Annotated in this window: 68 protein-coding genes and 1 pseudogene (1 of these 69 only partly in view); 8 read left to right on the top strand and 61 right to left on the bottom strand. The window is 55.2% G+C overall.

Annotated elements, in window-relative coordinates; all coding sequences use genetic code 11:
* From FX155_RS09235 to FX155_RS09165, 15 genes are all read right to left on the bottom strand, one after another.
* On the bottom strand, positions 1-2,326 hold the beginning of the coding sequence (locus FX155_RS09235) for an ESPR-type extended signal peptide-containing protein (RefSeq protein WP_195839645.1). The gene continues 3,989 nt to the left of window position 1, outside the view; the window shows 2,326 of its 6,315 coding nt (coding positions 1-2,326); its start codon is at positions 2,324-2,326; its stop codon lies off the left edge, out of view.
* 437 nt (positions 2,327-2,763) lie between these two features.
* Positions 2,764-3,285 carry a transcription repressor NadR gene (locus tag FX155_RS09230; protein ID WP_195839644.1) on the bottom strand — a complete coding sequence of 174 codons (522 nt, stop codon included), beginning with the start codon at positions 3,283-3,285 and terminating at the stop codon, positions 2,764-2,766.
* 369 nt (positions 3,286-3,654) lie between these two features.
* Entirely contained in the window at positions 3,655-4,587 is a 933-nt protein-coding gene (locus tag FX155_RS09225) for a LysR family transcriptional regulator (RefSeq protein WP_154488490.1), read from the bottom strand.
* Between the two features lie 396 nt (positions 4,588-4,983).
* Positions 4,984-5,955 (bottom strand): LysR family transcriptional regulator, encoded by a 972-nt coding sequence (locus tag FX155_RS09220; protein ID WP_154488489.1) that lies wholly within the window; start codon positions 5,953-5,955, stop codon positions 4,984-4,986.
* Positions 5,956-6,016: 61 nt separating this feature from the next.
* Positions 6,017-6,247 (bottom strand): hypothetical protein, encoded by a 231-nt coding sequence (locus FX155_RS09215; protein ID WP_154488488.1) that lies wholly within the window; start codon positions 6,245-6,247, stop codon positions 6,017-6,019.
* Positions 6,248-6,267: 20 nt separating this feature from the next.
* The gene (gene phoU, locus FX155_RS09210) at positions 6,268-6,936 is read right to left on the bottom strand and encodes a phosphate signaling complex protein PhoU (protein WP_154488487.1); all 669 of its coding nucleotides are present in this window, start codon (positions 6,934-6,936) and stop codon (positions 6,268-6,270) included.
* Positions 6,937-6,949: 13 nt separating this feature from the next.
* Positions 6,950-7,735, bottom strand: coding sequence for a phosphate ABC transporter ATP-binding protein PstB (gene pstB, locus FX155_RS09205; protein WP_154488486.1), 786 nt, complete (start codon positions 7,733-7,735; stop codon positions 6,950-6,952).
* Complete coding sequence (gene pstA, locus FX155_RS09200; RefSeq protein ID WP_154488485.1) at positions 7,728-8,600, bottom strand: phosphate ABC transporter permease PstA; 873 nt, start codon at positions 8,598-8,600, stop codon at positions 7,728-7,730. Before pstA ends, pstB begins: the two co-directional genes overlap by 8 nt.
* A gap of 2 nt (positions 8,601-8,602) precedes the next feature.
* Positions 8,603-9,478, bottom strand: coding sequence for a phosphate ABC transporter permease subunit PstC (gene pstC / locus FX155_RS09195; protein WP_229778509.1), 876 nt, complete (start codon positions 9,476-9,478; stop codon positions 8,603-8,605).
* Positions 9,479-9,524: 46 nt separating this feature from the next.
* Entirely contained in the window at positions 9,525-10,427 is a 903-nt protein-coding gene (locus FX155_RS09190) for a phosphate ABC transporter substrate-binding protein (RefSeq protein WP_154488483.1), read from the bottom strand.
* A gap of 174 nt (positions 10,428-10,601) precedes the next feature.
* Positions 10,602-11,816 carry a carboxynorspermidine decarboxylase gene (locus FX155_RS09185; RefSeq protein WP_154488482.1) on the bottom strand — a complete coding sequence of 405 codons (1,215 nt, stop codon included), beginning with the start codon at positions 11,814-11,816 and terminating at the stop codon, positions 10,602-10,604.
* Positions 11,816-13,075 (bottom strand): saccharopine dehydrogenase family protein, encoded by a 1,260-nt coding sequence (locus tag FX155_RS09180; RefSeq protein ID WP_154488481.1) that lies wholly within the window; start codon positions 13,073-13,075, stop codon positions 11,816-11,818. Before FX155_RS09180 ends, FX155_RS09185 begins: the two co-directional genes overlap by 1 nt.
* A gap of 262 nt (positions 13,076-13,337) precedes the next feature.
* Positions 13,338-14,192, bottom strand: a complete 855-nt coding sequence (gene speB / locus FX155_RS09175) for an agmatinase (protein ID WP_154488480.1) — start codon at positions 14,190-14,192, stop codon at positions 13,338-13,340.
* On the bottom strand, positions 14,179-15,060 hold the full coding sequence (speE, locus tag FX155_RS09170; RefSeq protein WP_022488190.1) for a polyamine aminopropyltransferase: 882 nt from the start codon (positions 15,058-15,060) through the stop codon (positions 14,179-14,181). Before speE ends, speB begins: the two co-directional genes overlap by 14 nt.
* Before the next feature lie 16 nt (positions 15,061-15,076).
* Positions 15,077-16,534, bottom strand: a complete 1,458-nt coding sequence (locus FX155_RS09165) for an aminotransferase class I/II-fold pyridoxal phosphate-dependent enzyme (RefSeq protein WP_022488189.1) — start codon at positions 16,532-16,534, stop codon at positions 15,077-15,079.
* 468 nt (positions 16,535-17,002) lie between these two features.
* Here FX155_RS09165 and FX155_RS09160 point away from each other — a divergent pair, with 468 nt between their 5' ends.
* Positions 17,003-17,980: a hypothetical protein gene (locus FX155_RS09160; protein ID WP_154488479.1), complete on the top strand. Its 978-nt coding sequence runs from the start codon at positions 17,003-17,005 to the stop codon at positions 17,978-17,980.
* 36 nt (positions 17,981-18,016) lie between these two features.
* Here FX155_RS09160 and FX155_RS09155 read toward each other — a convergent pair whose 3' ends face one another.
* Together FX155_RS09155 and FX155_RS09150 are read right to left on the bottom strand one after the other, a co-directional pair.
* Entirely contained in the window at positions 18,017-19,273 is a 1,257-nt protein-coding gene (locus tag FX155_RS09155) for a [Fe-Fe] hydrogenase large subunit C-terminal domain-containing protein (protein WP_154488478.1), read from the bottom strand.
* A gap of 102 nt (positions 19,274-19,375) precedes the next feature.
* Complete coding sequence (locus FX155_RS09150) at positions 19,376-20,932, bottom strand: ABC-F family ATP-binding cassette domain-containing protein (protein ID WP_154488477.1); 1,557 nt, start codon at positions 20,930-20,932, stop codon at positions 19,376-19,378.
* A gap of 270 nt (positions 20,933-21,202) precedes the next feature.
* Here FX155_RS09150 and asrA point away from each other — a divergent pair, with 270 nt between their 5' ends.
* The 6 genes and pseudogenes from asrA to FX155_RS09120 all read left to right on the top strand — a co-directional run.
* Complete coding sequence (gene asrA / locus FX155_RS09145) at positions 21,203-22,222, top strand: anaerobic sulfite reductase subunit AsrA (RefSeq protein WP_154488476.1); 1,020 nt, start codon at positions 21,203-21,205, stop codon at positions 22,220-22,222.
* Entirely contained in the window at positions 22,212-23,027 is an 816-nt protein-coding gene (gene asrB / locus FX155_RS09140) for an anaerobic sulfite reductase subunit AsrB (protein WP_022486679.1), read from the top strand. Before asrA ends, asrB begins: the two co-directional genes overlap by 11 nt.
* A gap of 10 nt (positions 23,028-23,037) precedes the next feature.
* On the top strand, positions 23,038-24,015 hold the full coding sequence (asrC, locus tag FX155_RS09135) for a sulfite reductase subunit C (RefSeq protein ID WP_022486680.1): 978 nt from the start codon (positions 23,038-23,040) through the stop codon (positions 24,013-24,015).
* 158 nt (positions 24,016-24,173) lie between these two features.
* On the top strand, positions 24,174-24,692 hold the full coding sequence (gene yfcE / locus FX155_RS09130) for a phosphodiesterase (RefSeq protein WP_022486681.1): 519 nt from the start codon (positions 24,174-24,176) through the stop codon (positions 24,690-24,692).
* A 13-nt stretch (positions 24,693-24,705) separates the two neighbouring features.
* Entirely contained in the window at positions 24,706-24,849 is a 144-nt protein-coding gene (locus tag FX155_RS09125) for a hypothetical protein (RefSeq protein WP_022486682.1), read from the top strand.
* Positions 24,801-25,967 (top strand): annotated as a pseudogene (locus FX155_RS09120) (TonB-dependent receptor plug domain-containing protein); the annotation flags it as partial. The gene FX155_RS09125 and the pseudogene FX155_RS09120, both read left to right, overlap by 49 nt.
* Before the next feature lie 32 nt (positions 25,968-25,999).
* On the opposite strand, the gene FX155_RS09115 reads toward FX155_RS09120, so the two are convergent.
* From FX155_RS09115 to FX155_RS08900, 44 genes are all read right to left on the bottom strand, one after another.
* The gene (locus FX155_RS09115; protein WP_154488474.1) at positions 26,000-26,770 is read right to left on the bottom strand and encodes a hypothetical protein; all 771 of its coding nucleotides are present in this window, start codon (positions 26,768-26,770) and stop codon (positions 26,000-26,002) included.
* 437 nt (positions 26,771-27,207) lie between these two features.
* Positions 27,208-27,546, bottom strand: a complete 339-nt coding sequence (gene rplQ / locus FX155_RS09110) for a 50S ribosomal protein L17 (RefSeq protein ID WP_012939236.1) — start codon at positions 27,544-27,546, stop codon at positions 27,208-27,210.
* Positions 27,547-27,560: 14 nt separating this feature from the next.
* Positions 27,561-28,532, bottom strand: coding sequence for a DNA-directed RNA polymerase subunit alpha (locus FX155_RS09105; RefSeq protein ID WP_022486685.1), 972 nt, complete (start codon positions 28,530-28,532; stop codon positions 27,561-27,563).
* A gap of 64 nt (positions 28,533-28,596) precedes the next feature.
* The gene (gene rpsD / locus FX155_RS09100) at positions 28,597-29,190 is read right to left on the bottom strand and encodes a 30S ribosomal protein S4 (protein ID WP_022486686.1); all 594 of its coding nucleotides are present in this window, start codon (positions 29,188-29,190) and stop codon (positions 28,597-28,599) included.
* A gap of 18 nt (positions 29,191-29,208) precedes the next feature.
* Complete coding sequence (gene rpsK / locus FX155_RS09095) at positions 29,209-29,601, bottom strand: 30S ribosomal protein S11 (RefSeq protein WP_022486687.1); 393 nt, start codon at positions 29,599-29,601, stop codon at positions 29,209-29,211.
* A gap of 25 nt (positions 29,602-29,626) precedes the next feature.
* Entirely contained in the window at positions 29,627-29,992 is a 366-nt protein-coding gene (gene rpsM / locus FX155_RS09090; protein WP_012939240.1) for a 30S ribosomal protein S13, read from the bottom strand.
* A gap of 16 nt (positions 29,993-30,008) precedes the next feature.
* Entirely contained in the window at positions 30,009-30,122 is a 114-nt protein-coding gene (rpmJ, locus tag FX155_RS09085; protein ID WP_009015366.1) for a 50S ribosomal protein L36, read from the bottom strand.
* 29 nt (positions 30,123-30,151) lie between these two features.
* Positions 30,152-30,370, bottom strand: coding sequence for a translation initiation factor IF-1 (gene infA / locus FX155_RS09080; protein ID WP_009015367.1), 219 nt, complete (start codon positions 30,368-30,370; stop codon positions 30,152-30,154).
* Positions 30,371-30,382: 12 nt separating this feature from the next.
* Positions 30,383-31,027: an adenylate kinase gene (locus tag FX155_RS09075; RefSeq protein ID WP_022486688.1), complete on the bottom strand. Its 645-nt coding sequence runs from the start codon at positions 31,025-31,027 to the stop codon at positions 30,383-30,385.
* 11 nt (positions 31,028-31,038) lie between these two features.
* A complete protein-coding gene (gene secY / locus FX155_RS09070) occupies positions 31,039-32,295 on the bottom strand; it encodes a preprotein translocase subunit SecY (RefSeq protein ID WP_154488473.1) in 1,257 nt (418 codons plus the stop codon).
* Positions 32,296-32,736, bottom strand: coding sequence for a 50S ribosomal protein L15 (gene rplO, locus FX155_RS09065; RefSeq protein ID WP_022486690.1), 441 nt, complete (start codon positions 32,734-32,736; stop codon positions 32,296-32,298).
* A gap of 15 nt (positions 32,737-32,751) precedes the next feature.
* A complete protein-coding gene (gene rpmD / locus FX155_RS09060; RefSeq protein WP_154488505.1) occupies positions 32,752-32,937 on the bottom strand; it encodes a 50S ribosomal protein L30 in 186 nt (61 codons plus the stop codon).
* 12 nt (positions 32,938-32,949) lie between these two features.
* Positions 32,950-33,450 (bottom strand): 30S ribosomal protein S5, encoded by a 501-nt coding sequence (rpsE, locus tag FX155_RS09055; protein ID WP_022486692.1) that lies wholly within the window; start codon positions 33,448-33,450, stop codon positions 32,950-32,952.
* Between the two features lie 18 nt (positions 33,451-33,468).
* The gene (gene rplR, locus FX155_RS09050) at positions 33,469-33,831 is read right to left on the bottom strand and encodes a 50S ribosomal protein L18 (protein ID WP_012939246.1); all 363 of its coding nucleotides are present in this window, start codon (positions 33,829-33,831) and stop codon (positions 33,469-33,471) included.
* A gap of 25 nt (positions 33,832-33,856) precedes the next feature.
* Positions 33,857-34,405, bottom strand: coding sequence for a 50S ribosomal protein L6 (gene rplF / locus FX155_RS09045; RefSeq protein ID WP_012939247.1), 549 nt, complete (start codon positions 34,403-34,405; stop codon positions 33,857-33,859).
* Positions 34,406-34,434: 29 nt separating this feature from the next.
* Positions 34,435-34,833, bottom strand: a complete 399-nt coding sequence (rpsH, locus tag FX155_RS09040; RefSeq protein ID WP_022486693.1) for a 30S ribosomal protein S8 — start codon at positions 34,831-34,833, stop codon at positions 34,435-34,437.
* A 30-nt stretch (positions 34,834-34,863) separates the two neighbouring features.
* Positions 34,864-35,049: a type Z 30S ribosomal protein S14 gene (locus FX155_RS09035; protein WP_012939249.1), complete on the bottom strand. Its 186-nt coding sequence runs from the start codon at positions 35,047-35,049 to the stop codon at positions 34,864-34,866.
* A 12-nt stretch (positions 35,050-35,061) separates the two neighbouring features.
* Positions 35,062-35,604: a 50S ribosomal protein L5 gene (rplE, locus tag FX155_RS09030; RefSeq protein WP_022486694.1), complete on the bottom strand. Its 543-nt coding sequence runs from the start codon at positions 35,602-35,604 to the stop codon at positions 35,062-35,064.
* A gap of 23 nt (positions 35,605-35,627) precedes the next feature.
* Positions 35,628-35,957, bottom strand: coding sequence for a 50S ribosomal protein L24 (rplX, locus tag FX155_RS09025; protein WP_012939251.1), 330 nt, complete (start codon positions 35,955-35,957; stop codon positions 35,628-35,630).
* Between the two features lie 21 nt (positions 35,958-35,978).
* Positions 35,979-36,347, bottom strand: a complete 369-nt coding sequence (gene rplN / locus FX155_RS09020; RefSeq protein WP_012939252.1) for a 50S ribosomal protein L14 — start codon at positions 36,345-36,347, stop codon at positions 35,979-35,981.
* 39 nt (positions 36,348-36,386) lie between these two features.
* Positions 36,387-36,647 (bottom strand): 30S ribosomal protein S17, encoded by a 261-nt coding sequence (gene rpsQ, locus FX155_RS09015; RefSeq protein WP_012939253.1) that lies wholly within the window; start codon positions 36,645-36,647, stop codon positions 36,387-36,389.
* A 36-nt stretch (positions 36,648-36,683) separates the two neighbouring features.
* Positions 36,684-36,878 carry a 50S ribosomal protein L29 gene (rpmC, locus tag FX155_RS09010; protein WP_022486695.1) on the bottom strand — a complete coding sequence of 65 codons (195 nt, stop codon included), beginning with the start codon at positions 36,876-36,878 and terminating at the stop codon, positions 36,684-36,686.
* Positions 36,878-37,336, bottom strand: a complete 459-nt coding sequence (gene rplP, locus FX155_RS09005; RefSeq protein WP_022486696.1) for a 50S ribosomal protein L16 — start codon at positions 37,334-37,336, stop codon at positions 36,878-36,880. The genes rpmC and rplP overlap by 1 nt, the downstream gene beginning before the upstream one ends.
* Positions 37,336-38,013 (bottom strand): 30S ribosomal protein S3, encoded by a 678-nt coding sequence (rpsC, locus tag FX155_RS09000; protein WP_022486697.1) that lies wholly within the window; start codon positions 38,011-38,013, stop codon positions 37,336-37,338. Before rpsC ends, rplP begins: the two co-directional genes overlap by 1 nt.
* A gap of 28 nt (positions 38,014-38,041) precedes the next feature.
* Positions 38,042-38,377 (bottom strand): 50S ribosomal protein L22, encoded by a 336-nt coding sequence (gene rplV, locus FX155_RS08995; protein WP_022486698.1) that lies wholly within the window; start codon positions 38,375-38,377, stop codon positions 38,042-38,044.
* 23 nt (positions 38,378-38,400) lie between these two features.
* Positions 38,401-38,679 carry a 30S ribosomal protein S19 gene (gene rpsS / locus FX155_RS08990; protein ID WP_022486699.1) on the bottom strand — a complete coding sequence of 93 codons (279 nt, stop codon included), beginning with the start codon at positions 38,677-38,679 and terminating at the stop codon, positions 38,401-38,403.
* Positions 38,680-38,707: 28 nt separating this feature from the next.
* Positions 38,708-39,538 (bottom strand): 50S ribosomal protein L2, encoded by an 831-nt coding sequence (gene rplB / locus FX155_RS08985; RefSeq protein WP_022486700.1) that lies wholly within the window; start codon positions 39,536-39,538, stop codon positions 38,708-38,710.
* A 21-nt stretch (positions 39,539-39,559) separates the two neighbouring features.
* On the bottom strand, positions 39,560-39,850 hold the full coding sequence (rplW, locus tag FX155_RS08980; RefSeq protein ID WP_012939260.1) for a 50S ribosomal protein L23: 291 nt from the start codon (positions 39,848-39,850) through the stop codon (positions 39,560-39,562).
* On the bottom strand, positions 39,850-40,479 hold the full coding sequence (rplD, locus tag FX155_RS08975) for a 50S ribosomal protein L4 (protein WP_022486701.1): 630 nt from the start codon (positions 40,477-40,479) through the stop codon (positions 39,850-39,852). Before rplD ends, rplW begins: the two co-directional genes overlap by 1 nt.
* A 25-nt stretch (positions 40,480-40,504) precedes the next feature.
* On the bottom strand, positions 40,505-41,164 hold the full coding sequence (rplC, locus tag FX155_RS08970; protein ID WP_012939262.1) for a 50S ribosomal protein L3: 660 nt from the start codon (positions 41,162-41,164) through the stop codon (positions 40,505-40,507).
* A 12-nt stretch (positions 41,165-41,176) separates the two neighbouring features.
* Positions 41,177-41,488, bottom strand: coding sequence for a 30S ribosomal protein S10 (gene rpsJ / locus FX155_RS08965; protein WP_012939263.1), 312 nt, complete (start codon positions 41,486-41,488; stop codon positions 41,177-41,179).
* A gap of 180 nt (positions 41,489-41,668) precedes the next feature.
* Positions 41,669-42,862, bottom strand: coding sequence for an elongation factor Tu (tuf, locus tag FX155_RS08960; protein WP_154487621.1), 1,194 nt, complete (start codon positions 42,860-42,862; stop codon positions 41,669-41,671).
* A 29-nt stretch (positions 42,863-42,891) separates the two neighbouring features.
* Complete coding sequence (fusA, locus tag FX155_RS08955) at positions 42,892-44,979, bottom strand: elongation factor G (RefSeq protein ID WP_022486811.1); 2,088 nt, start codon at positions 44,977-44,979, stop codon at positions 42,892-42,894.
* A gap of 23 nt (positions 44,980-45,002) precedes the next feature.
* On the bottom strand, positions 45,003-45,473 hold the full coding sequence (rpsG, locus tag FX155_RS08950; RefSeq protein ID WP_012939265.1) for a 30S ribosomal protein S7: 471 nt from the start codon (positions 45,471-45,473) through the stop codon (positions 45,003-45,005).
* A gap of 44 nt (positions 45,474-45,517) precedes the next feature.
* Complete coding sequence (rpsL, locus tag FX155_RS08945; protein WP_012939266.1) at positions 45,518-45,901, bottom strand: 30S ribosomal protein S12; 384 nt, start codon at positions 45,899-45,901, stop codon at positions 45,518-45,520.
* A gap of 65 nt (positions 45,902-45,966) precedes the next feature.
* Positions 45,967-46,221, bottom strand: coding sequence for a L7Ae/L30e/S12e/Gadd45 family ribosomal protein (locus FX155_RS08940; protein ID WP_154488471.1), 255 nt, complete (start codon positions 46,219-46,221; stop codon positions 45,967-45,969).
* A gap of 359 nt (positions 46,222-46,580) precedes the next feature.
* Positions 46,581-46,934 carry a cupin domain-containing protein gene (locus FX155_RS08935; protein ID WP_022486813.1) on the bottom strand — a complete coding sequence of 118 codons (354 nt, stop codon included), beginning with the start codon at positions 46,932-46,934 and terminating at the stop codon, positions 46,581-46,583.
* 56 nt (positions 46,935-46,990) lie between these two features.
* Positions 46,991-47,467, bottom strand: coding sequence for a threonine/serine exporter family protein (locus FX155_RS08930; RefSeq protein WP_022486814.1), 477 nt, complete (start codon positions 47,465-47,467; stop codon positions 46,991-46,993).
* A 9-nt stretch (positions 47,468-47,476) separates the two neighbouring features.
* Positions 47,477-48,247, bottom strand: coding sequence for a threonine/serine ThrE exporter family protein (locus FX155_RS08925; protein WP_154488470.1), 771 nt, complete (start codon positions 48,245-48,247; stop codon positions 47,477-47,479).
* Between the two features lie 4 nt (positions 48,248-48,251).
* Positions 48,252-48,947: a uracil-DNA glycosylase gene (locus tag FX155_RS08920; RefSeq protein WP_022486816.1), complete on the bottom strand. Its 696-nt coding sequence runs from the start codon at positions 48,945-48,947 to the stop codon at positions 48,252-48,254.
* Entirely contained in the window at positions 48,944-50,908 is a 1,965-nt protein-coding gene (locus FX155_RS08915) for an ABC-F family ATP-binding cassette domain-containing protein (RefSeq protein ID WP_154488468.1), read from the bottom strand. Before FX155_RS08915 ends, FX155_RS08920 begins: the two co-directional genes overlap by 4 nt.
* A gap of 5 nt (positions 50,909-50,913) precedes the next feature.
* Positions 50,914-51,903, bottom strand: a complete 990-nt coding sequence (gene galE / locus FX155_RS08910; protein ID WP_022486818.1) for a UDP-glucose 4-epimerase GalE — start codon at positions 51,901-51,903, stop codon at positions 50,914-50,916.
* Positions 51,904-51,915: 12 nt separating this feature from the next.
* A complete protein-coding gene (locus FX155_RS08905; protein ID WP_154488467.1) occupies positions 51,916-53,280 on the bottom strand; it encodes a phosphomannomutase in 1,365 nt (454 codons plus the stop codon).
* An 18-nt stretch (positions 53,281-53,298) separates the two neighbouring features.
* Positions 53,299-54,294 carry a hypothetical protein gene (locus FX155_RS08900; RefSeq protein ID WP_154488466.1) on the bottom strand — a complete coding sequence of 332 codons (996 nt, stop codon included), beginning with the start codon at positions 54,292-54,294 and terminating at the stop codon, positions 53,299-53,301.
* A 157-nt stretch (positions 54,295-54,451) separates the two neighbouring features.
* Here FX155_RS08900 and FX155_RS08895 point away from each other — a divergent pair, with 157 nt between their 5' ends.
* Positions 54,452-55,006: a hypothetical protein gene (locus FX155_RS08895; protein ID WP_154488465.1), complete on the top strand. Its 555-nt coding sequence runs from the start codon at positions 54,452-54,454 to the stop codon at positions 55,004-55,006.
* Positions 55,007-55,170: the final 164 nt, after the last annotated feature.

Here is a 55,170-nt window from a genome sequence, read left to right as displayed (position 1 = left end):
CTTGGGTGCCCAAACTGTACAGCTGATCTTCCGTAGCAGCCCGACCTGATACATAAGTAGACGGATTCCAAGTGGTGTTGGTCAAATTGTACGCATAGTTCCCCGCCGGTACTACAGTATGAGTTGAAGTCTCTAAATCCCCATCATTTACATGTCCAACAGTCACGCCACCGATAATAGCCCGGCCATTGGTTCCGTCCAATGTAATGCTCTTCTTGCTATCGCTATTGGTAATGGTAATACCAGCCGATTCCATCTTTGTGTTCCCAGCAGTGACGGAATCCAGGCTCTTCAGATCTTTGGCCAGTCGGAAGGTGATCTTATTGTCGCCTACAATGGTACCGATATTGGCATCGGTGGTCAGCTGGCCTTTGGTCAGAGTCGTGCCGTTGTCAGCAGCACCGGTCAAAGTCAGATATTCATCGACCAGACGGGTTACGTTCCGGGCCACACCATCTGAGCCGTAACGGGTATTGCTGCTGTCTTCCTTGGCATCCCCGATGGTGGCCAGCATGGTGTTTTTCCACTGGGCCACGTTCACCGCATCCGTATCCTGGGTACCAGCGGCCAGGCCCGTCAGCTGGCGGGTGTAGGTGGTGCCGCTCAGGCCGTCGGTACCAATGGAAACAGCGCCCAGATTGCTTTGCCATACGGTAGACTTAGGGTCGATGGTACTGGTCCAGGTGCCCCCTGTGCTTTCCGTAGAGTTTTTGGCCGATGCCCAAGTATACCAGCGGCCGCCTATAGCTGCCGAAGTACTCCAGCGGGGACCACCCGCCGCACCAGCAGCACGGCCTACAGAGGAGTTACTGCCAAGGGCTATGCTGCCGACACTGCCATTGGCTGTAGCTCCGCTGCCGATGGCGATGCTGTCCGCATTGTTGGCCTTGGCACTGTCACCAATAGCCACGGATTTCCCCAGATTGGCCAGGGCTGCATTCCCCAAAGCCACACCGCCGGCTTCCCGGGAATGGGCACTGGTACCGATGGAAACGGCATTGTTTACATTGCTCCGGTTATCTCCATTGCCGGCGCCTGTGCCAATGGCAATTTCACCTTCGGAAAGAGCCGCCGCCTGATAACCGGCAGCCACACTGTTTTTCCCCTGTGCTTTGGCTTCCGGCCCCACAGCCGTTCCGTTCTCACCGCTGCCATCTGCTTCTTCGCCTATCGCTACTGCAAAACGCCCAGCTGCTTTTGCTTTGGCGCCTACTGCAATGGCCCTGGTAGCCGAAGCGCTGGCTTCTTCACCTACAACGGTACTGCGTGCACCGCTGGCAGTAGCTTCTGAACCAAGAGCTGTAGCCAACTGTGCCGAAGCCTGGGTCCCATGACCCAAAGCCACCGTCCTATCCCCCGTAGACCGGCTCTCTGCACCCAAGCCCAAGGAATAATAGCCCGTTGCCTGCGCTGTTTCCCCAATAGCAACAGCGCCCTTGCCATTCCAATCCGTATCAATATCGGTGGTCCGCTCATTTCCGGCAACGGCCCCATTCCCCAAAGCAATAGAGTTGCTGGACAAGGCTTTGCTGTTTACCCCAATGACCATACTGTTTTCATATTCCAAGACGGTGGAGGTTCCATCCACTTTTTTCCCAGTTGTACCTGCTGTCTGCCCGGATTGCACATTTTGGCCGATGGCAATCCCGTGGACCGCATTGATGGTATTGGCGGATCCGATGGCGGTGGAATTGCCGGAACGCCCATTGATACTGTTGTCATGGCCCACAATGACCCGGCCGCCCTGAGCATAAGCTCCGGTTTTATTGGTTTCCACATAGGAAGCCGTGGGCGTCTCAGCTGTATTGTTGGCCCCGATGACTACATCGTCCTTCCCATTGGCAACGGCAGTATTGCCAATGGCAATGGCATTCTGGGCCGTCCCCCGGATACCGAAGGTACTGCCATCCTGGACATATGTATAACTGCTTCCCACATGGGCAGAATGACCGATGGCGATGGCATAGTCGGACAGAGCCTGGCTGCCCCAGGCCAGGGCCACTGCTGTGTCTCCAGAAGCCTGGCTGCCGCCAACGGCCAGGGCGCCCTTTCCATTGGCAGAGGATCCGTTCCCCACTGCCAAGGTATTGATATCCCCATTAGACGTAGTCCCGGCATCCACCGAACTGGCGGCCCATACCGGATGCACGCCGCTCAGCAGCAGGCCACCGGCTGCACAGACAGCCAAGAGACTGGTCTTCAGGCTCTTCCCTGCTCCGCCGCTGATTCGTTCACTTTTGTCCTTCCCATGGCTCTTGGCCAATTCGGACACCACCACATAGGCGTTCCGTACTTTGCTCCAGATGACCTTGTAAATTCTGTTCATGGTTTCTTTCCTCTCCGGGCTTTTTGCCCCTGTTTGCCCTACAGACAAATTTCCGTTTTTGAAAAAAAAATTGTTTTTGTGAAATTTCTGTTTCACATTGAATTTTCTTTCAGGAATCATTATTGGTTCATTCGTAAAAAATAATCTCTGCGAGCTGTTTTCTCCCCTTTCAGCAAAATCCATGCCGTTTCTCCGGTTCTTATGCTACCATTCTCAGGAGAGTTTTTACAACTTGTAAAGATTATTTATAATTTATGTATATTCTTGTGTTATTTTATGGAACACATGTCTATACACGTGTTGGTATGTGTTTTTCTTTTCCCCATTTCCTTTTCATCGGGCATAAAATAAATTAATGGAATACTTTGATAATTTAAAAGATCCAAGAGGCCTGTTTTCCCCACAGACCGGGTGTGAAAATGCGTTTCCACACCCTCTTATGCCAATATCCCCAGTTGCTTCAGCCCTTCTCCCAAGGCTTCCAGGTCCTCGTCATTCCGGGCTTCCACCTGGAGTACGTGACGGCCCTGGGTAATGGTTACAATCAGGGGCCCTTTTTCTTCTTTCAGCCGATCCATGTATTGGCGCACGTCCCGGCGGCTGTACAGATCCATGGGAACCTGGATTACCCCGTACACTTCGTGGGCAAGGGTCAGTCCCCGGACGATACCTCCATTGTCCACCACTACGTTCAATTCCGCTTCCAGTTCTGCTGCATCCATTTTCCGGCTCTGGCAGCGGAATTCCTGGTGAAATCCCTTTTCCGGCACTTCTCCGGCCAGCTGATACCCTCGGGCTGTAGAGATGATCTTCTTCCCGCTGCTCCGGAGCAGGGCCACATCCCCTACAATGATCTGCCGTGTCACGTTCAAAGCCTTGGACAGTGCCACCCCAGTAAGGGGTGCTTCGGCGTTCTCCAGCATTTCGTACAGTTTTTCTCTTCTCATCTGATTGTCCATAATCATACCCGCTTTCTCTGTAAAGAATCTCTCTTGTTCAGAATATCAAAGTTCTCAATGAAGTTTATCTATAAAAACAGTTATTTCTTACGGAAGAACATTTTTGTATTATACCACAATTTTTGATACGTTTCACGAATATTTTATTCTTTTTATTTATAATTATGTAAATATCTCTGTCCAGTGTTCTGCCGCCATCTGCCCATTATACCGCCTCCTGGTCACACATTTATCTAGACATGCAAAATCGGACGAAAAAAAATCCATTTTCTGTATCCTTTATCTTACTAAAGCATACCAGGAAAATGGATTTTTTCGAAATATATTTTTATTAAGAGTAATATTTAAAAACTAAAACTCCCTCTTCCGTTACAGTCTTCCGGCCATGATTTCCAGGCCCCGTTTCCGGAGCAGGTCCATCATGTCCTCCATGTACCGGGGGAGCTTTTCCCGATGATGGAAGGCGGCCACTACAGTCCGTTTGTGTTCCGGGATGTCCAGCTGGTACAGGTTCACAGCTTTGGAATACCGGAAGATACGAGTGAAGGCTTCCCGGACCAGGGTGATGCCGAACCCTTCCGCCACCATCTGGAGGATCAGTTCAATGCTCCGGATGGTATAGATGTGCTGGGGCCGGATCTTGTATTTCCGGAAGATTTTCTCCTGGAGTTCCCGGGAGGACTGCTCCTGGGTGGTGGACAGGAGCACCTGGCCGTCCAGGGCTTCCGGAGACAGGATCCCGTAAGGCTGACCTTCCCGGAATATAGCCTGGCTGTTAAGGGGATGGCCCTGGGGCACCGCCACCAGGAATTCTTCCTGGAACAGTTCCCGGCGGTCCATGGATTTGTCCAGATTCTCTCCATTGACGATGATCATGTCCAGTTCGTGGTTCTTCAGCAGGTCGTCCAGGAACATAATGTTCCCCTGCCGAAGGGTCAGTTCCACATGGGGCCATTTGCTGCAGAAAGTCTTGAATACCCGGGGCAGCAGCCAGGCCCCCCGGAGGAGAGAAATCCCCAGCCGCAGCCGGCCGGACTCATCACTAAGGAGCATGCTCAGTTCTTCGTCAAACTGGTTGGATTCCTCCAGCATCTTCCGGGCGTAATGGACGTACCGTTCCCCCGCCTTGGTCAGTTCGAATTTCTTTCCCTGCCGGTCGAACAGGGGCATCCCCAGATGTTTTTCCAGATTGCTGATATAAATGCTCAGGGCCGGCTGGGATATGTACAACCGGTCCGCTGCCCTTGTAAGATTCCCACATTCCGCCAGCGTGCACACATACCGCTGTTCTTTCAGTTCCATTGTATCTCCCCTGCCTGTTGTGTTCTTTTATTTTTCTCATAAAAAGTATTTGCTTCTTTTATGATTCCACAAAAGCTATTATACAATAAAAGTAATAATATGGCAAAATCCGTACGTTTTGTTACATATATCCAGTTATATGTATAGTTATTTCCGAATAATGTCTTTACTGTCCCAGAAAGGCGCATTCCGGGGGACAGGGACAAAACCCGGAGGCCGGGATGGGCTCGCCTGGGGCAAGCCCCTACCGCGCTGGATTCAGAGTTCCTCACAAAATCCAAGAAACGAAGTTGCCGAAAATTCCGTTCCTCCGAGTGTCGTACTCAAACATCCGACCCCGACGGCGTAGGGAGAGCCCCGGGCCCGCCCTTCCCGGCCTCCGGATTTCATACGTTTTCAGGAACCCGCCCGGCGGGTTTCCTCCCTAAGCTGCTGACTAGTGACTGGGAACTGCTCCTGCCCCTGGACCCCGGCAATATACCGTTCCAGGGCCTCCACATAGGCTTTCCCCAGGCGGCTGAGATGGGTCTGTTTGTGGTTCAGAAGGCCGATGTGCATGTCCCCTTCTTTCTGGAGGGGCACGGCGATAATGCTGGCCCCGTTCAGCTTCTGGTCGATGACCCCGCTGCAAACGGTGTATCCGTTAAGGCCGATCAGCAGGTTGAACAGGGTGGCCCGGTCGGTGACCCGGATGTTCTTGCTGCGGACCACGGTGCTGAAGATCTCTTCGGAGAAATAGAAGGCGTTGTGGTCCCCCTGGATATAGGACAAATAGGGATAGGGGGCCAGTTCTTCCATGGAGACGCTTTCCCGTCCTGCCAGGGGATGGGAGGCGTTCAGGAACACATGGGGCCGGGCCACGAACAGTTCCCGGAACACCAGGTCGTTGGCCTTGAAGATCTTCTGGAGCACGGCTCGGTTGAAATCGTTGTAGTACAGGATCCCGATTTCACTGCGCATATGGGCCACATCGTCGATGATGGTGTAGGTCTGGGTCTCCTGGAGGCTGAAGTCGTAGGCGTCCCGGCCGTATTCCTTGATCAGGTCCACAAAGGCGTTCACCGCAAAGGAATAATGCTGGGTGGACACGGTAAATTCCTGCTTGCCTCCCGCCTGCTTCTTGTACCGGGATTCCAGAAGATCCGCCTGTTCCAGCACCTGCCGGGCATAGCCCAGGAAGATTTCCCCGTCCCTGGACAGATGGACCCCCTTGTTGGTCCGTTCGAAGATCTGGATACCCATTTCCCGTTCCAGTTCCCGGACCATCTTGGTCAGGCTGGGCTGAGTGATGAACAGGGCTTTGGCCGCCCCGCTGAAGGTCCCTGCCTCAGCAATGGCCACAATATAGCGCAATTGTTGTAAAGTCATGGTTTTTCCTGCTTTCTTTCGGTTTCTTCCGTCCGTATGGTTCTCATTATACCATAGCCCCTCAGAGATACGGGGCAATATCCTTTTTCCGCAGCAGCCACAGGGGGATCACCCCGCCCAGGGTGCCGTCTCCCACAAGGAGCAGCGGGGCCAGGAAGCCCTGCCACAGGGGCCTTTCCCCCCCAGGCTTCCCCCTCTCCTCCAGCCGAAAGGAAGGCAGGTAGAGGCCTACCACCGGCCGCTGACCGCTGACTGTTGACGAAAAGGGAGTGTGAAACGTGCGTTTTTCCACGTTCCACACTCCCTTTTTCCTCAGTCCATGGTAAATCCATTGTCCCCCTTCAGGAGGTTCTTCTTCATGTACAGCACCCAGTTGCCGATGTTGGTGCCGTGGTCGGCGGTCCGTTCCATGTATTTCAGGAGCAGCACGTAGTCCACGTAAGAGGCCACGTCATCAGGATCTTTCTTGATCTCGTCGGTGAGTCTGGGCAGCAGCCGTTCGAAATCCGCATCCACGATGTCGTCCTTGTCCCCGATGTACCGGGCCTTTTCGTCGTCCCCTTCCAGGTAGCACCGGAAGCTTTCTTCCAGCAGGGACTGCATGTCCTCGTACATCTCTTTGAACCCTTCAGGAGGCTTCACCACCGGATTCCGCTCCAGGATCCGGGCAATGTACAGGGCCATGTCGGAGCAGTGGTCCGCAATCCGTTCCAGTTCGCTGAGCACCCGGAAGGTCCCCATCAGGCTCCGCCAGTCGGAAGCCACCGGAGACTGGAGCACCTGGACGGTCAGGTCTTTCCGCATGATCCCCCGGATCTGTTCGTCGAACTTGTCGTCCCCGTCCCGGACCATCCGGGCTTTGTCCAGGTCCTGGCTGAACAGGGCCGTCTTGGTCTCTTCCAGGGTCTTTTCCAGGCTGGTGATCAGCACCCGCACATCGTCCTGGATTTCCGCCAGGGTCTTTACATAGGCATCTCTCATAATGGCTCCTCTCTCAGCCGAACCGGCCGGTGATGTAAGATTCCGTCCGAGGTTCGGAAGGATTGGTGAACAGGGTTTCCGTATCGTTCATTTCCACCAGTTCTCCCAGGTAGAAGAAGGCGGTCTTGTCAGAAATACGGCTGGCCTGCTGCATGTTGTGGGTAACGATGACGATGGTGTAATCCTTTTTCAGTTCCAGGGCCAGGTCTTCGATTTTCTGGGTGGAAATAGGGTCCAGGGCGGAGGTGGGTTCGTCCATAAGGATCACCGAAGGCTGGGCAGCCAGGGTACGGGCGATGCACAGCCGCTGCTGCTGCCCGCCGGACAGGCCCAGGGCGCTTTTGTCCAGACGGTCCTTCAGTTCATCCCAGATGGCCGCCTGGCGCAGGCTCTTTTCCACGATCTCCGTCAGCTGGGCTTTGTTGGTGATGCCCTGGACACGGGGACCGTAGGCCACGTTGTCAAAAATGCTCTTGGGGAAAGGAGAAGGCTGCTGGAACACCATGCCCACCCGGTACCGGAGGGCCAGAGGATCCACTTCCTTGAAAATATCCTTTCCTTCGAACAGGATCTTCCCTTCCACCCGGCAGCCGGATACCCAGTCGTTCATCCGGTTCAGGGTCTTCAGCAGGGTACTTTTGCCGCACCCGGAAGGCCCGATCAGGGCGGTGATTTCATTGCGCTTCACTTTCATATTGATATCCTTCAGGGCCTGGTGCTTCCCGTAGAACAGGTTCAGGTGCTGGATATCGAAGACCAGTGTTTCCGGAGAAACAGGTCCGTTTCCTTGCTCACTCATCGGCAGTTCCCTCCATCTTCTTTTCCAGTCTCCAGCTGATGTACCGGGCCAGTACGTTGAACAGCACCACCACCAGCATCAGGATGGCGGAAGTGACCCCGGCGATCTTGCCCGCATCCGGGCTCAGGGCTTCTGTCCGCATGACCCACACATGGAGGGCCAGGGTTTCCCCGGGACGGAAGGGGTTCAAAGGGCAGGTGGTGGAGCTGAAGTCCCAGTTGCCCCAATCGATGTCCGTGGACATCCCGGCGGTGAACATCAAAGCGGCGGCTTCCCCGAAGCCACGGCCCGCTGCCAGGATCAGGCCGGTCATGATCCGGGGCAGGCAGGCCGGCAGCAGCACGTTCCAGATGGTCTGCCATTTGGAAGCCCCCAGTCCCAGGCTGCCCAGGGTGTATTCAGGGGGCAGGTCCTTCAGGGCGTTTTCCGTCACCGACACCATAAGGGGCAGGGTCAGGATGGAAACGGACAGGGCGCCGGCCATCAGGTTCCACTGGGAACCGGTCATGACGATGAACACCAGGTAGCCGAACAAGCCGACTACGATGGAAGGCAGGGAAGACAGGGTCTCCACCGCCATCCGCACCCAGTTGGTCAGTTTCCCGTCCTGGGCGTATTCCGCCAGGTAGATCCCGGCGGGAATGCCCCACAGGGCACTGATCACCAGGGCCAGGAACACCAGGTACAGGGTGTTGAAGAACATGTCCCGGAGGCTCAGCAGGATATCCGTGCTGAGGGCTCCCAGGCCCTGTCCCACCACATCCAGGATAAAGGCGAAGAGCAGGACTGCGGACCCGGCTGCGCCGGCGGTGAACAGCAGGCTCATGAACCAGTCCATGGTCTTTTTCTTGGCAATGTCTCCCATGGTCAGTCCTCCTCTTTCAGTTTCAGGGGATCTTTACCAAAGGTATGGATGATAAAGATCAGGATGAACGAAATCACAAACAGCAGCAGACCCAACGTCCACAGGGCTGCACTGTATTCCCCGCCTTCCATGGCACCGCCCATGTCGTTGGCGATCACCGTGGTCATGGTGGACGCCGGCAGGAACAGGGACGTGGGGAACCGTTTCATCTGGCCGATGACCATGGCCACGGCCAGGGCTTCCCCCAGGGCACGGGCCAGGCCCAGCACCACGCCGGTGAAGATGCCCCGCTGGGCAGCCGAGAGGATCACGTTCCGGATGGTTTCCCACCGGGTGGCTCCCAGACCGTAGGAAGCATCCCGCCAGCTCTTGGGTACCGCCAGCATGGCGTCAGCGGCCATGGTGGTGATCACCGGGAAGATCATCACCGCCAGCACCAGGGACGCGGCCAGTACCGAGAACCCGAAGGGCATGGGGAAGATTTTCCGGAGGAAGGGCACCAGTACGGTAAGGCCCACCCAGCCGTAAATAACAGAAGGGATCCCGGTGAACATTTCCACCACCGGGCGGATCAGCCGCTGTACCGCCGGAGACGCCATTTCCGACATGTAGATGGCCGCTGCCAGGCTCACCGGCAGGGCAAATACCAGGGACAGGAAGCAGGTGACCAGGGAGCCGCTGATGAACATGGCCGCCCCTACCTGGCCGCCGCCCTCCATGGTATCACTGGGTTTCCACTGGGCGGAAAACAGGAATTCCGTAATACTGTGGCCGAAATCCCAAAAGGTGCCGCTTCCCTTCACGAGAAGGAAAGCGGCCATCAGGAAAGGCAGCAGGGCCGCTGCAATGCCGCAGGCCGTGATTACAGTCTGTGACAAGGATTCTTTGCGGTGAACCTGTACCAGCTTTTGTGAACCCTTTTCATTAATCATGAGCGGTATCTTTAACCTGCATCTTGCTGCTCACACCATAACCCAGTTCTTCGATCCGTTTGCCGTAGTCGGCGGACAGGATGTAATCCAGGAAGGCTTTGACGGCAGCTTTCGGATTCTTGCTGGTGTAGATGTGTTCATAACCCCACACATTGTATTTGCCGGAGTAGGTGTTTTCCAGGGTGGGAGCCACACCGTCGATGGAGATGGTGGCTACGGTGTCATTCTTGGTCAGGTAAGGCAGAGCCACATAACCGATGGCCCCTTTGTTCTGGGCTACGCTCTGTACCAGCAGGCCGGAGTTATCGGTTTCCAGAGATTTGTTGGAAGCTTCTTCCGCACCGCCCATGGCGTATTTGGCGAACAGGGCACGGGTACCGGAGGTCTTGGGCCGGGTTACCAGGGTAATGGTTTCATCCGGGCCGCCCACTTCTTTCCAGTTGGTGACTTTGGCGGTGAAGATGTCGGTAAGCTGCTGTTTGGTCAGGCTCTTGACTTTTTCAGCCACATCCTTGTTCACGATGGTGGCCACAGTCATAACGCAGATCTTGTGGTCTTCCAGTTTGTCAGCCTTGTCTTTGGGCAGTTTGGAAGCCGCCGGTACGTCGGAGTTCCCCATATCCACGGACCCGTCGGACACCTGTTTCAGGCCCATGCCGGAACCGCCGGCGTTCAGGCTGATGCTCACTTCCTTATGCTGCTTCTTGAAGCTTTCGGCAGCATCCTTGACCAGAGGCAGCAGGGCGGAAGAACCGGACCCGGTGATGTTTCCGCTGACCGCAGCCGGCTTCTTGGTGTCAGCAGCCTTCTGGCCGCCGCACCCCAAAGCGCCCATGACCATCATCCCAGCCAGGACTGTCACAGCCAGTTTTTTCCATTTGTTTTTCAAGATCATCTTCATCGCTCCCTTACAGAAAATCCATGATGACAGTAGTATTGCTTTTGTCTATAGCTATAAGATACCAGAGCCATGTAAAAAGTAAGAGCAGGGTTTTGTAAAGAATTGTAAAAAAAGAGAGTGTCGCTTTTGCAACACTCTCGTCAATTGACAGGCAAAGGGCGCCGCCCTTTACCTTCCCAACCTCATCTTGAAATCTTCATAGCCGAACCGTTTCAGCACCTTCACCGTCCCGTCCTCTTCCAGCACGTCGATATCCGGCAGGGGCATGCCGTTGAAGGTGTTGTTCTTGCAGGTGGTGTAAATGGCCATGTCTCCGAAGAGCAGCAGGTCCCCCACTTCCAGTTCCCCGTCGAAGCTGTAGTCTCCGGCCACGTCCCCGGCCAGGCAGGTACCGCTGCCCAGCCGCCAGGTCACAGGCCGCTCTCCCGGTTCCCCGGCTCCGTAAAGGGGCGGCCGGTAAGGCATTTCCAGCACATCCGGCATATGGCAGGCGGCGCTGGTGTCCAATATGGCGATCTTCACCTCTCCGTTTTCCACCACATCCAGCACCCGGGTGGCCAGGTACCCGGCGTTCAGGGCACAGGCTTCTCCCGGTTCCAGGTACACGGTAACGTCCCAGGCCTTCTGGGCCCTGCGGATGCATTCCTCCAGCAGGGGAATATGGTACCCTGGCCGGGTGATGTGGTGGCCGCCCCCCATGTTCACCCATTTCATGTGGGGCAGCACATCCCCGAACTTTTCTTCCACAGCATCCAGGGTCTTTTTCAGGTCCTGGGCATCCTGTTCGCACAGAGTGTGGAAGTGGATCCCGTCCAGAAGCTCCACCAGATCCGGGGTCATCCAAGCATCCCACTGGGCCCGGGTGGTGCCCATCCGGCTGCCGGGGGCACAGGGATCATAGATGGCATGGCCTTCCTGGGTAGAACATTCCGGGTTGATCCGGAGCCCCACGCTTTTCCCGGCCTTTTTGGCCATGGGGCCCCAGGTCTTCAGCTGCCGGGGGGAATTGAACACAATATGGTCCGCCACCTGGCACACTTCTTCCATCTGGTCTTCCCGGTAGGCCCCGCAGAACACATGGACTTCCTTCCCGGGCATGGCTTCCCGGCCCAGTTTGGCCTCATAAAGGCCGCTGGCTTCGGTGCCGGCCAGGTAGGGCTCCAGCACCGGGTACAGGTCGTAGTTGGAAAAAGCCTTCTGGGCCAGGAGGATCCGGCAGCCGGTCCGGTCCTGGACCCCTTTCAGGATCTCCCCGTTCCGGCGGAGGGCTGCCTTGTCCAGGATGTAACAGGGAGTGGTCAGCCCTCCGAAGGCGGCTTCCGGAGTCTTCCCCCGGAGCCCTGCAAAGGCGGGCCGCTCTTCCCGCACCTTGTTCCAGTCCATTATTTCACCAGGGCCGGATCATGGGATTCGCTCCGGGGCAGGCCGTGCTTGTCCAGGGCATCCAGGAAGGGATCCGGATCGAATTCTTCCACCGTGTGGACCCCGGGAGTGGTCCATTTCCCAGTAAGCAGCATCAGGGCGCCGCACATGGCCGGCACGCCGGTGGTGTAGCTGATGGCCTGGCTGCCCACTTCCCGGTAGCAGGCCTGATGGTCGCACACATTGTAGATGTAGTAGGTCTTTTCCTTCCCGTCCTTCTTCCCGGTGAAGATGCAGCCGATGTTGGTCTTGCCCTTGGTCCGGGGACCCAGGCTGGCCGGATCCGGCAGCAGGGCCTTGAGGAATTTGATGGGGACGATTTCGTGGCCTTCAAAGTTGATGGGGGTGGTGGACAGCATGCCCACATCCTCCAGACAGCGCATATGATCCAGATAGCTCTGGCCGAAGGTCATGAAGAACCGGATCCGTTTCACCCCGGGGATGTTCTTGGCCAGGCTTTCGATTTCTTCGTGGTGGAGCAGGTACATGTCCTTTTCTCCCACCTGGTCGAAGTTGTATTCCCGTTTGATGCTCATGGCCGGGATTTCCACCCAGTGGCCGTTTTCCCAGTAGCTGCCGGGAGCGGACACTTCCCGCAGGTTCACTTCCGGGTTGAAGTTGGTGGCAAAGGCGTACCCGTGGTCCCCGCCGTTGCAGTCCAGGATGTCGATGGTGTCGATGGTATCGAATTCATGCTTCTGGGCATAGGCGCAGTAAGCCTGGGTCACCCCCGGATCGAAGCCGCAGCCCAGCAGGGCGGTAAGGCCGGCCTTTTCGAATTTTTCTTTGTAGGCCCACTGCCAGCTGTAGTCGAAGTAGGCGGAGAATCCTTCTTCCTTGCAGCGTTTTTCGTAGATGGCCCGCCATTTGGGATCGTCCGTGTCTTCCGGTTCGTAGTTGGCGGTGTCCATATAGTTCACCCCGCAGGCCAGGCAGGCATCCATAATGGTCAGATCCTGATAAGGCAGGGCAATGTTCATCACCAGGTCCGGCTGGTAGCTTTTGATCAGGGCGATCACCTGGTCCACATGGTCCGCATCCACCTGGGCGGTGGTGACTTTGGTGGCGGTCTTCCCTTTCAGTTTTTCCGCCAGGGCATCGCATTTGGATTTGGTCCGGCTGGCAATGCACAGCTCGGTGAACACATCGCTGACCTGACAGCATTTCTGGATGGCTACAGAAGCAACTCCGCCGCAGCCGATAACAAGGACTCTGCTCATGATATTTTCCTCCTTGGAATATTGTGTCTAAGAGGTCTGCTGCACAAGCAGCAGACCTGAGTCGGAAGTCTGGAGTCGGAAGTCTGAAGCCCCAGGATAGGACCCGTCTTTATGGCCGGGTCCTCAGTAATTTGTAAAACCGGATCCGATTTACACATTCATAAATTTGCCTGCAAATTTATCCTTCGGCTCCAGACTCCAGACTTCAGACTTGAGCCGCTGTGCGGCTCTACAGCTGGTATGCTGCTTTTGCAGCATACCTTTACAACAGCGCCAGCAGCAGTTCCCGGACCACTTTGCAGGCCACGGCTGTGGAGGCTCCGCTGGCATCCAGCATGGGGGCCAGTTCGTTCACATCGGCAGCCACCACATTGGTCCTGGCCACCAGCCGCAGGGCGTTCAGCAGCTGCATGAAGGTGATGCCCCCGGCTTCCGGGGTCCCGGTGCCCGGGAACACGGAAGGATCCAGGCAGTCCAGGTCGATGGTGAAATACACCGGAGCCTGGCTCTTTTCCAGATCCCGGACCAGCTGTTCCAGCCCTCCGAAACTGAAGGGATGCAGGTCCGTGTGGGCATGGGCGAACTGCCATTCTTCCCGTTCCCCGCTGCGGATGCAGAACTGGTGGATTTTCCCGTCCCCGATCAGGTCGTGGCACCGACGGATCACACAGGCATGGCTCAGTTTCGCCCCCAGGTAGTCATCCCGCAGGTCCGTGTGGGCATCAAAGTGGACGATCTGGAGGTCCGGGTACTTTTTCAGCACTGCCCGGAAGGCGCCCAGGGTCACCAGGTGTTCGCCTCCGATCATAAAGGGCAGCTTCCCGTCCTGGAGGATAGTGGCAGTCCGGTCCTCAATGTCCTTCAGGGCCATTTCCGAACTGCCAAAGCACAGTTCCAGGTCCCCGCTGTCGAACACTGCATAGTCCGTCAGATCCTTGTCCTGGTAGGGACTGTAGGTTTCCAGGCCGAAGCTTTCGTGGCGGATAGCGGAAGACCCGAACCGGGTGCCGGGCCGATAGCTGGTGGTGGAATCAAAGGGGGCTCCGAACAGGACGATTTTGGCCTTTTCGTAAGGAGCGTCGCAGGCCAGGAAGGTTTCCACATTATTTGTCAGCATTTTTGCAGCCTTCTTCCGTTTCCACTTCTTTGAGCATTTCCTCCAGGAAAGCCGGCAGCCAGAAAGCTCCCACATGGAGCCGGGTGGTGTAGTACCGGGTGTGCATGTTCAGGGCTTCCCAGGCGGGAGCGTCCAGGTCGTTGATGGGATGGTACTTCTTGCTGGCAAAGCCGAAGGTCCAGTACCCTGCCGCATAGGTGGGGATGTGGGCCTGGTATACCTTGCTGATGGGGAAGGTGCTGACGATCCGCTGGTGGCTCCGCTGCATGGCAATGGCGTCTTCCTTGTAGAAGGGGCTCCCCTGCTGGTTCACCATGATCCCGTCTTCCCGGAGGGCATTGTAGCAGCTGCCGTAGAATTCCCGGGTGAAGAACCCTTCGGAGGGACCGAAAGGATCCACGGAATCCACAATGATCAGGTCGTAGGAATTTTCCCGGTGGCGGATGAATTTCAGGGCATTTTCAAAGTAGATGTGCACCCGACGGTCGTCCATCCGGCAGGCGTTCCCGGGCAGGTAATTCCGGCAGGCTTCCACCACCATGGGATCCATTTCCACCAGGTCGATTTTCTCCACCCGGTCGTACCGGGTCAGTTCCCGGACCACGCCCCCGTCCCCGGCGCCGATCACCAGGATGTCCTTGATGCCCTTGTGGACGGCCATGGGCACATGGGTCATCATTTCGTCGTAGATGAATTCATCCCGTTCCGTCAGCATCACGTTCCCGTCCAGGGTGAGCACCCGGCCGAATTCCGGCGTCTCGAAAATATCGATCCGCTGGAAGTCACTCTGTTTGGAGAACAGGTGACGGTTGACCCGGAGGCTGTGTTTCACATCCGGGGTATGGAATTCACTGAACCACATTTCCATTGGTTGTATCCCCCTCTTATGCTAATACATTCAGGTGGAGCAGTTCCGGATCTTCCGAACCGGTCATGCTGCAGCCCTTTTCTTTGGCGTACCGGATATGTTCCAGTACGGTTTTGGTGATTTTTTCCCCAGGGGCCAGAAGCGGGATCCCCGGAGGATAGCACATGACGAATTCGCTGCACACCCGGCCCTCACACTGCTCCAGAGGCAGGCTTACCTTCTCGGCATAGAAGGCTTCCTGGGGACTGGTGACCACCACCGGTTCCACATATTCCTGGGTGAGCATGCCGGTGGGATCCTTCTGATACCGGCGGCGGATTTCCGCCAGGGCGCTGACCAGCCGTTCCAGATCCTGGATCCGGTCCCCCATGGACAGGTAGGCCAGGATGTTGCCGATATCCCCGAATTCGATCTGGATGTCATAATCATCCCGGAGGATGTCGTACACTTCGATGCCGGCCAGACCGATATCCAGGGTGTGGATGCTCAGTTTGGTGTTGTCGAAGTCGAACACGGAATCTCCGTTCATCAGTTCCCGGCCAAAGGCATAGTAGCCTCCGATGTTGTTGATTTCCTGCCGGGCGTATTCCGCCATGTCCACCACTTTGTGGAAGATTTCCCGTCCGTGGAGAGCCAGCCGCCGGCGGCTGATGTCCAGGCTGGACATGAGCAGGTAGCTGCCGGAGGTGGTCTGGGTCAGGTTGATGATCTGGCGCACATAGCCGGCGTGGACCTTGGGACCGGTGAGCAGGAAGCTGGACTGGGTCAGGCTGCCCCCGCTTTTGTGCATGGAGATGGCGGCCATGTCGGCCCCGGCGGCCATGGCGGAAACGGGCAGCCCGCTGCCGAAGTAGAAATGGGTGCCGTGAGCTTCATCGGCCAGGCACAGCATCCCCGCATCGTGGGCCATCTTTACAATGGCCCGGAGGTCACTGCACACTCCGTAATAAGTGGGGTTGTTCACCACCACAGCCACCGCGTCCGGGTTCTCCCGGATGGCCTTGGCCACTGCATCCCGCTTCATCCCCAGGCTGATCCCCAGCCGCTTGTCCACGTCCGGGTTCACGTACACCGGGATGGCTCCGCAGAGCACCAGGGCATTGATCATGCTTTTGTGGACGTTCCGGGGCAGGATGATCTTGTCTCCCCGTTTGCAGGCGGACAGGATCATGGACTGGACGGCACTGGTGGTGCCCCCCACCATCAGGAAGGCCTGGCTGGCTCCGAAGGCGTCAGCGGCCAGCTGTTCCGCCTCCCGGATCACCGACACCGGATGGCACAGGTTGTCCAGGGGCTTCATGCTGTTCACATCCACCCCCACACATTTTTCGCCCAGGAACTCCGTCAGTTCCGGGTTGCCTCGGCCCCGTTTGTGGCCGGGTACGTCAAAGGGCACCACCCGCATTTTCCGGAACTTTTCCAGAGCTTCGTAGATGGGCGCCCGATCCTGTTTCAACCGATATTGCTTTTCCAAGCTTTTTCCCTCCCCAGTTCATTTTTTACTTCTGTACAAAAAAACGCAAGCTGCCCCCTTGCAGCTTGCGTTTTAAGGTCTCATCCGGTATTTCGGTTTGCTTCTATCAGGGGATCCCCCGTTACGAACGACTCTTATTGACCGTTTCACAAGTCTGCGCACAGACGCATTGCGGTTATGAAGTAACCAACTTATAAAAGTTGAACCCAAAAGTTCAATCAATAAGGCTGCAAACCAGTTGCCGCCAATTCGGCAGTGGACCCGGCTGTCCGTATGGCCTTGACCGGACAGCTGCCCCGAAAAGGCAGTACCCCTGTCCAGTGGTCCGTGAAATTTCTGAAAATCCATGAACGAATCTTCAAACCGTAAAAATTTTAACATACCCCCACCCCGTTGTCAATTTCATCTTGTTTTCCCCTCCTCCCCGTGCTACCATGGGGACAGACTTTTTCAAAGGGAGCTGTTGAAATGACAAGGGCAGAATGGGTACGGAGCCAGATACGGAGCCCCTGGCACTGGGGGAGTATGCTGGCACTGTGGGGACTGGGATATTACACGTTGGGCTGGGCAGGCCGGGGGCATATGACCGCCGCCATGGCAGGCTGGGGGCTTTTCCTTTTGGTGGAAACCGCCTCCATGCTTTGGACCATGCTGGCCTTTGCGGGAGCCATGCTGTTCCTGTCCCGGATATTTCCACCGGCGGCCATTATCTTTCTCATCATCGGCATCGTGTTCTTCATCCTCCGGATCCGGTACGTGATCCAGAACGCCCAGCTGCTGGCCAGCGGCTTCCTGGTGTACCTGGTGTACTATCATCTCTTCGCCGATCACATGCACCTGGGCGGGAAACTGGTGGAAGCCTGCTACAAGCTGGTGACCCTGAACCACCTGTTTGCCCTGTCCTGGCAGCTCCGGCACTTTTTGGCCTACCTGGCCATTCTCCTGGCCGCCGGGCTGCCGGTACTCCTGGTCCATCTGTTTCTCTGGATGGCCTACCGGAAAGGGTATGAAAGCCGCAACGCTCTTACGGTGCTGTTCGGCCTGCCCCTGGTGGTGATTTCCTTCCTGCTGCCGTTCCTGAAGATTTTGGGGGCCTTCGACGGAGCCGCCTTTACCGACGCTGGCCATGGAGGTCATATGGCTCCAGACGGGTTCCACGGCACCGGGGACGGATACGCTCCCACAGGCGATCACCCGGTTCCCGTCCACCACGTAAACGGCTATTTCCGATCCACCCCCGGGGGAGGCACCACCTATGTCCATCCCCATGTGGCCACCAATCCGGACGGGATCCTGGAAAACAACCTGTCCTACCACGGGCCCCATCCCCAGCCAGGCCCGGCGGACGCACCCCATGCCCCTGCCGGCGCCGGCCACACGGTCCACGGACCCAATGTAGACACGGTGCCGGGGCTTGGGAAGGAGAAAAAGGAAAAGGAGCTGTGAAAAAATGATTTCTCATTTTTTCACAGCTCCTTTTGATCAATCAAACTTCCGGTCGTACAGATCGCTCTTGGCCAGAAACTCTTCCACCGTGGCAAAGCCCAGCTTTTTCAGCAGCTCGATCACGTAGGGGTTTTCCGCAGGAGTCTTGTACTGGGCCTCATCACTGTAGGCCTGTACGTTCTTCTTCCCTTCCTCCCGGTTCACCAGCGCTTTGGGGCCGCCTACGCAGCCGCCTTTGCAGCCCATGCCTTCGAAGAAGTTCCCTTCATGGTTCCCCTTCAGGATGTTGTCGATCATGGCCCGGCATTCAGGCACACTGTCCGCCCGGCGGATCTTCATTTCAATCTTCCGGTGGGGATTCAGCTTCTTCACCGTGGCATCCACAGCCGCTGCCACCCCGCCGGCGTAGGCATAGCAGATCCCTGCCTTGGAAGCGTGAGGCACATTGTCCTCTTCCAGGGTGGTCAGGTCCAGGTTGGTGGTGGAGAACAGGTCCCGGAGCTCTTCATAGGTGAGCACGTAGTCGATGGCTCCCTTCAGATCCGGTTCCTTGATTTCCGCCTTTTTGGCCATGCAGGGCCCGATGAACACGGTCTTGGCTTCCGGATGGAGCACCTTCACCGTCCGTCCCCCGGCGATCATGGGAGATACGGAACCGGGCACATTGGGCATCAGCTGGTGGTACAGCCGGCGGATCATGGCGATCCACATGGGGCAGCAGCAGCTGGTGAGCTGGAAGTCCCCTTCTTTATTGACGTTCTTGTCGAATTCCAGTGCTTCCTTCAGGGTCAGGATATCAGCGAACACCGCCACTTCCAGCATCCCGGAAAAGCCCAGCAGCTTCAGGGCCGTCCGCAGTTTGCCGGCGGTGACTTCCGGGCCGAACTGGCCAGAGAAGGCGGGAGCCACCAGGGCATAGATGGGGGTATCTCCCTTCTTCAGTTCTTCCACCACGGGAATGATGTCCTTTTTGGTCTTCAGGGATTCCAGTTTGCAGGCATCCACACAGGCCTGGCAGCCCACGCATTTGTCCGGATCGATCTGGACCCCGTCAGCACTGGGATGCATGGCATCCCACTGGCAGACCTTCACACAGTCCGCCTGCTTGTCTTCCGAACAGGTGCAGGGCTTCACCCGCCACACCAGGCTGGTTTCTTCCGGATGGGCCAGGCATTCGATCATCTTGGGATCGGCGTTGTCGATGTCTTCCACATTCTTCCCTTCCGCCGCCCGTTTCAGCATCTTGTGATACAGTTCATCCAAAGTCAGGTTTTTCGCTTTGCTGTCTTCCATTTTTTCTCCCCTCGTCAATGGGGATTGCTGCCTGGCAGCAATCCCAAGCCGGAAGTCTGGAGTCCAAAGTCTGGAGCTTCTGACTTCTGACTTCTTTACTCCTTACACAATTTTCGTGGACCATCCCTCGATGTTCCATACCTGATCCACCCAGTCTTCGTAGAATTCCGGTTCGTGGGACACCAGAAGCAGGGTTCCCTTGTATTCCCGGAGGGCCCGCCGGAGCTCTTCCTTGGCTTCCACATCCAGATGGTTGGTGGGTTCGTCCAGCACCAGCAGGTTGGCCGGCCGCTGCATGATCTTGCACAGCCGCACCTTGGCCGCTTCACCCCCGGAAAGGGCCGTCATCCTGGTGGTGATGTGGTCGTTGGTGAGGCCGCAGGCGGCCAGGGCAGCCCGGACTTCCGAATTGGTCATCCCCGGGTATTCCTGCCACAGTTCCTCCAGGGCAGTGTTCTGGTTCCCTTTGGCGCTTTCCTGTTCGAAATACCCTACGGACACGAAATCTCCCTGTTCCACACTGCCTGCCACTGGAGGGATCATCCCCAGCAGGGTCTTCAGCAGGGTGGATTTCCCCAGGCCGTTGGTGCCCCGGATGGCGATTTTCTGGCCCCGTTCCAGCTTCAGGTCCACCTGTTTGGTGAGAGGCACATCATACCCCAGCACCAGGTTGCTGGCAGTAAGCACGAACCGGGACGGGGTCCGGTCTTCCAGGAACCGGAAATGAGGCTTGGGCTTTTCCGCCCGTTTGGTGAGAAGCTCCATTTTGTCCAGTTTCTTCTGCCGGCTGTTGGCCATGCCCCGGGTGGCCACCCGGGCCTTGTTCCGGGCGATGAAGTCCTGTTCCTTTTTGATCTCCGCCTGCTGCCGTTCGTAGGCCGCCTCTTCCTGGCGCCGTTTCAGGGCCGCCATCTCTTCGAACTTCTCGTAGTTCCCGGTATACCGGTCCAGCTTCAGGTTGTCCACATGCCAGATGATGTTGGTCACCGCATTGAGGAAGGGTACATCATGGGAAATCAGGATGAAGGCGTTTTCGTAGTCCTGGAGATACCGGGTAAGCCACTGGATGTGCTCCGCATCCAGGTAGTTGGTGGGTTCGTCCAGGAGCAGGATGTCAGGGTTCTCCAGCAGCAGCTTGGTGAGCAGCACCTTGGTCCGCTGGCCCCCGGACAGTTCGTCCACCTTGTGTTCCAGGCCGATGTCCCGGAGCCCCAGGCCTCCGGCCACTTCTTCGATTTTGGCATCCAGGTTGTAGTAGTCCGCCGCTTCCAGCCGTTCCTGGATTTCCCCCACTTCCTCCATAAGCCGTTCCATTTCTTCCGGGGAAGCGCTTTCCATTTTGTCGTAGTCCCCCAGCATTTCCTGTTCCTGTTCCACCAGGTCCTGGAAGGCGGTGCGGAGGGTTTCCCGGATGGTCTTCCCGGGCTCCAGGGCGGAATGCTGGTCCAGGTAGCCCACTTTGGTCCGCCGGGCCCAGGTCACCTTCCCCTCATCGGGGGTCAGTTTCCCGGTGATGATGGACATAAAGGTGGATTTCCCTTCCCCGTTGGCCCCCACCAGGGCCACATGTTCCCCCTTTTCCAGGCGGAAAGAAACATCGTCGAAAATTTCCCGTCCCCCATAGCTGTGGGAAAGATGGGCAACATCCAAAACACTCATGCAAGAACTCCTTTTGCTGATTCGTTCACCGCCAGCAAAGCTGGCTTCCTTCGGCCATTGACCATTGACCGCTGACAGGGTAAAAAATACTTTTCACCCTCTATAATCGGTTAAGTATACCATAAAATCCTCTTCCCGTTCAATGATTCCAATGGTTGCAGAAACAACAGACATCTGTACAGACTGTATGTTACAATGTCCCCGCTAAGGGTCTGCCGCACGGGTGGCGGACCCATGACCCTTATAACTGCGCTGCAAGAGGAGAAAAACATGGGTTATCAACTGACACAAGAAGGACTCCGTCAGGTATTCGCCGACTGGAGCCGGGAGTATGACATCTACGCTCCCAAACGGTTCGAAGGGACCGGCCGCTTTTCTGAAACGGATGTGATCCGCTACGGGACGGTGACCGCGCCGGAAGAAGTGATCTGGGACCAGCGGTCCGACTATTCCTGGAAGGAAGCAGTGCTGCCGGTCTGCCAGACCCTGCTGTACTTTACGGAAGAAACGGTCACGGAAGCCAAGGATCCGGACCGGGGCAAGATCGTCCTGCTCCGGAGCTGTGACCTGGCTGCGGTACAGCGGTTCGACTACATCTTCCTCCAGAACGGACCGGAAGATTCCTACTACCGGTCCCGCCGGGACAAGATCAAATTCGTCCTCATGGGTTGTGACCATTCCTTTGAGGGCTGTTTCTGCGTCAGCATGGGCACCAACCGTACCGCCGGCTGGGACGCAGCCCTGAACCGCCGGGAAGAGGGCTACCAGGCTGAAGCCGCCGACAGCTTCCTGGCCGCCGCCCTGGAAAAGGCCGGCACCTCCTGCGGGGATGTGGTCCCTGACGCTGTGGAAACCAACGACTTCACCGTCACGGTGCCGGAGAACCTGACCGGTGCCGTGGCCCAGAGCACCATCTGGGACGAATACGACAAACGGTGCATCAAATGCGGCCGGTGCACCCTGGTGTGCCCCACCTGCACCTGCTGGTCCATGCAGGATCTTTTCTACACGGAAAACGGCAAAGCCGGGGAACGGCGCCGGGTCCAGGCTTCCTGCATGATCGACGGCTACACCGACGTGGCCGGGGGCCTGAAGTTCCGCCAGAAGGGCGGGGAACGGATGCGCTTCAAGGTGCTCCACAAGGTCCTGGACTTCAAGAAACGGGCCGGATACCAGATGTGCGTGGGCTGCGGCCGGTGCGATGCCATCTGCCCGGAATACATTTCCTTTGTCCGCTGCATTGACAAACTGGCGGACGGCATGAAGGAGGTCACGAAAGATGAAAGATAACACCTACCTGCCCTTCCGCTCCGAGATCCTGGAAGTGATCAAGCATGCGGACCTGGAATACACCTTCCGGATGGCCTATGACCGGGGCAAGGAACATCCGGTAAAACCGGGCCAGTTCTTTGAGATCTCCATCCCCAAATACGGGGAGGCTCCCATTTCCGTCAGCGGCATCACCGACCATTCCCTGGATTTCACCATCCGGAAAGTGGGCAGCCTCACCAACGAAATCTTCGAAAACTACGTGGGGGACCATTTCTTCCTCCGGGGCCCCTACGGCAACGGGTTCGACGTGAACATGTTCAAAGGCAAGGAGATCATCCTGGTGGCTGGTGGGTCCGGCCTGTCCCCCATCCACGGGGTCATCGACTACTTTGCGGACCATATGGACGAATGCGAACGGCTGACGGTGATTGTGGGCTTCAAATCCCCCCACGACATCCTGTTCCGGGAAGACCTGAAACGGTGGAAACAAAGCGGCATGAACCTGATCTACACCGTGGACAAGGCGGACGACGACCCGGACTATGACGGCCATGTGGGCCTGGTGACCCAGTACATCCCGGAAATGAACCTCCAGGATCCGGACAACGCCATTGCCGTGGTGGTGGGTCCTCCCATGATGATCAAATTCTCCATCAAGACCCTGCTGGGCCTGGGCTTCGACGAAGAAAAGATCTGGGTCTCTGAATCCCGGAAAATGTGCTGCGGCGTGGGCAAATGCGGCCACTGCCGGATCGGCGAAATCTACGTGTGCCAGGATGGACCGGTGTTCAAATACACCCAGGTCCGGTCCTTCATTGACTAGGAGGCGTCCCATGCTGGATATGGATTGTGGAAAACTGAAAAAGAACGCCTACCGGGTGACCAAGCACCGGGGCATCACCTCTTCCCGGGTGCGGGTACCCGGCGGCCATCTCACCGCCGATGTACTGGGGAAGATCCAGGAAATCGCGGAAACCTACGGCAACGGCCAGGTCCATCTGACCATCCGCCAGGGCTTCGAGATCCTGGGGATCCCCTTTGAAAAGGTTCCCGAAGTGAACAAGGCTCTCCAGCCCATCATCGAGGAACTGGACATCAACCAGGAAGCCCCCGGCACCGGCTATCCCGCTTCCGGGACCCGGAACATCATGGCCTGTGTGGGGAACCGGGTGTGCCCCTTCGGGAACTACGACACCACCGCCCTGGCCAAACGGATCGAAAAGGCCATCTTCCCCAACGACCTCCATGTGAAGGTGGCCCTTACCGGCTGCCCCAACGACTGCTGCAAAGTGCGGATGCACGATTTCGGGATCATCGGCATGACCGAGCCCCAGTTCGATCCCTCCCGGTGCATCAGCTGCGGCGCCTGTGTGAAGAAATGCAAACAGCTTTCCGTGGAAGCCCTGCACATGGACAAATTCCGCCCGGTGCGGAACGTGGAAAAATGCATCGGCTGCGGAGTCTGCGCCCATGCCTGCCCCAACCGGGCCTGGACCCGGAGCAGGACCCAGTATTTCCGGATCACCCTTTTGGGCCGCAGCGGCAAGAAGAACCCCCGGATGGGTGTGGACTTCATCAAATGGGCGGATGCGGACAGCGTTGTGAAGATTGTCAGCAATGTGTATGACTACGCCCGGAAGTACATCGACCCGGAAGCTCCCGGGGGCAAGGAACACATTGGCTACATGGTGGACCGGACCGGTCCGGAAGAATTCCTCCGGTACATCCTCCGGGACGTGCACCTGCCGGAAAAGGCGGAAGTGTACAAACCTCTCTACTGGAACGGGATCCGGTATTGGGGATTGAAGTAATAAAGGGTGTGAAAATACTTTTCACACCCTGTCACTAGTCTCTAGTCACTAGTCTCTAGCTGATGGAAGCCAGCTGTCGCTGGCAAATATAGGAGTTGTGAATTATTTTTTCACAGCTCCTTTTTTGTTATAATGGACCCATGAAAGGACTGATACTCATGAAATGGCTCATTGCTTCTGATATCCATGGGTCCGCCTTGTTCACCCGGCAGCTGCTGGAACGGTTCCGTGCCGAAGGGGCCGACCGACTGCTTCTTTTGGGCGACCTTTTGTACCACGGGCCCCGGAACGACCTGCCGGAAGGCTATGCCCCCAAAGAGGTGATTGCCCTCCTGAACGGCCTGAAGGACCGGATCTTCTGCGTTCGGGGCAACTGCGAAGCGGAAGTGGACCAGATGGTCCTCCAGTTCCCGGTGCTGGCGGACTATGCCCTGCTGGAATGGAACCATCACCTGATCTTCGTCACCCACGGCCACCGGTACAACCTCCAGCACCCGCCTCTCCTCCAGCCCGGAGACATCCTCCTCCACGGCCACACCCACATCCCCGCCAACGAGCCCTGGGGCCAGGACAATCGGTACTGGAACCCGGGCTCCGTTTCCCTGCCCAAAGCCGGCACTCCCCACAGCTATATGGTGCTGGAGGAGGACCGGCCCCTCTGGAAAGCCTTGGAATAGGAGGACCAGGATCATGACTCCTTCCAGAAAAATTTCCTTTTCTCTTTTCCTGGCGGTGCTGGGAATGGTTTCTTCCGGGTTCCGGCCTTTGCCGGCTCTGGCCCGGGAGGATGCCGCCAAAATCTCCCACGCCCGGAAAAGCTGGCCAACAATGTGAATCTGACCTACAACTACAAAGAGGACACAGCGGCTCCCGGCTGGATTTCCCTGTATCACAACTACAGCCAGGCTGATTCTTACTACCCCGCAGGAACGGAAGAGCAGGATGAACTCCCCAGCTACAGCCGGTGGAAGGCTTACACCAACGGACTGGACTGGCGGGACGGCTGGAAAGTGGGGAAGCATTCCACCGTCACGGCAGGGATCACCTGGCAGCACACCTCCCTGGATACGGAGCAGAACCTGCTGGATGCCCATAACTTTGCCAAGAACTACAACCAGGGCATCAGCAATCTGTCCGGCTATGTGACCACCAAGACCCGGTACGGCAAGCTGTCCCTCCAGAGCACCTCCCTGTTCAATCACAACACCCGGTTCGATAATGAATATGTGTACGGAGACTCCCTGGAATACCGGCCGGACGACAGACTGACCTTTTACGGATCCCTCCAGCGGATCTATTCCGTCCCCACCCTGGACGAACTGTACTACAACAATTACAACCGGGATTCTGACGGAGCCTGGAAGATCCGGGGAAATGAGCACCTCCAGCCGGAAACCGGCTTTAAATGGAACGGAGGCATCCGGTACCGGCTCAACAGCCACAGCACCCTGGGGGCCAACGCCTTTGTGTCCCACATCAACAATCCCATTGTATGGTACAGGGCAGCCGGGACCTGGACACCCAAAAATCTGGAAAGCCAGAACAAGGACGGGATCCAGGTCACCTGGGAAGACCAGTTCAGTCCCCGATACGGTCTCACCGCCTCCTACGCCTGGACCCGTACGGACACCACCTACGGCAGCGGCATCGATCCCCAATACACCGATGAAGTGGCGCCCCATGCCGTCAAGGCGGCCCTCACCTACCGGGACAAACGGTGGACCAACAGCCTGCTGTTCCAGGCCGCCTGGGGCCGGGACAAGGGATGGTACACCGGCAATGCCTTCACCCTGGACGCCAATGTCAATTACAGATTCAACCAGCACTGGAACACCTGGCTGAAGCTCAGGAACCTGCTGGACGAAAGTTACGAAGACGTGGGCTCCCGGACCCTGGGCGACTGCCCCGCCTACGGCCGCACGGCCCTTCTGGGAGTAACGTATCGATTGTGAAAAAAGGTCTGTTGCGCATGCAACAGCCCCTTTCACTTTTTCACCGTCTCCCTCAGATTCTTGAAGAACCGGTCGATGATCCGGTTGTACACTCCCAAGGGATCGTTTTCACTGTCCCGTACCCGGGCATCTTCGCTGGAGGCCACCAGTTTCCCGGTTCTGGTGTCGAACCACAGGAACCGGACGGTGACGCTGGCATAGGGCACGTAATAATCCGGGATGTATTCCGGATAGGTGATGGTCCGATAAAACGTATGCCAGTTTCCCTGGTCATCCCGGTAGCTGTCATCGATTTCCCGGGTCTTCCATTCCGTATGGGCGGGCACCAGGTAAGAATCCACCTGGCAGTTGTCCAGGGCGGCCAGGATGTACAGCTGGGCCCCTGCGTCCAGGGCTGCCTGGGGGATGGCCACTGCTCTTCTTTCCCCATCTGTTGTCTGGACCTGACTTTTCCCGTCTTTTTCCCCTGATTTCTCTGTTTTTCCAGCAGAAACCAGGGGGTCTTTTTCTTCCCCTTCTCCCGGCAAAAGAGCCCGGAACTGGATCTCCGGGGCCAGTACCACTTTCACCCCCTTGGCCTTTCCGGCTTTTTTCCGGTAGTCCTGAAGCATTTTCTGAGCCTTGGTACCACTCTGGAGATGGTAGCCGCTCATATCCATATCCGACAGGTACACCGTCTTCACCTGGCTGAAATCATAGTCCGTATCCTGCCAGCTGGTGTATTCCGCCAGAGTTCCGGAAGCCCCGGCCATAGTCAGGATTCCCCCCAGCACCAGCGTACGGATGCCTTGCAGCAGTTTCATGGATCTCATCCTTTCTGTTTTTTCTGATTTTTTACCAGTCTGCCGGGAAAACATGAATCCGGCAGACTCAGTATATCATAAGGTGAAATCCGGATACAATAAAAAAGGGGGTGTTGCACGGTTGTGTGCAACACCCCGGCCTCATGAGCCCCATAGCGGCTCGGTCTCGAGTCTCGAGTCTCGAGCTAAATGAAAAATTTGCAGGCAAATTTTTGAACGTGTAAATCGGTACCGTAGGGGCTGCACGCCGGGCAGCCCGCCAAATCATCGATTATCTGCGCATTTTGCGGGGCGCCGGGCCTGCGCCCCCTACGGTTATACACAATAAGAAGAATCTGGCCGAAGGACAGATTCTATCCAGTGGCCCGAGACTCACGGCTCGAGACCCGAGACAAAAAAGAGGCTGTTGCATGCGCAACAGCCCTTTTTTACAGAACTCAGATCAGTTCCAGGATTGCCATTTCAGCAGCATCGCCGCGGCGGGGAGCCGTTTTGTAAATACGGGTATAACCGCCGTTGCGGTCAGCGTATTTGGGGGCGATTACATCAAACAGCTTCTTGGTGGCATCTTCATCCACGAGGAATGCCAGAACCTGACGACGAGCGCTCAGATCACCTTTTTTAGCCAGGGTGATCATTTTATCAGCCAGACCGCTGATTTCTTTTGCTTTCGTTTCAGTGGTTTCGATTCTCTCGTTTTTGAAGAAGGCGGTCAAGACGCTGCGGAACATAGCTTTCCGGTTGCTGGTGTTCCGGTTGAATTTTCTGTAGGACATCTTTCGTCTTCCTCCTATTCTTCATCAGAATTGCGCAGGTGCAATCCCAATTCTTCGATTTTGTTCTTGACTTCTTCCAAGGATTTGCTGCCCAGGTTGCGGACGCAAATCAGCTCGTCTTCCGTCTTGTTGATGATATCTTCTACCGTATTGATGCCGGCCCGTCTCAAGCAGTTGTTGGAACGGACAGTCAGATCCAGATCATCGATGGACATCTGCAGCACAGAAGACTTGGTGCCTTCATCGCTGGTCTTGGTACCATCTTCGTCCCCCTGGATGCGGGGCACGTTGGTGGTCTTGAACAGAGCCAGATACTTGATCAGGATTTCGGCTGCAGAAGTCACAGCTTCATCCGGCCCCAGGCTCCCATCGGTCCATACTTCAAGGGTCAGCCGGTCGTAGTTGGTCACGTTGCCCACCCGGGTATCGGTGACACCGAATTTCACACGGGTGATGGGGGAGTAGATGGAATCCACAGGGATGAAGCCGATGGGCTGATCCTTGGATTTGTTCTTCTCCGCCTGGACGTAGCCACGGCCCACGTCAACGTAGATTTCCATGTTCAGGGATCCGTTCTTGTCCAGGGTTGCAATGTGCAGCTCCGGATTCAGAACTTCCGTGTCCTGATCGGTGATCACGTCGGCGCCGGTCACTTCGCCTTCGCCAGCCTTCTTGATGTAGAACGTCTTGGGTTCAAAGGAGGTCTGGTCATCCAGACCCACTTTGAAGCACAGGGCTTTGATGTTTAATACGATATCCGCAACGTCTTCTCTGACTCCCTCAATGGTAGAGAACTCATGGAGGACTCCATCGATTTTAATGCCCGTCACAGCCATGCCGGACAAGGAAGAAAGCAGTACACGACGCAGACTGTTACCTAAAGTAATACCGTATCCACGTTCCAAAGGTTCCCAGACGAACTTGCCATAACGTCCGTCAGGAGAAATTTCGTCGACAACCAGGCTAGGTTTTTCGATTTCCTTCATGCGGAAGCCTCCTTTCGCGCATTACCACAATACGCGGTATAAGTAAGTGGAGAACAGTATCGGATTACTTGGAGTACAATTCGACGATCATCTGTTCTTCAACAGGTACGTCGATGTCTTCCCGAACCGGCAGACGGTCAACCTTTCCGCTGAGGTTTTGAGCGTCCACGGAGATCCAGGCAGGAACGGAGGTCTTGCCCAGGACTTCAGCCATGCCTTTGAAGTAGGCAGAGCTGCGGCTGTTTTCCATTACGGAGACTACATCCCCGGCTTTAACCAGAGCAGAGGGGATGTCCAGGCGCTTGCCGTTTACGGCAATGTGGCCATGGGTCACCAGCTGGCGAGCCTGACGGCGGGTATGGGCCAGGCCCATGCGGTATACCACGTTGTCCAGTCTGCGTTCCAGCAGGATCAGCAGGTTGGCACCAGCGATGCCTTCCATTTTCTTGGCTTTTTCATAGTAGCCGCGGAACTGTTTTTCCAGAACGCCATAGATGAACTTGGCTTTCTGTTTTTCAGCCAGCTGCATACCATATTCGCTCTTCTTTTTGAACTGGCGTTTCGGCTGCCGGTTGGATTCTTTCATAACCCCAACGAAAGCCGGAGACATGCCCAGAGATCTGCATCTTTTCAGAACAGGAGTCTTATCAATAGCCATCTAGTCTTTCACCTCCAATTATACTCTTCTGCGTTTCGGCGGACGGCAGCCGTTGTGAGGAATGGGAGTCACATCTTTGATGGATTCCACTTCCAGGCCTGCAGCCTGCAGAGCGCGGATAGCAGCTTCACGGCCAGCGCCGGGGCCCTTGACGAATACTTCGATCCGTTTCAGACCATGTTCCATAGCGGCTTTGGCAGCGGATTCAGCAGCCATCTGAGCTGCAAAAGGAGTGCTTTTCCGGGAACCGCGGAAGCCCTGACCGCCGGCAGAAGCCCAGCTCAGGACAGCCCCGTTCAGATCGGAAATCGTTACGATCGTGTTATTAAAGGTGGAGCGGATATGTGCTACACCAGCTTCAATGTTCTTGCTTACTTTCCGTTTGGCACGGACAACTTTTTTACCAGCCACTCGTCTAATCCCTCCTTAGACAGACTTACTTCTTAGCGCCGGCCACTTTTTTCGGGCCTTTGCGGGTACGAGCATTGTTCTTGGTGTTCTGACCCCGTACAGGCAGGCCTGCACGATGTCTCCGGCCGCGGTAGCAGCCGATTTCCACCAGGCGTTTAATGTTCAGGGATTCTTCACGGCGAAGGTCCCCTTCCACTTTGTATTCATGATCCAGGATTTCACGCAGCTTGGCAATTTCCGCTTCCGTCAGATCCCGGACACGGGTGTCAGGGTTGATCCCGGTTTTAGCCAGGATTTCCCGGGACAGGGTCAGACCGATCCCGTAAATGTACGGCAGAGCGTATTCGATACGTTTATCTCTAGGCAAATCTACACCGGCGATACGAGCCATTCAAAGCACCTCCTTCTTATCCTTGTCTCTGTTTATGTTTCGGGTTTTCGCAAATGACCATGACGCGGCCTTTGCGTTTGATAATCTTGCATTTTTCGCAAATGCGTTTTACAGACGGTCTTACTTTCATGTTGCTTGAACCTCCTCTTGCCAATCCTCTTATTTGAACCGATAAGTAATCCGACCCCGGTTCAGATCATAGGGCGTCAGCTCTACGGTCACCTTATCCCCTGGGAGGATCTTAATAAAGTTCATACGTATTTTTCCGGAAATATGTGCCAGGATTTCATGATCGTTTTCCAGTTTTACCCGGAACATCGCATTGGGTAAAGATTCCAAGACAGTACCTTCTACTTCGATCGCATCTTGTTTTGACACGCTTATGCCTCCTTACCCTTTTACAGCAGCGACCACGTCAGCATACACCTTGTCGATGGGCTGAGTGCCGTCAATTTCCCTGTACACGCCTTCCGCCTTGTAATACGCAATGAGAGGAGCAGTTTGGCTATGGTACGCTTCCAAACGTTTTTTCACAGTGGTTTCTTTGTCATCATCCCGCTGGTAAAGTTCCCCACCGCATTTGTCGCATACGTTTTCCTGTTTGGGAGGATTGTACACCACATGATAGGTGGCACCACAGTTTTTGCAGATCCGCCGGCCGGTAACCCGGGCTACCAGGTCTTCATCAGGCACGCTGATGTTGACCGCAGCAGTCAGGGAGATCCCGAGATTCTTCAGGATGTCGTCCAGGGCTTCTGCCTGATCTTTGGTACGGGGAAAACCGTCCAGGATGAATCCTTTGGCACAGTCCGGCTGGCTCAGACGTTCCTTCACAATGCCGATCGTGACACTGTCCGGAACCAAACCGCCGGCGTCCATATATTTCTTGGCTTCTTTCCCCAATTCCGTCCCATTTTTCACAGCCGCACGGAACATATCTCCCGTAGAAATATGGGGAATGGGGAAATCGGCAACTAATTTTTCCGCTTGGGTCCCCTTGCCTGCGCCAGGAGGTCCCATTAAAAGAATATGCATGTTCTCTCTCCTTATTTCATGAAACCCTGGTAGTGCCGCATGAGGGTCATGGACTCTACCTGTTTCATTGTGTCAAGCGCTACGCCAACTACGATCAACAAAGCCGTTCCGCCGAAGTATACTCCGGAAATTCCTGTGAGCCAGACGATCATGTTGGGCATAATAGCAATGAACGCCAGAAAAACAGCACCCGCCAGGGTGATCCGGTTCATCACCTTGTCCAGATAGTCCGTGGTCGGTTTGCCAGGCCGCAGCCCGGGGATGAAGCCGCCGTATTTCTTGATGTTGTCGGACATATCCGGGATGTTCAGGCTTACTGCGGTATAGAAGTAAGTGAAGAACAGGATGAGCAGGATGTACAGCGAGGTCTGCAACGGTGTGCCCCATGCTAAATAGCCGGCCACTTTCTGGATCCAGGGGATCTTGATGAACTGCGCAATGGTCACAGGAAACATCAATACGGAAGAAGCGAAGATGATGGGCATAACACCGGCCTGATTCACCTTCAGGGGAATGTAGGTGGTGTGTCCGCCGTACATCTTCCGACCTACGATCCGCTTTGCGTACTGGACGGGGACTTTCCGGTAGGAAACCGTAATGGCCACCACGAACATCACCATCAGTACAGCCAGCACAGCGAAGATCAATACGTTGAAGACGTTGATAGTTCCTGCCTGCAGGTACCGGCCGATCACAGCCAGCCCGTTGGGCAGTCGGGAAATGATCCCGGCAAAGATGATCAGAGAAATCCCGTTCCCGATCCCTTTGGCCGTAATCTGTTCCCCAATCCACATCAGCAGCAGAGAGCCTGCGGTAAGGGTGATGACGATCATGGCAAAGGAGAAGAAGTCAGGGTTGTTGACTGCCGCCCGCAAGCCATATGCCATCCCGATTGCCTGAATGGCGCCCAGGCCCACCGCCGCATAGCGGTTGATTTTGTTGATTTTTTTTGCTCCTTCCGCTCCCTCTTTGGACCATTCTTCCAAAGTCGGGATCACCACTGTCAGCAGCTGCGTAATAATTGACGCATTGATGTAAGGAGTAATGCTCATGGCAAATATGGAGAATTTGCTGAGAGCACCGCCGGAGAACAGATCCAGAAGACCGAACAGGTTTCCACTGGTGAAAAGCCGTTCGATCATGGCTGCGTTAACCCCCGGAACGGGAATTTGCGTACCAGCCCTGAATACTATGAACATCGCAAGGGTAAATAATACTTTCTTTCGGAGTTCCGTAGCCTTTAACAGGTTATCAAGGGCTGATGCCAATTAGATCACCTCTACCTTACCGCCGGCAGCTTCGATCTTGGATTGAGCAGTTTTGCTGAAGCCCATGGCTCTTACCGTGACCTTTTTGGTCAGTTCGCCATTGCCCAGGACACGAATGCCGTCACGGATGTTTTTCACCAGGCCGGCTTCGATCAGGGCTACAGGATCGATTACAGCACCGTCGTCAAAGCAGTTGAATACTTCCACATTGATCTCAGTGTAATGTTTGCCGAATTTATTGTAGAAACCGCGTTTCGGCAGACGCAGGTACAACGGCTTTTGGCCACCTTCGAACCCAGGACGTTTCACCCCGCCGCTACGGGATTTCTGACCTTTTTGGCCTTTGCCGGATGTTTTGCCCAGGCCGGAACCAAGACCGCGGCCTACACGGACGCGAGCTTTTTTGGAGCCGGCAGCGGGAGCCAATTCATGCAAATACATTTGCAGACCTCCTTATTACGCCTTCACTTCTTCTACTTTGACCATATGTTCCACTTTGTGGATCATACCGCGCAGAGCAGGAGAGTCTTCTTTCACAACGCTGGTACGGATCTTGGTCAGACCCAGAGCCTTGACAGTAGCGCGTTGGTCTTTGGGATACCCGATTAAGCTACGGGTCAGCGTGATTTTTACCTGTGCCATCATGCTACCTCCTTAGCCTAACAGTTCTTCAACAGTTTTGCCGCGCAGAGCAGCAACTTCTTTGGCGTTCTTCAGGGATTTCAGACCCTGCAGAGTTGCCCGGACCACATTGTTGGGGTTGGAAGTACCCTGAGATTTGGTCAGGATGTCCCGAACGCCAGCCAGTTCCAGGACGGCACGGACAGCACCGCCGGCGATAACCCCGGTACCTTCCATAGCCGGTTTCAGCAGGACGCGGCCTGCACCGAACACACCGATTACTTCGTGAGGAATGGTGGTGCCTTTCAGAGGAACGGTGATCAGGTTCTTTTTGGCATCATCCACACCCTTGCGGATTGCTTCGGGAACTTCGGCAGCTTTGCCCAGGCCCATGCCAACCTTGCCGTTTTCATCACCAACAACAACCAAAGCAGAGAAGGAGAAACGACGTCCGCCTTTTACGACCTTAGCTACGCGGTTGATGAAGACTACTCTTTCTTTGAAGCCATCATCTTGTTTTTCGTAATTAGCCACTCTTTTGTCCTCCCTCTGTTAAAATTCCAGACCAGCTTCGCGAGCCGCTTCAGCCAGGGCTGCTACACGGCCGTGATACAGGTAACCACCGCGGTCGAATACAACAGTCTTGATGCCCTTTTCCAGAGCTTTTTTGGCGATTTCAGTGCCGACAGCTTTAGCAGCTTCGATGTTGCCGCCGTAGTTGGCTTTGTTGGCCTTTTCCACGGTGCTGGCGGAAACCAGAGTTTCACCAGTTTCATCGTTGATGATCTGAGCGTAGATGTTGCTCAGGCTGCGATATACATTGAAACGGGGTTTTTCAGCCGTTCCCACAATATTTCTGCGCATACGCAGGTGACGTTTCTGACGTGCTGCGTTTTTATCTTTCTTGTTCAGCAAGAGATTCACTCCTTCCTATTAGAAATTATTTCTTGCCTTTGGCGCCGGCTTTACCAACCTTGCGGATGATATGTTCGCCTACATAGCGGATCCCTTTGCCTTTGTAGGGTTCGGGAGCACGCAGGCTGCGGATTTCAGCAGCCACAGCACCAACTTTTTCCTTGTCGATACCGGAAACGATGATTTCCGTGGAGTTCGGGCAGTCGAAGGAAATGCCTTCGGGAGGATCCATCACGCAGGGATGGGAGAAGCCCAGGGTGAAGCTCAGGGCTTTGCCCTTCTTGGCTACACGGTACCCAACACCCTGGATTTCCAGGTGTTTGGAATACCCTTCCGTAACGCCGATGATCATGTTGTTGATCAGGGTACGGGACAGGCCGTGGAGGCTGCGGTGCACCTTGTCGTCGGAAGGACGGGTCACGGTGATCACCCCATCATTCAGGGCCACGGTCAGTTCTTTGCTGATTTGACGGCTCAGTTCGCCTTTCGGTCCCTTAACGGAGACCAGGTTATCTTCCACCGTTACCGTAACTTTATCAGGGACGGTAATCGGAGCTTTTCCAATTCTTGACACTTATAAGCACCTCCGGTCTAGGGAATATCTTACCAAACGTAAGCCACTACTTCGCCGCCCAATCCAGCTTTCCGGGCAGCCTTGTCGGTCATCATGCCCTTGGAAGTGGAGATTACGGCGATGCCCAGGCCGCCCAGTACGCGAGGCAGCTGGTCTTTCTGGGTGTAGACTCTCAAACCGGGTTTGGAGATACGCTTAATGCCGGAAATAACTTTTTCCTTGTTGGGACCGTATTTCAGCTGTACACGGATCACATTCTGGTGTTCACCGGCTACGACTTCGAAATCTTTAATGAATCCTTCGCTCTTCAAAATCTCTGCAATGGCAGTTTTGATTTTGGAGCAGGGGATTTCAACTCTATCGTGATGAACCGAATTGGCATTACGGATTCTCGTAAGCATATCGGCAATCGGATCAGTCATGGTCATTTATAAAAGCCCTCCTTCCTTTTTCCGCTCTTACCAGCTTGCTTTCGTTACGCCGGGAATAGCGCCTTCGTAAGCATACTTCCGGAAGCAGATACGGCAAATGCCGAATTTGCGCATGTAAGCATGCGGTCTGCCACAGATCTTGCAGCGATTATATTTGCGGACCTTGAACTTCGGTTCCGCTTTCCATTTTTCAATCAATGCGGTCTTTGCCACGGTTTTCCCTCCTTATGCCCCAAACGGCATACCCAGAAGCTTCAGCAGTTCTCTGCCTTCTTCATCGGTTTTAGCAGTCGTTACGATGATAACATCCATGCCGCGGACTTTGTCGACTTTATCGTAGTCGATTTCAGGGAAAATCAGCTGTTCTTTCAGGCCGATGGAATAGTTGCCACGGCCGTCGAAGGACTTGGGGTTGACCCCTCTGAAGTCACGTACCCGGGGCAGGGCAATGTTCATGAATTTATCCAGGAATTCATACATCCGGCTGCCACGCAGGGTGACTTTCACACCGATGGGCATGCCTTCACGGAGTTTGAATGCAGCGATGGATTTCTTTGCCTTGGTGATGATGGGTTTCTGACCGGCGATCATGGTCATGTCAGCCACAGCAGATTCAATAGCCTTGCTGTTGGTCACTGCTTCACCGCAGCCAATATTCAAAACAACTTTTTCCAGTTTCGGAATTTCGTTGACGTTCTTGTAATTGAATTTTTCCATTAAGCCTTTCACAGCTTCGGAATTGTATTTGTCTTGCAGTCTCGTTGCCATCTGTTTTCCTCCTTTCCCGAAGATTATTTATCGATGACTTCCCCGCATTTTTTGCAGGCTCTGACAAAACCATTGCCAGCGGCCACTTTTTTGATACGGGTCGGTTTCTTGCAGGACGGGCATACCAGCATTACGTTGGAAACGCTGATGGGAGCTTCCTTGGTAATGATCCCACCCTGAGGGTTGCTCTGAGAAGGTTTCGTGTGCCGTTTTACCTGGTTCACGCCTTCCACAGTCACCTTGGATTTCTTCGGGAAAGCAGCGGTCACTTTGCCTTCCTTGCCTTTATCTTTACCAGCCAATACCACCACGGTATCGCCTTTTTTCACGTGCAATTTCACGGCTTCAGCCATTTCTGCAACACCTCCTTGTTCTTAGAGCACTTCCGGTGCCAGGGAAATGATCTTCATGAAGTCTTTATCACGGAGTTCCCGGGCAACAGGCCCAAAAATACGAGTGCCCTGAGGGGTCTTATCGTCTTTGATCAGAACCGCAGCGTTTTCGTCGAAACGGATGTAAGAACCATCCGGACGGCGGGTGCCTTTTACGGAACGCACCACAACGGCCTTCACTACATCACCTTTTTGGACAACGCCACCGGGTGTAGCATCTTTGACAGAAGCCACAATGATGTCACCGATGTTGGCGTATCTCCGATAGGAACCGCCCAGCACACGGATGCACATAATCTTTTTGGCGCCGGTATTGTCCCCAACATTCAGCACAGTCTGCTGTTGAATCATGGTTTACCTCCCTTGCCAAGCTATGCTCAGCAGTCTATCTTATTTTGCCCGTTCTACGATTTCAACGACGCGCCAGCATTTGTCTTTGGACAGGGGCCGGGTCTGAGCAATCTTCACGATATCCCCAGTATGAGCATCATTGTTTTCGTCATGAGCCTTCAGTTTAATGGTATGCATTACGCCTTTTTTGTAAAGAGGGTGTTGAACCAGACGTTCAATAGCGACCACAACGGTTTTCTGCATCTTGTCGCTTACGACTTTACCAGTACGCGTAACACGCAAGTTTCTCTCTTCAGCCACGGAATGTTTCCTCCTTCGCTTAGGGTCTAACCCGGATTAAGCGTTCACTTCGCGTTCCCGCTGGATCGTTTTGATCTGGGCAATGGATTTCTTGACTTCTCTGATCTTCATCGGATTGTCCAGTTGTCCGGTTGCCATTTGAAAACGCAAATTAAAAAGTTCATCTTTTAAGCCTGCCAGCTTGGATTCCAGCTCTTCAACAGACATTTCTCTGATTTCGTTAGTTTTCATTAAGCTTCACCACCTACTCCATTTTCACGCGCGGTGACTTCGGCATCCAGCTGTTCCTTCGTAACGAAGCGGGTCTTGATCGGCAGCTTGTTGCCGGCCAGACGCATAGCTTCCTTAGCGATATCTTCAGTAACGCCTGCCATTTCGAACAGAACCCGGCCAGGTTTAACCACGGCTACCCAGTATTCAGGAGAACCTTTACCACTACCCATACGGCTGCCAGCAGCTTTGGCAGTTACAGGCTTGTCAGGGAAAATCTGGATCCATACCTGACCGCCACGTTTGATGTAACGGGTCATGGCGATACGGGCGGCTTCGATCTGCCGGTTGGTGATCCAGGACGGTTCCAGGGCCACCAGGCCGAACTGACCATGAGCCACTCTGTTGCCCCGCATTGCACGGCCTTTCATGCGGCCTCTATGCTGTTTACGATGCTGTACTCTCTTCGGTAATAACATTATTTCGCCCCTCCTTCTTGCGCTTCAGGAGCTTCCTTCTTCACGGCCTTGGTCGGCAGGACTTCGCCTTTGTAGATCCATACCTTTACGCCGATCCGGCCATAAGTGGTATGAGCTTCAGCAGTCCCATAGTCGATGTTGGCACGAAGGGTATGCAGAGGAATGCTGCCATCACGATAGCTTTCGGTACGGGCGATTTCAGCCCCGCCCAGACGGCCGGCGCACTGGATCTTGATCCCTTTGGCACCCAGACGCATGGTACGGCCCACGCACTGCTTCATGGCACGGCGGAAAGCGATCCGGCGTTCCAGCTGGGAAGCAACGTTTTCAGCAACCAGGGTGGCATCCATATCCGGTTGTTTAACCTCGATGATGTTGATGTCCAGCTTGCTGTCGGTCATTTTGGCCAGGTCTTTTTTCAGCAGTTCGATGTTGCTGCCCTGACGGCCGATGACGATACCAGGTTTAGCGGTGTAGATGCTGATCCGCATCTTCTGTTCCGTTCTTTCGATGGTAACCCGAGAGATACCAGCCTGGAATTGTTTATCTTTAATGAAATCACGAATCTTGATGTCTTCCAACAGATTCTTTTGATAGTCTTTGTCGGCGAACCATTTGGAATCCCAATCATCGATTACGCCCACTCTGAAACCATGTGGATTAACTTTTTGACCCACTATTCATTCCCTCCTTCTGTCAGGATGATTATTTTTCGGAAACAGCCACGGTGACATGGCTGGAACGTTTCAGGATCTTGAAGGCCTGTCCACGGGACCGCGGATGGATTCTCTTCATGGTGGGACCCTGGTCAACGAAAGCGTTGGAAACGACCAGATTGTCAGCGTTCATGTCAAAGTTGTGTTCAGCATTCGCAACAGCGGAGCGAAGAACTTTTTCAATAACCTCAGAACCAACTTTCGGGGTAAACTTGAGGATTGCAAAGGCTTCGTTCACAGACTTGCCCCGGATCAGGTTGATCACGATGCGCAGTTTGCGAGGTGCGATACGGATGTATTTGGCAACAGCTTTAGCTTCTTGCATCTATTTTATCCTCCTTCCCCTGATTATTTCGTTACGGCAGCGGCTTTATCGCCATGGCCCTTGAACAGACGGGTAGGAGCGAATTCGCCTAATTTATGGCCGACCATATCTTCGGTGATATACACAGGCACATGTTTGCGGCCATCATGGACAGCAATGGTGTGACCCAGGAATTCAGGGAGAATCGTGGAGCTGCGGGACCAGGTTTTAACGACTTTCTTATCCTGGGCAGCGTTCAGCGCTTCAATTTTCTTCAGCAGACTAGCTTGGACATAAGGTCCTTTTTTAACGGATCTGGACACTCTGTATGCCTCCTTTCAACAAACTCTGTTATTTCGTTCTGCGTTTCAGGATCAGTTTGGAAGAAGCCTTCTTGTTCTTCCGGGTACGGGTACCAAAAGCACTCTTGCCCCAGGGAGTAACAGGACGCTTACGACCAACAGGGGAGTGACCTTCACCGCCGCCATGAGGATGGTCGTTCGGGTTCATTGCCACACCACGGTTGGCGGGACGGACACCCAGCCAGCGGGAACGGCCTGCTTTACCCAGAGTCAGGTTTTCATGATCCAGGTTGCCGATCTGACCGATGGTGGCACGGCAGTTGATGTGTACCTGACGCAGTTCGCCGGAAGGCATACGCAGCAGGGCATAGCTGCCTTCTTTGGCCATCAGCTGGATGGCAGCGCCGGCGCTCCGGCCCATCTGGCCGCCTTTGCCGATCTTCAGTTCCACATTGTGGACCATGGTACCCAGAGGGATGTTCTGCAGGGGCAGTGCGTTGCCCACTTTGATATCGGCTTCGGGACCGCTGACAACAACGTCGCCCACCTTCAGGCCCTGAGGAGCCAGGATGTAGCGTTTTTCACCGTCTGCATAGTTCAGCAGAGCAATGTTGGCGCTCCGGTTGGGATCATATTCGATGGTCGCAACTTTTGCGGGGATGTTGTCTTTATTCCGTTTGAAATCGATGATACGATACTGTCTTTTGTGACCGCCGCCCTGATGACGAACCGTCATTTTACCGGTGTTGTTCCGGCCGGCATGCTGGTTCAGTTTAACAACTAAAGGGCGATGGGGCTTGTCCGTAGTGATCTCTTCAAAGGTGGACACAGTCATGCTGCGTCTGGAAGGAGAATACGGATTAAAGCTTTTAATAGCCATTGTTTGACCTCCTTAGACGAATTACATTCCTTCGAAGAGCGGAATTGTATTACCTTCAGCCAGTTTTACAATTGCTTTCTTGTAATCGGAACGCTTGCCTTCATATTTGCCCATACGCTTGGTTTTACCCAGAACGCGGATGGTGTTGACATTCACAACCTTCACATTGAAGATGGCTTCAATGGCCTGGCGGATTTCAGTCTTGTTTGCGCCCATTGCCACTTGGAAAGTGTATTTGTTGTCCTTCATCATGTCAGAAGTCTTTTCGGTCACAATGGGTCTGATGATAATGTCGCGAGGATTGGCAGCCATTATGCGAGCACCTCCTCAATTCTTGCTACGGCATCTTTTGCCAGCAGTACTTTTTCCGCATTCAGGATATCGTAAACGTTCAGGCAGTCATTGGACAGGGCCTTTACTTTTTCGATGTTGCGGGAAGATTTTTCTACGTTTTCGTTTTCCCCGTCAGTGATGATCAGGGCTTTTTTGTCGACAGCTTCGAAGCCATTCAGCAGAGCAACTGCATCTTTGGTCTTGGGAGCATCGAAGGTCAGGTTGTCAACCACAACCAGAGCACCTTCAGCGACTTTTGCGCTCAGTGCGCAGCGGATGGCCAGACGACGGGCCTTCCGGGGCATATCTTTTGCATGGCTCCGGGGAGCAGGACCGAAGACGGTACCACCGCCTACCCACAGAGGAGAACGGACGGAACCGGCACGAGCCCGGCCAGTACCTTTCTGTTTCCAGGGTTTTCTGCCACCGCCCCGTACCATACCGCGGGTCTTGGTTGCATGAGTGCCCTGACGTTCGTTGGCTTGCTGCATAACAACAGCCTGATGGACAACGGCTTCGTTGAATTCTACGCCAAAGACGTAATCCATCAATTCTATTTCTTCACCGGTCTGTTTGCCGGTCATATCGTAAACTGCTACTTTCGGCATTGAAACGCCCTCCTTTCGTTAAACCTTATTTTTGTTCTGCTTTCACGACATCGGGACGAACCGTGTCTCTCAGCAGCAGGAAGGTACCAGCGGCACCAGGTACAGAACCTTTCACCATGATCAGGTTGCGGTCCTTGTCCACTTTTGCGATCGTCAAGCGCTGTACAGTCGCGCTGATTCCACCCATACGGCCAGGCAGTTTCTTGCCTTTGATTACACGGCCGCCAGGACCGGAATGCATAGGACCATTGGAACCAGGTTCACGATGAGATTTGGAACCGTGTTTCATAGGACCACGTGCGAAGTTGTGGCGTTTGATCGTACCAGCGAACCCTTTACCGCGGGAAACGCCGACAGCGTCAACCAGATCGCCGGCTGCGAAAATGTCAGCAGCAATCTTGTCACCGACTTTATATTCAGAAGGAGCATCCAGACGAACTTCGCGGACAACCTTTACAGGAGCCACACCAGCTTTGTCGAAGAAGCCCTTCATGGGTTTGTTGACTTGTTTTTCTTTGATATCCCCAAAACCCAGCTGAACAGCATTGTAGCCGTCTTTTTCTTCCGTTTTGTTCTGCAGTACGACGCAGGGACCCGCTTCCACAACAGTTACGGGAACCAAAGTACCGTCAGCTTCAAAAATTTGGGTCATACCTAATTTTTTGCCTAAGATTCCTTTAGCCATCATCGCACCTCCTTACGCTTTGATCTCGATATCTACACCAGCAGGAAGATCCAAGCGAGTCAGTGCATCGATCGTCTTAGCTGTAGGTTCCAGGATGTCAACCAGTCTCTTGTGGGTCCGCATTTCGAACTGTTCACGAGAGTCTTTGTTTACATGAGGGGAACGCAGAATCGTATAGATGTTTTTTTCCGTAGGCAGGGGAATCGGGCCGGAAACCTGAGCACCGGTACGTTTCGCCGTTTCTACGATTTTGGAAGCACTCTGATCCAGTGCTTTGTAGTCATACGCTTTCAGGCGTATACGGATTTTTTGAGTCTTTGCCATTGTTTTTAATTCCTCCATTCGCCACGTTTCCAAGAACGGACATACTCAGCAGAAGTTCCCTTCTTTGCCAGCGGGCCAGAAGCCATCTTCTGCCTCATCGCGGGCCCTGTAAAGCATAAGAATATGAGGGGCTTTGGCCAAGCCCCTCATATGGGCTTTCTTTAGATTGAATCGGAAGGATTAGCCTTCGATTTCGGTAACAACACCGGCACCAACGGTATGGCCGCCTTCGCGGATAGCGAAACGCAGACCTTGTTCGATGGCGATCGGGGTGATCAGTTCAACATCCATCACCACGTTGTCCCCAGGCATAACCATTTCGGTGCCTTCAGGCAGGTGAGCAACACCGGTAACGTCGGTGGTACGGAAGTAGAACTGCGGACGGTAGCCGTTGAAGAACGGAGTATGACGGCCGCCTTCTTCTTTGGTCAGTACGTAAACCTGGCCTTTGAATTTGGTATGAGGATGGATGGTGCCCGGTTTGGCCAGTACCTGACCTCTTTCGATTTCGGTACGGTCGATACCACGCAGCAGGCAGCCGATGTTGTCGCCGGCTTCAGCCTGATCCAGGGTCTTCCGGAACATTTCCAGACCGGTAGCTACGGACTGTTTCTTTTCGTCGGACAGACCAACGATTTCAACAGTGTCCCCAACTTTGATCACGCCACGTTCCACACGGCCAGTAGCTACGGTACCACGGCCAGTGATGGTGAACACGTCTTCGATAGGCATCAGGAACGGTTTTGCCAGGTCATGGACAGGAGTAGGAATGTATTCGTCAACAGCCTTCATCAGTTTCCGGATGTTGTCTTCCTGTTCTTTGTCCCCTTCCAGGGCTTTCAGAGCGGAACCCACAACGATGGGCACTTCGTCTCCAGGATAGCCGTACTGGCTCAGCAGGTCACGGACTTCCATTTCAACCAGTTCGATCAGTTCAGGATCGTCAACTTGGTCGGATTTGTTCAGGAACACTACGATGGCAGGTACGCCAACCTGGCGGGCCAGCAGGATGTGTTCACGGGTCTGAGGCATGGGGCCGTCAGCAGCGGAAACAACCAGGATGGCACCGTCCATCTGAGCAGCACCGGTGATCATGTTCTTTACATAGTCAGCGTGCCCCGGGCAGTCAACGTGTGCATAGTGTCTGGTTTCGGTTTCGTATTCAACGTGAGCGGTGTTGATGGTAATCCCACGTTCTCTTTCTTCCGGAGCCTTATCGATATCGGCATAAGCTTCGAAAGTGGCTTTGCAGCCCGGAGTTTCGGACAGGACTTTGGTGATAGCCGCAGTCAGAGTGGTCTTGCCGTGATCGACGTGACCAATGGTACCAATGTTAACATGGGGTTTGGTTCTTTCAAATTTCTCTTTAGCCATTGTGATATCCTCCTAGTGATGCCAGGACATTAGTCCTGTGCGGTTCCCTTATTTTTGGCAATGATCGCTTCCGCGATGTTCTTGGGAACTTCTTCGTAATGGTCTACTTCCATGGAGTAGTTGCCGCGGCCCTGGGTCTTGGAACGCAGGTCCGTTGCATACCCGAACATTTCGGACAGGGGAACATAAGCCGTGATAACCTGTGCACCGCTTCTTGCTTCCATGCCTTCGATGCGGCCCCGGCGGGAGTTCAGGTCGCCGATAACGTCGCCCATGTACTCTTCAGGGATGGTGACTTCCACTTTCATGTACGGTTCCAGCAGAACAGGGTTTGCTTTCAGGGCACCATTCTTGAAGCCCATGGAACCGGCAATCTTAAATGCCATTTCAGAGGAGTCGACTTCGTGGTAGGAGCCGTCGAACACGGTAACTCCGATATCCACCATGGGATATCCGGCGATGACACCGTTTTCCATAGCTTCCTTGACACCGGCTTCAACAGGAGCGATGTATTCCTTGGGAATGGCACCGCCAACGATCTTGTTTTCGAACTTGAAGCCTTCGCCCGGCTGCAGCGGAGTCAGTTTCAGCCAGCAATCGCCGTACTGCCCTTTACCACCGGACTGCCGTACGAATTTACCCTGGCTTTCCACTTCCTTGCGGATGGTTTCTCTGTAAGCTACCTGCGGGTTGCCCACGGTGCAGTCTACATGGAATTCTCTCTTCAGCCGGTCAACGATGATGTCCAGGTGAAGTTCGCCCATCCCGGAGATGATGGTCTGGGAAGATTCCGGATCCGTGCGGACACGGAAGGTGGGGTCTTCTTCAGCCAGCTTGCCCAGGGCGATGCCCATTTTTTCCTGGTCAGCCTTGGTCTTGGGTTCGATGGCCACGGAGATAACCGGTTCAGGGAACACCATGGATTCCAGGATGATGGGAGCTTTATCGTCGCACAGGGTATCACCGGTGCCAGTGTCTTTCAGACCTACGGCAGCAGCAATGTCCCCGGCAAATACTTCTTCGATTTCCGTTCTGTGGTTGGAGTGCATCCGCAGGATACGGCCGATCCGTTCTCTCTTGTCTTTGTTGGAGTTGTAGACATAGGAGCCGGCGGTCAGGGTACCGGAGTACACTCTGAAGAATGCCAGACGGCCCACATAGGGGTCGGTAGCGATCTTGAAGGCCAGAGCTGCGAAAGGAGCGTTGTCATCGGAAGGCCGTTCTTCTTCTTCCCCGGTTTCCGGGTTGGTCCCTTTGATGGCGGGCACATCCAGAGGAGAGGGCATGTAGTCGATGATGGCATCCAGCAGCGGCTGTACGCCTTTGTTCTTGTAGGAAGAACCGCAGGTCACAGGGAAGAGCTTGCACTGGCAGGTCATCTTCCGGATGGCGCCTTTGATTTCTTCTTCAGTCAGATCTTCACCTTCCAGATATTTTTCCATCAGGTCGTCGTCGCTTTCCGCAACGGCTTCCAGCAGGATCTGGCGGTATTTCTGGGCTTCTTCCACGTATTCTTCAGGGATGGGTTCGAATTCTTCATCCTTGCCCAGCTTGTCCCCGTAAATGATGGCCTGCATCTTTACCAGGTCGATCAGGCCTACGAAGCTGTCTTCAGCGCCCATGGGAACCTGAATGGCAACTGCGTTGGCACCCAGACGGTCTTTCATCATCTGGATTACGTTGAAGAAGTCAGCCCCGGTGGTATCCATCTTGTTTACATAAGCGATACGGGGGACGTTGTATTCTTCCGCCTGACGCCATACGGTTTCGGACTGGGGTTCAACACCGCCTTTGGCGCTGAATACAGCCACAGAGCCATCCAGTACACGCAGGGAACGTTCTACTTCAACGGTGAAGTCAACGTGCCCCGGGGTGTCGATGATGTTAATGGAATGGCCTTTCCAATGGCAGGTCGTAGCAGCGGAAGTAATCGTAATACCACGTTCTTGTTCCTGGACCATCCAGTCCATGGTGGCAGCCCCATCATGAACTTCACCGATCTTGTGCGTCTTGCCGGTGTAGAACAGGATACGTTCCGTGGTCGTAGTTTTACCGGCATCGATGTGAGCCATGATACCGATGTTTCTAATTTTATCTAAGGGAAACTCTCTACCCACGAATTACTCCTCCTTAAGGAATCTTACCAACGATAGTGAGCAAAAGCTCTGTTTGCTTCAGCCATCTTGTGCGTGTCTTCGCGTTTCTTCACGGAAGCGCCGGTGTTGTTGGCGGCATCCATCAGTTCGCCGGCAACCCGTTCGCACATGGTCTTTTCACCGCGCAGGCGGGAATAGTTGACCAGCCACCGGATACCCAGAGTGGTTTTCCGGTCAGCTCTGACTTCCACAGGAACCTGGTAGTTGGCACCGCCCACCCGGCGTGCTTTTACTTCCAGGACAGGCATTACGTTCTTCATGGCAGCGTCGAACACTTCCATGGGATCCTTCCCGGTCTTGGAATGGATCAGATCGAATGCGTCATATACGATACGCTCAGCAACACCTTTTTTGCCGTCGAGCATAATTTTGTTGATGAATCTGGTTAACAGTTTGGAACCATATACTGGATCCGGTAATACGTCTCTTTTGGTTACAGGACCTTTTCTCGGCATCTGTATTTCCTCCTTCGTTATTGTCTCATTCTACAGCAGGCAGCTTATTTCTTGGCTGCTTTCGGGCGTTTTGCACCGTATTTGGAACGGCCCTGGTTGCGGTCAGCAACACCGGCGGTATCCAATGCGCCGCGAATGATGTGATAACGAACACCGGGAAGATCCTTGACTCTTCCGCCTCTGATCAGAACAACGGAGTGTTCCTGCAGATTGTGGCCAATACCAGGAATGTAAGCAGTGACTTCAATCCCATTGGTCAGACGGACACGGGCAACCTTCCGCAGAGCAGAGTTAGGTTTTTTCGGAGTGGTGGTGTACACTCTCGTGCAGACACCGCGTTTTTGCGGTGAATTTTTCAATGCTGGCGCCGTGGATTTTTGAGTAATAACTTGTCTACCTTTACGAACCAATTGGTTGATTGTAGGCATTCCGGCACCTCCTTTCTCGAGAATAAGATTTAATGATTATGAAGATCTGCCGTTTCCGGCAGATTCTACCGGGTTTTGAGCACAGCGGCTACGGAAGCTCCCACATGGATGCCGCAGGCCTTGCCGAGTTCCAGCATAGTATCCACATTTTCCACTGTGATGCCCTTGGCTTCACACAGGTCCCTGACAGGCCCTGTTACATGGTCATCCGCATCCCGGGCGATCAGGACTCCTACGGCCCGATCCCGGGCAATGGCCTTTTGGGACTGCTTCACACCGACTACAACCGGCGAACCGTTTTTTACGTCTGCGAGAAACATTTGACACCTCCAAAAGACATACTACCCCTCTGTGACACTGTGGTATTGTAACATTACTGACAGCCAATGTCAATATTTTTTCGGGATTTTTTTCGGTTTTCGGCCACATTTTATGCGCTTCTTTCTTTACACAGTTCCGTGCGTTTCTTTTAGTGTAAACAAGGGGAAATTTCCTCGCTTCCCGGACACTGGTACCGCAGTAAAGCAGGGAAATTTTCGCAGATTTAAGGTCAATTCAGCCGAAAAAAATGCATTTTTTATACAAGAGTTCACAAAGTTTTTACAAATAAAAAGAAACCCGCCAAAAGCGGGTTTCCTCCTCCGGCCGCTGACCGTTGGCAGCCGACTATTGACAATCCTTATCTCTTATACCCCGGCGTATTGCAGATCAGGGCGATGAACACCAGATCCTCCTTGCCGGTGTTCTTCAGGCCGTGGGTGCCTCCGTCGGCGCAGAAGGTCACGTCCCCGGCCTTTACGGGCAGCTTCTTGTCCTCGTCGGTGTATTCCCCTTCTCCCTGGAGCAGGTAGTAGGTCTCATTGTTTCCCAGATGCTGATGGACAGGGACGGCACAGCCCGGATGCAGGGTGATCTGGGCGAACAGGTCATTGTTCCCCTGGAAAGCGGACGGGTCCATGAGGATTTCCTTTTCGATGGTCCCGGTCCCTGGATTGTTGACCACCTGTTTTTCTCGTTTCGTGAATACTGCCATTGGGCATTCCTCCTTCACATTTCCTGTCTGTATTATAGCCAGTCTTCCGATTTTCCTCAACGGCCGTGCCGACGTTTGTCCCGGACCATCTTCTTGCTGGTCTTGTACACCTTGGCCAGGCCGGACACCAGCAGGATCCCCATGGCAATGGCTGTGGCATCCAGGGCGGCGGACACAAAGGTGTGCATCCCCAGGCTGTAGGCATTGAGCATGGTGTAGTTCATGGCCCGGTACAAGGGCAGTCCGGGCACCAGGGGGATGATCCCCGGAATGGAGAAGATGGGCACCGGCTGCCGGTACCAGCGGGCAAAGATCTCGCTGCAGATGGAAAGGGCCACAGTGCCGGCAAAGTTGCTGAGCATGGAGCTGAGGCCGAAGCCGCTCAACAGGATAATGTACACCCCGAAGCCCACCATACCCACGAACCCCGCCTTGTACAGGCAGCTTTCCGGGCATTTGAACAGTTTGCCGAAGGCCACGGTGGCGAAAAAGGAAAATACGGTTTTGATGAAAATGGTTGCTGCCAGCGGCATAAAAGCCTCCTACATGTACAGTATGCCCAGGACGGTGGCGATGCCGATGGCCACCCCGCCCACCAGGAAAATGGCTTCCCCGGCCCGGCAGGTGCCGCTGAGCAGGTCTCCGGCCATGAAATCCCGGATCCCGTTGGTAAAGGCCATCCCCGGCAGGTAGGGCATCACGCCTCCGGCAATGGCCAGTTCCATCACAAGGTCCGGACAGGCCATCCGGAACAATACCACCGTAAGACAGATAATGGCCCCGGCCATGGTGGTCTCCCAGAAGCTGCTGGGACGGAAGGGGGACACCGCCTTCACAAAGGCCATGGAAAGCAGGGACCCCAGCAGGGCCGCCAAAAATTCCAGATAACCGCCTCCCAGCACCACGGCGAAGAAAGCCCCGGCCAGGCCGGACCAGAAGATCTCCTCCCGGGCCGGACGGGGTTTCCGCATGGTCTTCTCCTCCAGGATGGCCATGGTGTCCTGGAAGCTCTTTCCCCAGGTGGGCATGTGGAAGCTCATGTCGTTCACTTCGCTGATGAGGGTCAGATCCGTCCCCCGGTGGGTCACCCGGTACATGAGGCTGGCCCCTTCCATGGTCTCCTCCCCGATCATGATCAGGGAAGGGGTGCAGAAGGCCGCAATGGTGTTCATGCCTCCCTCGTGGCAGATCCGCAGCATGGTGTCCTCCACCCGGTAGGTCTCCGCCCCGCTGACCAGCAGGATCTTTCCGGCGGTCAGGGCGATTTTCAGCACCTGTTCCTTGCTCATGGATGCTAAGGTACTTTTGGTCATAGTTTCACCTCGGTTGGGCAAAAAGGGCCCCTACCGCCGCCCGGAACCGGTTGGCCCCGCCCATGGAGGGATGGGGCACCGCCGCACAGGGCACCCCGTATTTCTCCAGGGTACCGGCGCTTTTCCGTCCGATGGCGATCACCTGGAGCCCGGGCACCAGGTCCAGGAGCATCCGGGCATAGCGGATTCCCTGATCCAGTTCCGGTCCCGTGGGAGTCCGGTTGGTGAGGATCCCGGAAGGCTTGTAGGGATGGAAGGGGAAAATGTTCCACAAAATGGTCTGGAAGGGAGCCAGCCCCTGGGCCGCCAGTTCTCCCCACATAATGGTGGCGGTGGGTTCGTTGAACCCTTCCTCCTTCTGTTTCCGGTTCAAAAGAGGGCTGTCCGGATTGCTGGTCCGCCGGTAATCCCAGCCTTCTCCCAGCACCACCTCCGGCCGCACTGCAGGATGGTGGCCCAGGAGGATCCGTTCGCTGGTCATGGCCATGCCGGAAAAATGGCCCCCCTGGTATCCCAGTCCTTCCGCAATGAACAGGAACCGGGCCTGTTGCCGGAGCTGGAGGTACCGGCGGAAATTGGCGGACCGGATCACCGGAGCTTCCGGTCCGATATCGCAGGAGGGATCATACTCCCCCCAGGGATTGAAGCAGCCGTCCCCATGGAACTGCTGCAGAGCATGCAGAAATTCGTCGATTGTCATTCCAGTGACTCCATGAGTTTTTCCCATTTGTCCATAAGCCCGTCCAGGATCTTGTCCTGTTCCGCGTACTCTTCCGCCAGTCTGGTGCTGGTTTCCAGGTCCTGCTGGTTGGCCGGGTCGGCGATCTTGTCACTGAGCACCTTCTGGAGGGCTTCATATTCCCGGATCTTCAGTTCCACCTGGGGCAGCAGCTTCTGGGCTTCCGCCGGGCTGTAGGGCTTCTTTTCCGTTTTCTTTTCCGCAGGGGACGCCGGGGCTGCCGGTTTGGCGGCCGCCGGTTCCTGTGCTCCCTGGGACGCCGGCTTTTCTTCCTTCCGGGAGGCAGCCGGTACCGCCGGAGCCGTTTGTCCTTCCCGGCTCCGGTTCTTGTCCCGTTCTTCCAGATAGAAGTCGTAGTTTCCTTTGTAATCGGTCACATGGCCTTCTTCCACCGCCCAGATCCGGCCGGCCACCTCGTTCACCAGATACCGGTCGTGGCTTACCAGGAGCACGGTGCCGTCAAAGGTTTCCAGGGCCGCTTCCACCGCCTCCTTGGCGGCGATGTCCAGATGGTTGGTAGGTTCGTCCAGGAGCAGGCAGTTGGCCCCGTCCAGCACCAGCTTCAGCAGCACCAGCCGGGCCTTCTGGCCCCCGGACAGAGTCCCGATCACCTTGAACACATCCTCCCCGTGGAACATCATGCTCCCCAGGAGACGGCGGGTCTGTTCGTCGGTGAGCCCGTATTCCGTCAGGAAGTTCTCCATAATGGTCTGTTTCTCGTCCAGCCGTTCATAGCTCTGGGAGAAATAGCCGATCTTCACCCGGTTCCCGATCCGGGCTTCCCCCTTAAGGGGCGGCAGTTCCTGGAGGATGGTCTTCAGCAGGGTGGATTTCCCGCAGCCGTTGGGACCGATGATGGCCACCTTTTCTCCCCGGCGCAGGGTCAGGTCCACATCCTGGAGCAGGAGATGCTGGGGATACCCCACATCCAGGTGTTCCAGCATGATCACCTTTTCCGCACACTCCGCCGCATGGGGCAGCCGCAGCTGGAACTCTTCCTCCTGGACCGGGGCGTCGATCCGCTCCAGCCGGTCCAGCTGGGACTGGCGGCCCCGGGCCATCTTGCTCTTGATCCCCGCCTTGAACCGGCGGATGTAGGCCTCCTGCCGGGCGATGTATTCCTGCTGGGCCTCATAGGCCCGGGTCTGGGTCAGCACCTGGATTTCCTTCTGTTCCAGATACCGGGAATAGTTCCCCTTGAACCGGTGGATCGTGCCCCCTTCCATTTCCAGGATCTCTTCCACCACATTGTCCAGGAAGGCCCGGTCATGGGAAATCACCAGCACTCCGCCCCGGAATTCCCGGAGGTACTTTTCCAGCCATTCGCTCATGACGATGTCCAGGTGGTTGGTGGGTTCGTCCAGGATCAGCATGTCCGGAGAATTCACCAGGGCCGCCGCCAGCTGGAGCCGGGTCTTCTGTCCCCCGGACAGCTTGTCCGCCCGCCACTGCCAGGTGTCTTCCGGATACCCCAGCCCCAGCAGCACCCGTTTGATGTTGCTTTCGTAGTGGTACCCATCCAGATGGGCATACCGGCTTTCCGTCCGGGCATACTGGTCCAGGATCCCCTGGAGCTCTTCTCCCTGGGCCCGGCCGCTGGCTTCCTCCAGCCGGCGCATCTTCTCCCGCAGGTCCAGGATATCCGGGCAGGCGTGCTGCATGAACTCCCGGACCGTTTCCTCCCGGAAGTCGTCAAACCCCTGTTCCACATACCCCAGCCGCAGTTCCCCGGCGAACTTCACCGATCCTCCGTCGGCAAAATCCGGGTTCAGCAGACACCGGAGCAGGGTGGTCTTCCCGCTGCCGTTGACCCCCACCAGGCCCACTTTTTCTCCCTGGCGGATGGTAAAGCTTACATTCTGAAAAATATCGTGGACGCCGAAACTTTTTTTCAGGCCGTCCACGGTCACCAAAATATCCATACTCCTTATTTCTCGTATCCTTTGGGATGCCCTTCATGCCACCGCCAGGCGGTTTCCACGATTTCTTCGATCTGGCTGTGCTTGGGCTCCCAATGGAGCTCCTTCTTGATTTTTTCCGAAGAGGCGATCAGTTTCGCCGGGTCTCCTGCCCGCCGGGCCTCTTCCTTCACTGTAAAGTTCCGTCCCGTGACCTTCTTCACCGCGTCGATGATTTCCCGGACGGAAAAGCCGTTTTCCGTTCCCAGGTTGTAAGTCCGGCAGTCCCCGCCGTTCCGGAGATGGTCCATGGCCAGTACATGGGCGCTGGCCAAATCCTTCACATGGATGTAGTCCCGGAGGCAGGTGCCGTCAGGAGTGGGATAATCCGTGCCGAAAATGGACACGCTTTCCCGCTGGCCCAGGGCCGCCTGGATAATGAGAGGGATCAGATGGGTCTCCGGCCGGTGGTCTTCCCCGATGTTCCCCAAAAGGGACGCCCCGGCGGCGTTGAAGTACCGGAGGGCCACATAGCGCAGGCCGTAGGCATGGCTGTAGTCTTCCATCATCTTTTCGATCATCAGCTTGGTCCGGCCGTACACATTGGTAGGCTGGAGAGGCATGTCTTCCGTAATGGGCACCTGGGCCGGTTCCCCGTAGACAGCCGCTGTGGAAGAGAACACCAGCTGTTCCACTCCCGCTTCCCGCATGGCATCCAAAAGCCCCAGGGTACCGGCCACATTGTTGTAGTAGTATTTCCCCGGGTTCACCATGGATTCTCCCACCTGGCTGCTGGCCGCAAAATGGAGGACCCCGTCGATTTCATATTCCCCCAGGATATGCTTCAGGAAGTTGAAGTCATGGATATCCCCTTCGATGAGCTGGACCTTGTCCGACACCGCATCCACATGGCCGGTGCTGAAATTGTCATAGACAATGGGCGTATATCCGTTGGCCGTCAGTTCTTCCACCACATGGGAGCCGATATAGCCGGCTCCCCCTGTTACCAGTACATTCATCCGTTTTGCCTCCTATGCTCTTTCTCCGCCGATCAACTCCAGCATTTCCCGGGTCTTCTGTTTCAGCAGATCCTTGTCCCCCCGGGTTTCCACATTCAGCCGCACCACCGGTTCCGTGTTGGATTTCCGCAGGTTGAACCGCCATTCATTGTACACCACGCTGAGCCCGTCCATCCGGTCCTGGATCCCGGAACGGAAATGTTTGGACAGCCGTTCCAGCACTTCGTCCGCATCCTTCACCTTCAGGTTGATTTCCCCGCTGCAGGGATACTCGCTGATCCGGGCATCCACCAGCTGGGACAGGGTCATGCCGGAAGTGGACAGAAGGGAAATCAGCAGCAGCCAGGGGATCATCCCGCTGTCGCAGTAGGAGAAATCCCGGAAATAATGGTGGGCGCTCATTTCGCCCCCGTACAGCACACCCTGCCGGCGCATGCATTCCTTGATGAAGGCGTGACCGCTCTTGCACCGTACCGGCTGGCCGTCGTACCGGGCAATGATGTCTTCCGTGTTCCAGGTGAGCCGGGGATCGTAAAGGATCTTGCTGCCGGGATGCTTCTGGAGGAAGTACTGGGCAAAGAGCCCCACCAGATAATACCCTTCGATGAACCGGCCGTTTTCGTCAAAGAAGAAGCACCGGTCGAAGTCCCCATCCCAGGCGATCCCCAGGTCGGCCCCGTTCTTTTTCACCGCTTCTGAAGTGGCCGCCCGGTTTTCCGGCAGGAGCGGGTTGGGCACCCCGTTGGGGAAGGTGCCGTCCGGGGTATCGTTGATCATGATGAACTGGCAGGGCAGATGCTTGGCCAGTTCCTTCACAATGGGACCGGCCCCTCCGTTCCCCGGGTTGGCCACGATCTTAAGCGGCAGCAGGCTCTTTACATTGATATAGGAAAGAAGATGGTCCACATAGCTGGGGACAATATCCACTTTTTTGTAGCTTCCCTGTTCCGCCGCCTTGGGCACCCGGGTCTCGAAATCTTCCGCTGCCACCAGTTCCGCCAGGTCCTTCAGCCCCGTATCCGCAGAAATGGGCCGGGCTTCGGAACGGACCAGCTTCATGCCGTTGTAGTCCTTGGGGTTGTGGCTGGCGGTGATCATCATGCCCCCGTCAGTTTTCAGATGGGCGGTGGCAAAATAGATCATTTCCGTGCCGCACTGGCCCAGATCCTGGACATTGGCCCCGGCATCCCGCATGCCCTTTACCGCCGCTTCGCTGAGGGCCGGTCCGCTGAGCCGGATGTCATGGCCCACCACCAGTTCTTTGGCCTGGAGCTTCCAGGCCAGGGCCCGTCCCAGCCGGTAAGCCAGGTCTTCGTTCACTTCGCTGGGGACGATGCCCCGGATGTCATAGGCTTTAAACGCTTTGGTACTGATCATGATGGTTCCTCCCCACAATTAGTCGTTCTCATCCAAAAGAGCCAGGTTTTCCATGGGCAGCAGGTCCTGGGCCTTGCCCAGGGGCACCCGCAGGCCGCTCCGGTTCAGGATGGCCATGCTGCCGTTTTTCAGCACAATATCCGTCCGGGCCAGTTCCCGGAGCACAAAGCCCAGGGCCACCAGGAAATTCAGACGGTCCTTTTCCTCCAGGGTAAAGGTCTGGTAATCGGTCTTTTCCAGGAGCAGCCGCTGGAAGAACTGGATCTGCTCCCGCTGTTCATTTTTCAGGGTCTCGGTGGTCTTGTACACATGGCGGACCACTTCCAGCAGCCGTTCTCCCCGGGCCTCCGCGTCCGCCAGGAGCAGGGACTGGGTATCCGTATCCGTCTTGAAATGGACCGCCTCATCCTTGGTCATTTTGGACCCGTCCTTGTCGGAAAAATACCCGGGCCGCAGCACCTTGGGGAAGCACATGATGGATTCCAGCACGCTCATTTCATCCAGGGCCGTCACTTCTGAAGTGTACAGAGGCTGGTCCATGATCTGTTCCATCACCAGCTTGGCCTCGTCCCGTTCCAGTTCCGACTGGCTGTAGGAACTGGCCGCTCCCCCCTGGAGAGCCACCACCGTCAGCATCCCGGTGCCTTCCGTATCCAGTTTCTTTTCCTGGATCCGTTCCACCACCCGGCGGATCCGTTTCAGCTTCCGCACATCCTGGGGCAGCAGATGGAGATTCTTATGGGTCTTGTAGGTATAATGGCCCGGTTTGTTCTCGATCTTGTCCAGGATGGCAAAGACCTTGTCGTAGCAGCCCCAGATATGGAGCTTCAGCCGGCCCAGTTCTTCCACTTCCGGAGTCAGCTGCTCCAGCACCTTGTAGAATTTGAACCTTTCTTCATTATACCGTTCAATGGCATTTTTCACCATATTTTCAGAGCTGGTGGCACTTTTATACAGTTTCAGTCCGGCAGCGCCGATCCCGGCAGCCGCCCACACCACAAGAGGTATTGGCATAGGATTTCCTCCGTTTCCTGCACTGTACCCACAGCGGATACAAGATAACTCTACAAATTATAGCCCGATTCCCCAGGTTAGTCAAAACGAAAAGCCGTTGAAAGCTGTCCCCATCCGTTGTAAAATGGGAAGACAGAACCTAAGAGGAGGAACACCCATGAAAAAATTCCTGGCTATGGCCACCCTGCTCCTGACTCTGCTGGCCCTGCCCCTGACGGCAGGCGCGGAACGCAGCGGCTGGAAGAGCAGCACCTTTGCTTTTAAAAATGTGAAAGTCGTGTATCTGAAGGATCTTTCCCGGCAGGATACGGACTTCCGGAAAGCCCATCCCGCCTTTACCCGGGACGACGATGCGGTCCGGAAGACCCTGCTGACCCTCCAGCGGGACTTCAAGAAAGAAGGGGTCACCGTATACAGCAACCCGGTGATGCTGCCGGACAAAAAGCTCCGGAACACCATCACCCTCCAGGTCCAGGTGAACCCGGTGGGAATCGAGACCGCTGACGGCACCGAACCCGCTGCCCGGAAAGGGAACAAGCTGGCCAAAGGGGAAACCGCTTACGCAGGCGTCACCTTCCTGGCCACCAAGAACGGCCAGACCATCTACCAGGTCACCGATGCACGGACCAGCACGGAATACGATTCCGACACCCTGCTGGCCGCCATCATCCGCACCGCCACCGACGAAATGACGAAGAATGCAAAGAAATGACAAAAGGCACCGCGTTTGCGGTGCCTTTTTTGTTGCGGAAAGGTGTCAAGGCTTTTAGACACATCGAACCGAGACACCTCGTTAACTTACTAATTGCTGGTATTTTTCATTCGGAGTTAAATAATCAATACTCGAATGAATACGGTTTGCATTGTAATCGATTA

This window comes from Acidaminococcus fermentans (genome assembly GCF_009696675.1).
In the GTDB taxonomy this organism is placed as follows: domain Bacteria; phylum Bacillota; class Negativicutes; order Acidaminococcales; family Acidaminococcaceae; genus Acidaminococcus.
Note: the sequence above shows the minus strand (reverse complement) of the source record. Positions and strands in the feature narration are given on the sequence as shown.

Excerpts from the sequence above, each read along its gene's own strand:
- FX155_RS09230 (WP_195839644.1), bottom strand. The coding sequence starts at position 3,285 with ATGGACAATCAGATGAGAAGAGAAAAACTGTACGAAATGCTGGAGAAC.
- FX155_RS09225 (WP_154488490.1), bottom strand. The coding sequence starts at position 4,587 with ATGGAACTGAAAGAACAGCGGTATGTGTGCACGCTGGCGGAATGTGGG.
- FX155_RS09220 (WP_154488489.1), bottom strand. The coding sequence starts at position 5,955 with ATGACTTTACAACAATTGCGCTATATTGTGGCCATTGCTGAGGCAGGG.
- phoU (WP_154488487.1), bottom strand. The coding sequence starts at position 6,936 with ATGAGAGATGCCTATGTAAAGACCCTGGCGGAAATCCAGGACGATGTG.
- pstB (WP_154488486.1), bottom strand. The coding sequence starts at position 7,735 with ATGAGTGAGCAAGGAAACGGACCTGTTTCTCCGGAAACACTGGTCTTC.
- pstA (WP_154488485.1), bottom strand. The coding sequence starts at position 8,600 with ATGGGAGACATTGCCAAGAAAAAGACCATGGACTGGTTCATGAGCCTG.
- FX155_RS09190 (WP_154488483.1), bottom strand. The coding sequence starts at position 10,427 with ATGATCTTGAAAAACAAATGGAAAAAACTGGCTGTGACAGTCCTGGCT.
- FX155_RS09185 (WP_154488482.1), bottom strand. The coding sequence starts at position 11,816 with ATGGACTGGAACAAGGTGCGGGAAGAGCGGCCCGCCTTTGCAGGGCTC.
- FX155_RS09180 (WP_154488481.1), bottom strand. The coding sequence starts at position 13,075 with ATGAGCAGAGTCCTTGTTATCGGCTGCGGCGGAGTTGCTTCTGTAGCC.
- speB (WP_154488480.1), bottom strand. The coding sequence starts at position 14,192 with ATGCTGACAAATAATGTGGAAACCTTCCTGGCCTGCGACGCTCCTTAC.
- speE (WP_022488190.1), bottom strand. The coding sequence starts at position 15,060 with ATGGAAATGTGGTTCAGTGAATTCCATACCCCGGATGTGAAACACAGC.
- FX155_RS09160 (WP_154488479.1), top strand. The coding sequence starts at position 17,003 with ATGACAAGGGCAGAATGGGTACGGAGCCAGATACGGAGCCCCTGGCAC.
- FX155_RS09155 (WP_154488478.1), bottom strand. The coding sequence starts at position 19,273 with ATGGAAGACAGCAAAGCGAAAAACCTGACTTTGGATGAACTGTATCAC.
- FX155_RS09150 (WP_154488477.1), bottom strand. The coding sequence starts at position 20,932 with ATGAGTGTTTTGGATGTTGCCCATCTTTCCCACAGCTATGGGGGACGG.
- asrA (WP_154488476.1), top strand. The coding sequence starts at position 21,203 with ATGGGTTATCAACTGACACAAGAAGGACTCCGTCAGGTATTCGCCGAC.
- asrB (WP_022486679.1), top strand. The coding sequence starts at position 22,212 with ATGAAAGATAACACCTACCTGCCCTTCCGCTCCGAGATCCTGGAAGTG.
- asrC (WP_022486680.1), top strand. The coding sequence starts at position 23,038 with ATGCTGGATATGGATTGTGGAAAACTGAAAAAGAACGCCTACCGGGTG.
- yfcE (WP_022486681.1), top strand. The coding sequence starts at position 24,174 with ATGAAATGGCTCATTGCTTCTGATATCCATGGGTCCGCCTTGTTCACC.
- FX155_RS09125 (WP_022486682.1), top strand. The coding sequence starts at position 24,706 with ATGACTCCTTCCAGAAAAATTTCCTTTTCTCTTTTCCTGGCGGTGCTG.
- FX155_RS09115 (WP_154488474.1), bottom strand. The coding sequence starts at position 26,770 with ATGAAACTGCTGCAAGGCATCCGTACGCTGGTGCTGGGGGGAATCCTG.
- rplQ (WP_012939236.1), bottom strand. The coding sequence starts at position 27,546 with ATGTCCTACAGAAAATTCAACCGGAACACCAGCAACCGGAAAGCTATG.
- FX155_RS09105 (WP_022486685.1), bottom strand. The coding sequence starts at position 28,532 with ATGAAGGAAATCGAAAAACCTAGCCTGGTTGTCGACGAAATTTCTCCT.
- rpsD (WP_022486686.1), bottom strand. The coding sequence starts at position 29,190 with ATGGCTATTGATAAGACTCCTGTTCTGAAAAGATGCAGATCTCTGGGC.
- rpsM (WP_012939240.1), bottom strand. The coding sequence starts at position 29,992 with ATGGCTCGTATCGCCGGTGTAGATTTGCCTAGAGATAAACGTATCGAA.
- rpmJ (WP_009015366.1), bottom strand. The coding sequence starts at position 30,122 with ATGAAAGTAAGACCGTCTGTAAAACGCATTTGCGAAAAATGCAAGATT.
- FX155_RS09075 (WP_022486688.1), bottom strand. The coding sequence starts at position 31,027 with ATGCATATTCTTTTAATGGGACCTCCTGGCGCAGGCAAGGGGACCCAA.
- rplO (WP_022486690.1), bottom strand. The coding sequence starts at position 32,736 with ATGTATTTGCATGAATTGGCTCCCGCTGCCGGCTCCAAAAAAGCTCGC.
- rpmD (WP_154488505.1), bottom strand. The coding sequence starts at position 32,937 with ATGGCACAGGTAAAAATCACGCTGACCCGTAGCTTAATCGGGTATCCC.
- rpsH (WP_022486693.1), bottom strand. The coding sequence starts at position 34,833 with ATGACCATGACTGATCCGATTGCCGATATGCTTACGAGAATCCGTAAT.
- rplE (WP_022486694.1), bottom strand. The coding sequence starts at position 35,604 with ATGGCAACGAGACTGCAAGACAAATACAATTCCGAAGCTGTGAAAGGC.
- rplX (WP_012939251.1), bottom strand. The coding sequence starts at position 35,957 with ATGGCTGAAGCCGTGAAATTGCACGTGAAAAAAGGCGATACCGTGGTG.
- rplN (WP_012939252.1), bottom strand. The coding sequence starts at position 36,347 with ATGATTCAACAGCAGACTGTGCTGAATGTTGGGGACAATACCGGCGCC.
- rpmC (WP_022486695.1), bottom strand. The coding sequence starts at position 36,878 with ATGAAAACTAACGAAATCAGAGAAATGTCTGTTGAAGAGCTGGAATCC.
- rplP (WP_022486696.1), bottom strand. The coding sequence starts at position 37,336 with ATGTTATTACCGAAGAGAGTACAGCATCGTAAACAGCATAGAGGCCGC.
- rplV (WP_022486698.1), bottom strand. The coding sequence starts at position 38,377 with ATGCAAGAAGCTAAAGCTGTTGCCAAATACATCCGTATCGCACCTCGC.
- rplB (WP_022486700.1), bottom strand. The coding sequence starts at position 39,538 with ATGGCTATTAAAAGCTTTAATCCGTATTCTCCTTCCAGACGCAGCATG.
- rplW (WP_012939260.1), bottom strand. The coding sequence starts at position 39,850 with ATGGCTGCCAATCCTCGCGACATTATCATCAGACCCATTGTGACCGAA.
- rplD (WP_022486701.1), bottom strand. The coding sequence starts at position 40,479 with ATGCCGAAAGTAGCAGTTTACGATATGACCGGCAAACAGACCGGTGAA.
- rplC (WP_012939262.1), bottom strand. The coding sequence starts at position 41,164 with ATGGCTAAAGGAATCTTAGGCAAAAAATTAGGTATGACCCAAATTTTT.
- rpsJ (WP_012939263.1), bottom strand. The coding sequence starts at position 41,488 with ATGGCAAAGACTCAAAAAATCCGTATACGCCTGAAAGCGTATGACTAC.
- tuf (WP_154487621.1), bottom strand. The coding sequence starts at position 42,862 with ATGGCTAAAGAGAAATTTGAAAGAACCAAACCCCATGTTAACATTGGT.
- rpsG (WP_012939265.1), bottom strand. The coding sequence starts at position 45,473 with ATGCCGAGAAAAGGTCCTGTAACCAAAAGAGACGTATTACCGGATCCA.
- rpsL (WP_012939266.1), bottom strand. The coding sequence starts at position 45,901 with ATGCCTACAATCAACCAATTGGTTCGTAAAGGTAGACAAGTTATTACT.
- FX155_RS08940 (WP_154488471.1), bottom strand. The coding sequence starts at position 46,221 with ATGTTTCTCGCAGACGTAAAAAACGGTTCGCCGGTTGTAGTCGGTGTG.
- FX155_RS08935 (WP_022486813.1), bottom strand. The coding sequence starts at position 46,934 with ATGGCAGTATTCACGAAACGAGAAAAACAGGTGGTCAACAATCCAGGG.
- FX155_RS08930 (WP_022486814.1), bottom strand. The coding sequence starts at position 47,467 with ATGCCGCTGGCAGCAACCATTTTCATCAAAACCGTATTTTCCTTTTTC.
- FX155_RS08925 (WP_154488470.1), bottom strand. The coding sequence starts at position 48,247 with ATGACCAAAAGTACCTTAGCATCCATGAGCAAGGAACAGGTGCTGAAA.
- FX155_RS08920 (WP_022486816.1), bottom strand. The coding sequence starts at position 48,947 with ATGACAATCGACGAATTTCTGCATGCTCTGCAGCAGTTCCATGGGGAC.
- FX155_RS08915 (WP_154488468.1), bottom strand. The coding sequence starts at position 50,908 with ATGGATATTTTGGTGACCGTGGACGGCCTGAAAAAAAGTTTCGGCGTC.
- galE (WP_022486818.1), bottom strand. The coding sequence starts at position 51,903 with ATGAATGTACTGGTAACAGGGGGAGCCGGCTATATCGGCTCCCATGTG.
- FX155_RS08905 (WP_154488467.1), bottom strand. The coding sequence starts at position 53,280 with ATGATCAGTACCAAAGCGTTTAAAGCCTATGACATCCGGGGCATCGTC.
- FX155_RS08900 (WP_154488466.1), bottom strand. The coding sequence starts at position 54,294 with ATGCCAATACCTCTTGTGGTGTGGGCGGCTGCCGGGATCGGCGCTGCC.
- FX155_RS08895 (WP_154488465.1), top strand. The coding sequence starts at position 54,452 with ATGAAAAAATTCCTGGCTATGGCCACCCTGCTCCTGACTCTGCTGGCC.